This window comes from Limibacter armeniacum, assembly GCF_036880985.1.
Lineage (GTDB): Bacteria > Bacteroidota > Bacteroidia > Cytophagales > Flammeovirgaceae > Limibacter > Limibacter armeniacum.
Window position 1 is genome coordinate 115,344 of record NZ_JBAJNO010000008.1, and the last position, 57,671, is coordinate 173,014.

At 39.8% G+C, this 57,671-nt stretch carries 52 protein-coding genes and 2 tRNA genes (2 of these 54 cut by a window edge); 31 read left to right on the plus strand and 23 right to left on the minus strand.

Features of this window, described 5'->3' with window-relative positions; genetic code table 11:
• The 3 genes from V6R21_RS06435 to V6R21_RS06445 form a co-directional block, all read right to left on the minus strand.
• Positions 1–739, minus strand: the 5' portion of a protein-coding gene (locus V6R21_RS06435) for a nucleoid-associated protein (RefSeq protein WP_334241894.1). 308 nt of this gene lie to the left of the window's left edge; only the first 739 of its 1,047 coding nucleotides appear in the window; it begins with the start codon at positions 737–739; the stop codon falls past the left edge of the window.
• A 100-nt stretch (positions 740–839) separates the two neighbouring features.
• Complete coding sequence (locus V6R21_RS06440) at positions 840–1,502, minus strand: hypothetical protein (RefSeq protein WP_334241896.1); 663 nt, start codon at positions 1,500–1,502, stop codon at positions 840–842.
• Positions 1,503–1,515: 13 nt separating this feature from the next.
• Positions 1,516–1,734, minus strand: a complete 219-nt coding sequence (locus V6R21_RS06445; protein WP_334241898.1) for a hypothetical protein — start codon at positions 1,732–1,734, stop codon at positions 1,516–1,518.
• A gap of 869 nt (positions 1,735–2,603) precedes the next feature.
• Here V6R21_RS06445 and V6R21_RS06450 point away from each other — a divergent pair.
• The 4 genes from V6R21_RS06450 (at position 2,604) to V6R21_RS06465 (ending at position 6,275) form a co-directional block, all read left to right on the plus strand.
• Entirely contained in the window at positions 2,604–3,083 is a 480-nt protein-coding gene (locus tag V6R21_RS06450) for a hypothetical protein (protein WP_334241900.1), read from the plus strand.
• Between the two features lie 115 nt (positions 3,084–3,198).
• On the plus strand, positions 3,199–4,140 hold the full coding sequence (locus V6R21_RS06455; RefSeq protein ID WP_334241902.1) for an NAD(P)H-dependent flavin oxidoreductase: 942 nt from the start codon (positions 3,199–3,201) through the stop codon (positions 4,138–4,140).
• A gap of 421 nt (positions 4,141–4,561) precedes the next feature.
• Positions 4,562–5,209: an RNA ligase family protein gene (locus tag V6R21_RS06460; protein ID WP_334241904.1), complete on the plus strand. Its 648-nt coding sequence runs from the start codon at positions 4,562–4,564 to the stop codon at positions 5,207–5,209.
• Positions 5,151–6,275, plus strand: a complete 1,125-nt coding sequence (locus tag V6R21_RS06465; protein WP_334241906.1) for an ATP-binding protein — start codon at positions 5,151–5,153, stop codon at positions 6,273–6,275. Before V6R21_RS06460 ends, V6R21_RS06465 begins: the two co-directional genes overlap by 59 nt.
• A 65-nt stretch (positions 6,276–6,340) precedes the next feature.
• Here the strand turns inward: V6R21_RS06465 and V6R21_RS06470 are convergent, their stop codons facing one another.
• From V6R21_RS06470 to V6R21_RS06480, 3 genes are all read right to left on the minus strand, one after another.
• Positions 6,341–7,729 carry a DUF6798 domain-containing protein gene (locus tag V6R21_RS06470; RefSeq protein WP_334241908.1) on the minus strand — a complete coding sequence of 463 codons (1,389 nt, stop codon included), beginning with the start codon at positions 7,727–7,729 and terminating at the stop codon, positions 6,341–6,343.
• A gap of 595 nt (positions 7,730–8,324) precedes the next feature.
• Positions 8,325–8,489 (minus strand): hypothetical protein, encoded by a 165-nt coding sequence (locus tag V6R21_RS06475; protein WP_334241910.1) that lies wholly within the window; start codon positions 8,487–8,489, stop codon positions 8,325–8,327.
• 298 nt (positions 8,490–8,787) lie between these two features.
• Positions 8,788–9,096 (minus strand): biotin/lipoyl-containing protein, encoded by a 309-nt coding sequence (locus V6R21_RS06480; RefSeq protein ID WP_334241912.1) that lies wholly within the window; start codon positions 9,094–9,096, stop codon positions 8,788–8,790.
• Between the two features lie 505 nt (positions 9,097–9,601).
• On the opposite strand from V6R21_RS06480, the gene V6R21_RS06485 reads away from it, so the two are divergent.
• The 3 genes from V6R21_RS06485 (at position 9,602) to V6R21_RS06495 (ending at position 14,324) form a co-directional block, all read left to right on the plus strand.
• A complete protein-coding gene (locus V6R21_RS06485) occupies positions 9,602–10,195 on the plus strand; it encodes a hypothetical protein (RefSeq protein ID WP_334241914.1) in 594 nt (197 codons plus the stop codon).
• A gap of 411 nt (positions 10,196–10,606) precedes the next feature.
• On the plus strand, positions 10,607–13,564 hold the full coding sequence (locus V6R21_RS06490) for a TrlF family AAA-like ATPase (RefSeq protein ID WP_334241916.1): 2,958 nt from the start codon (positions 10,607–10,609) through the stop codon (positions 13,562–13,564).
• 211 nt (positions 13,565–13,775) lie between these two features.
• Positions 13,776–14,324, plus strand: a complete 549-nt coding sequence (locus V6R21_RS06495; protein ID WP_334241918.1) for a hypothetical protein — start codon at positions 13,776–13,778, stop codon at positions 14,322–14,324.
• A gap of 825 nt (positions 14,325–15,149) precedes the next feature.
• Here V6R21_RS06495 and V6R21_RS06500 read toward each other — a convergent pair.
• Both V6R21_RS06500 and V6R21_RS06505 read right to left on the minus strand, forming a co-directional pair.
• A complete protein-coding gene (locus tag V6R21_RS06500; protein WP_334241920.1) occupies positions 15,150–17,159 on the minus strand; it encodes a sialate O-acetylesterase in 2,010 nt (669 codons plus the stop codon).
• Positions 17,160–17,422: 263 nt separating this feature from the next.
• Complete coding sequence (locus V6R21_RS06505; RefSeq protein WP_334241922.1) at positions 17,423–17,791, minus strand: winged helix-turn-helix transcriptional regulator; 369 nt, start codon at positions 17,789–17,791, stop codon at positions 17,423–17,425.
• Positions 17,792–18,066: 275 nt separating this feature from the next.
• Between V6R21_RS06505 and V6R21_RS06510 the strand changes: the two genes are divergently transcribed.
• On the plus strand, positions 18,067–18,807 hold the full coding sequence (locus V6R21_RS06510; protein WP_334241924.1) for a nitroreductase family protein: 741 nt from the start codon (positions 18,067–18,069) through the stop codon (positions 18,805–18,807).
• A 54-nt stretch (positions 18,808–18,861) separates the two neighbouring features.
• Here the strand turns inward: V6R21_RS06510 and V6R21_RS06515 are convergent, their stop codons facing one another.
• Positions 18,862–20,076 (minus strand): exonuclease SbcCD subunit D C-terminal domain-containing protein, encoded by a 1,215-nt coding sequence (locus tag V6R21_RS06515; protein WP_334241925.1) that lies wholly within the window; start codon positions 20,074–20,076, stop codon positions 18,862–18,864.
• A gap of 249 nt (positions 20,077–20,325) precedes the next feature.
• Here V6R21_RS06515 and V6R21_RS06520 point away from each other — a divergent pair, with 249 nt between their 5' ends.
• Positions 20,326–22,551, plus strand: a complete 2,226-nt coding sequence (locus tag V6R21_RS06520) for a 7TM diverse intracellular signaling domain-containing protein (protein WP_334241928.1) — start codon at positions 20,326–20,328, stop codon at positions 22,549–22,551.
• 74 nt (positions 22,552–22,625) lie between these two features.
• Here the strand turns inward: V6R21_RS06520 and V6R21_RS06525 are convergent, their stop codons facing one another.
• Entirely contained in the window at positions 22,626–24,011 is a 1,386-nt protein-coding gene (locus V6R21_RS06525) for a right-handed parallel beta-helix repeat-containing protein (protein ID WP_334241930.1), read from the minus strand.
• A gap of 1,416 nt (positions 24,012–25,427) precedes the next feature.
• On the opposite strand from V6R21_RS06525, the gene V6R21_RS06530 reads away from it, so the two are divergent.
• The 5 genes from V6R21_RS06530 (at position 25,428) to V6R21_RS06550 (ending at position 31,180) form a co-directional block, all read left to right on the plus strand.
• Positions 25,428–27,233 carry a hydroxysqualene dehydroxylase gene (locus V6R21_RS06530; RefSeq protein ID WP_334241933.1) on the plus strand — a complete coding sequence of 602 codons (1,806 nt, stop codon included), beginning with the start codon at positions 25,428–25,430 and terminating at the stop codon, positions 27,231–27,233.
• A 26-nt stretch (positions 27,234–27,259) separates the two neighbouring features.
• Positions 27,260–27,931, plus strand: coding sequence for a DUF6989 domain-containing protein (locus V6R21_RS06535; RefSeq protein ID WP_334241936.1), 672 nt, complete (start codon positions 27,260–27,262; stop codon positions 27,929–27,931).
• Positions 27,932–28,071: 140 nt separating this feature from the next.
• Complete coding sequence (locus tag V6R21_RS06540; protein ID WP_334241938.1) at positions 28,072–29,430, plus strand: PP2C family protein-serine/threonine phosphatase; 1,359 nt, start codon at positions 28,072–28,074, stop codon at positions 29,428–29,430.
• A 133-nt stretch (positions 29,431–29,563) separates the two neighbouring features.
• Positions 29,564–30,184, plus strand: coding sequence for a DUF4230 domain-containing protein (locus V6R21_RS06545; protein ID WP_334241940.1), 621 nt, complete (start codon positions 29,564–29,566; stop codon positions 30,182–30,184).
• A gap of 129 nt (positions 30,185–30,313) precedes the next feature.
• Positions 30,314–31,180 (plus strand): hypothetical protein, encoded by an 867-nt coding sequence (locus V6R21_RS06550; RefSeq protein WP_334241942.1) that lies wholly within the window; start codon positions 30,314–30,316, stop codon positions 31,178–31,180.
• Here V6R21_RS06550 and V6R21_RS06555 read toward each other — a convergent pair.
• The 5 genes from V6R21_RS06555 to V6R21_RS06575 all read right to left on the minus strand — a co-directional run bounded on the left by V6R21_RS06555 (position 31,156) and on the right by V6R21_RS06575 (position 36,149).
• Positions 31,156–32,004: an SDR family NAD(P)-dependent oxidoreductase gene (locus tag V6R21_RS06555; protein WP_334241944.1), complete on the minus strand. Its 849-nt coding sequence runs from the start codon at positions 32,002–32,004 to the stop codon at positions 31,156–31,158. The genes V6R21_RS06550 and V6R21_RS06555 overlap by 25 nt on opposite strands.
• Before the next feature lie 139 nt (positions 32,005–32,143).
• Complete coding sequence (locus tag V6R21_RS06560) at positions 32,144–32,578, minus strand: hypothetical protein (protein ID WP_334241946.1); 435 nt, start codon at positions 32,576–32,578, stop codon at positions 32,144–32,146.
• 157 nt (positions 32,579–32,735) lie between these two features.
• Positions 32,736–33,464 carry a M15 family metallopeptidase gene (locus tag V6R21_RS06565; protein ID WP_334241948.1) on the minus strand — a complete coding sequence of 243 codons (729 nt, stop codon included), beginning with the start codon at positions 33,462–33,464 and terminating at the stop codon, positions 32,736–32,738.
• Positions 33,465–33,586: 122 nt separating this feature from the next.
• Complete coding sequence (locus V6R21_RS06570; RefSeq protein ID WP_334241950.1) at positions 33,587–35,260, minus strand: FAD-dependent oxidoreductase; 1,674 nt, start codon at positions 35,258–35,260, stop codon at positions 33,587–33,589.
• 169 nt (positions 35,261–35,429) lie between these two features.
• The gene (locus tag V6R21_RS06575) at positions 35,430–36,149 is read right to left on the minus strand and encodes a carotenoid biosynthesis protein (protein WP_334241952.1); all 720 of its coding nucleotides are present in this window, start codon (positions 36,147–36,149) and stop codon (positions 35,430–35,432) included.
• Between the two features lie 145 nt (positions 36,150–36,294).
• On the opposite strand from V6R21_RS06575, the gene V6R21_RS06580 reads away from it, so the two are divergent.
• The gene (locus V6R21_RS06580) at positions 36,295–37,248 is read left to right on the plus strand and encodes a glycosyltransferase family 2 protein (protein ID WP_334241955.1); all 954 of its coding nucleotides are present in this window, start codon (positions 36,295–36,297) and stop codon (positions 37,246–37,248) included.
• Between the two features lie 36 nt (positions 37,249–37,284).
• On the opposite strand, the gene V6R21_RS06585 is transcribed toward V6R21_RS06580, so the two are convergent.
• Entirely contained in the window at positions 37,285–37,947 is a 663-nt protein-coding gene (locus V6R21_RS06585) for a hypothetical protein (RefSeq protein WP_334241957.1), read from the minus strand.
• A gap of 553 nt (positions 37,948–38,500) precedes the next feature.
• On the opposite strand from V6R21_RS06585, the gene V6R21_RS06590 reads away from it, so the two are divergent.
• Both V6R21_RS06590 and V6R21_RS06595 read left to right on the plus strand, forming a co-directional pair.
• Positions 38,501–38,577, plus strand: a tRNA-His gene (locus tag V6R21_RS06590).
• A 24-nt stretch (positions 38,578–38,601) separates the two neighbouring features.
• Positions 38,602–38,675: transfer RNA gene (locus V6R21_RS06595), tRNA-His, on the plus strand.
• A gap of 46 nt (positions 38,676–38,721) precedes the next feature.
• Here V6R21_RS06595 and V6R21_RS06600 read toward each other — a convergent pair.
• Complete coding sequence (locus tag V6R21_RS06600) at positions 38,722–39,636, minus strand: alpha/beta fold hydrolase (protein WP_334241959.1); 915 nt, start codon at positions 39,634–39,636, stop codon at positions 38,722–38,724.
• A gap of 426 nt (positions 39,637–40,062) precedes the next feature.
• Between V6R21_RS06600 and V6R21_RS06605 the strand changes: the two genes are divergently transcribed.
• The 6 genes from V6R21_RS06605 to V6R21_RS06630 all read left to right on the plus strand — a co-directional run bounded on the left by V6R21_RS06605 (position 40,063) and on the right by V6R21_RS06630 (position 44,645).
• A complete protein-coding gene (locus tag V6R21_RS06605; RefSeq protein ID WP_334241962.1) occupies positions 40,063–40,737 on the plus strand; it encodes a transglycosylase domain-containing protein in 675 nt (224 codons plus the stop codon).
• 337 nt (positions 40,738–41,074) lie between these two features.
• Positions 41,075–41,578 (plus strand): hypothetical protein, encoded by a 504-nt coding sequence (locus V6R21_RS06610; protein ID WP_334241964.1) that lies wholly within the window; start codon positions 41,075–41,077, stop codon positions 41,576–41,578.
• Between the two features lie 234 nt (positions 41,579–41,812).
• Complete coding sequence (locus V6R21_RS06615; RefSeq protein WP_334241966.1) at positions 41,813–42,199, plus strand: hypothetical protein; 387 nt, start codon at positions 41,813–41,815, stop codon at positions 42,197–42,199.
• A 45-nt stretch (positions 42,200–42,244) separates the two neighbouring features.
• Positions 42,245–42,721, plus strand: coding sequence for a Spy/CpxP family protein refolding chaperone (locus V6R21_RS06620; RefSeq protein WP_334241968.1), 477 nt, complete (start codon positions 42,245–42,247; stop codon positions 42,719–42,721).
• An 89-nt stretch (positions 42,722–42,810) separates the two neighbouring features.
• Positions 42,811–43,908 carry a sensor histidine kinase gene (locus V6R21_RS06625; RefSeq protein ID WP_334241970.1) on the plus strand — a complete coding sequence of 366 codons (1,098 nt, stop codon included), beginning with the start codon at positions 42,811–42,813 and terminating at the stop codon, positions 43,906–43,908.
• A gap of 17 nt (positions 43,909–43,925) precedes the next feature.
• Entirely contained in the window at positions 43,926–44,645 is a 720-nt protein-coding gene (locus V6R21_RS06630) for a LytR/AlgR family response regulator transcription factor (protein ID WP_334241972.1), read from the plus strand.
• A gap of 360 nt (positions 44,646–45,005) precedes the next feature.
• Here the strand turns inward: V6R21_RS06630 and ypfJ are convergent, their stop codons facing one another.
• Entirely contained in the window at positions 45,006–45,860 is an 855-nt protein-coding gene (gene ypfJ, locus V6R21_RS06635; RefSeq protein ID WP_334241974.1) for a KPN_02809 family neutral zinc metallopeptidase, read from the minus strand.
• Between the two features lie 399 nt (positions 45,861–46,259).
• Between ypfJ and V6R21_RS06640 the strand changes: the two genes are divergently transcribed.
• Positions 46,260–46,880: a helix-turn-helix domain-containing protein gene (locus V6R21_RS06640; protein ID WP_334241976.1), complete on the plus strand. Its 621-nt coding sequence runs from the start codon at positions 46,260–46,262 to the stop codon at positions 46,878–46,880.
• A 431-nt stretch (positions 46,881–47,311) separates the two neighbouring features.
• On the opposite strand, the gene V6R21_RS06645 is transcribed toward V6R21_RS06640, so the two are convergent.
• Positions 47,312–48,502 (minus strand): DEAD/DEAH box helicase, encoded by a 1,191-nt coding sequence (locus V6R21_RS06645; protein WP_334241979.1) that lies wholly within the window; start codon positions 48,500–48,502, stop codon positions 47,312–47,314.
• A gap of 85 nt (positions 48,503–48,587) precedes the next feature.
• Between V6R21_RS06645 and V6R21_RS06650 the strand changes: the two genes are divergently transcribed.
• The 3 genes from V6R21_RS06650 to V6R21_RS06660 all read left to right on the plus strand — a co-directional run bounded on the left by V6R21_RS06650 (position 48,588) and on the right by V6R21_RS06660 (position 50,376).
• Positions 48,588–48,983: a hypothetical protein gene (locus V6R21_RS06650; protein WP_334241980.1), complete on the plus strand. Its 396-nt coding sequence runs from the start codon at positions 48,588–48,590 to the stop codon at positions 48,981–48,983.
• 111 nt (positions 48,984–49,094) lie between these two features.
• Positions 49,095–49,730, plus strand: a complete 636-nt coding sequence (locus V6R21_RS06655; RefSeq protein WP_334241982.1) for a response regulator transcription factor — start codon at positions 49,095–49,097, stop codon at positions 49,728–49,730.
• Between the two features lie 67 nt (positions 49,731–49,797).
• On the plus strand, positions 49,798–50,376 hold the full coding sequence (locus V6R21_RS06660) for a hypothetical protein (RefSeq protein ID WP_334241984.1): 579 nt from the start codon (positions 49,798–49,800) through the stop codon (positions 50,374–50,376).
• A 50-nt stretch (positions 50,377–50,426) separates the two neighbouring features.
• Here the strand turns inward: V6R21_RS06660 and V6R21_RS06665 are convergent, their stop codons facing one another.
• Together V6R21_RS06665 and V6R21_RS06670 are read right to left on the minus strand one after the other, a co-directional pair.
• Positions 50,427–50,984 (minus strand): DUF6992 family protein, encoded by a 558-nt coding sequence (locus V6R21_RS06665; RefSeq protein ID WP_334241986.1) that lies wholly within the window; start codon positions 50,982–50,984, stop codon positions 50,427–50,429.
• A 34-nt stretch (positions 50,985–51,018) separates the two neighbouring features.
• The gene (locus V6R21_RS06670; RefSeq protein WP_334241989.1) at positions 51,019–51,723 is read right to left on the minus strand and encodes an SDR family NAD(P)-dependent oxidoreductase; all 705 of its coding nucleotides are present in this window, start codon (positions 51,721–51,723) and stop codon (positions 51,019–51,021) included.
• 424 nt (positions 51,724–52,147) lie between these two features.
• Between V6R21_RS06670 and V6R21_RS06675 the strand changes: the two genes are divergently transcribed.
• Positions 52,148–53,092, plus strand: coding sequence for a succinylglutamate desuccinylase/aspartoacylase family protein (locus tag V6R21_RS06675; protein WP_334241990.1), 945 nt, complete (start codon positions 52,148–52,150; stop codon positions 53,090–53,092).
• Between the two features lie 75 nt (positions 53,093–53,167).
• Here V6R21_RS06675 and hppD read toward each other — a convergent pair whose 3' ends face one another.
• Positions 53,168–54,301 carry a 4-hydroxyphenylpyruvate dioxygenase gene (hppD, locus tag V6R21_RS06680; protein ID WP_334241993.1) on the minus strand — a complete coding sequence of 378 codons (1,134 nt, stop codon included), beginning with the start codon at positions 54,299–54,301 and terminating at the stop codon, positions 53,168–53,170.
• 31 nt (positions 54,302–54,332) lie between these two features.
• Positions 54,333–55,493 (minus strand): homogentisate 1,2-dioxygenase, encoded by a 1,161-nt coding sequence (locus tag V6R21_RS06685; protein ID WP_334241994.1) that lies wholly within the window; start codon positions 55,491–55,493, stop codon positions 54,333–54,335.
• A gap of 421 nt (positions 55,494–55,914) precedes the next feature.
• On the opposite strand from V6R21_RS06685, the gene V6R21_RS06690 reads away from it, so the two are divergent.
• The 3 genes from V6R21_RS06690 to V6R21_RS06700 all read left to right on the plus strand — a co-directional run.
• Entirely contained in the window at positions 55,915–56,382 is a 468-nt protein-coding gene (locus tag V6R21_RS06690; RefSeq protein ID WP_334241996.1) for an Lrp/AsnC family transcriptional regulator, read from the plus strand.
• A 49-nt stretch (positions 56,383–56,431) separates the two neighbouring features.
• Positions 56,432–57,082: a DUF7255 family protein gene (locus tag V6R21_RS06695; protein ID WP_334241999.1), complete on the plus strand. Its 651-nt coding sequence runs from the start codon at positions 56,432–56,434 to the stop codon at positions 57,080–57,082.
• Between the two features lie 217 nt (positions 57,083–57,299).
• Positions 57,300–57,671, plus strand: partial view of a M28 family peptidase gene (locus V6R21_RS06700; RefSeq protein WP_334242001.1) — the beginning only. The gene runs 1,248 nt beyond the window's last position; only the first 372 of its 1,620 coding nucleotides appear in the window; the start codon lies at positions 57,300–57,302; the stop codon falls past the right edge of the window.

The following is a 57,671-nucleotide window of genomic DNA, read 5'->3' on the forward strand; positions in this document are numbered from 1 at the left end:
AGTAGTTCAAACTTCTTTGCAGGAAAGCTATTTGTTCTGGCTTCTCTACATTATGATCCTCATTGAAAACATCTGCTACAAAACCACGGCAAAGCTGCAGGTAGTTGGTTGTGTGCAAATGACTATCAGCGATTTGCTCCACCCGTAGGAAGCTTTCACTCCAGTATCCCGATTCGACTGACTTTTTGCTTTCCTCTTTTAGTAGGATCTTGAAGCCGCTTTCCTTTCGGTCATTTAGGATAATGCAAGCCTTGTCGATCTTGTTGCTGCCTTTCTTGTAGTCCAGCTTCATTCCCTCCAGTTCTGGATTGACTGTGATAAAGACATTCTTTTTCTCAGACTTGAATATCCCGATACCATCCACAACGTCCCCATCTACAATGCAATCTTCCAGATATGCCACGTAAAACTCACCGCCCTGAATGCGGGGATGGGTAGAGGAGCTGAACAGGTGTTTGGCCATATTCTCAGACTGCACCTTAAACTCTGCCGGATTCTCAAAAATCCTTTTGGCAAAGCCATACATCTCATTTAGCTTGAGGTCGCCAGATTCATCACAAAACTGGTAACGGGCACCAGAGTTGATTGGTCTTAGGAAATAGTGGAGCATCTCCTTATAGAGTAGCTCATATTTTCCTATTTCGATTTCTTCTTCGAGTATCAGTGATTCTTCCTGAACCTTATTACCTACAATGTGCAGGATCAGGTTTTTGAGTTTGACAGAATTAAAATCGTTCATTGCTATTTTTCGGGTTTGAAATGGAGCAGGACAAACGCCCCGCTCCGAGTTTCAGATTATCCTGTAATTGTGTAATTTAAAACCACTTAAAACACATTTTTCACACAAAACAGATAACCTTTTTTAAGAATGACAGAAGTTTTTCCCTTTCAATAATGCTGTCGTTATAAAGTAGCATAAGCATATCTTCCAGACTGTATATTCTTAAGTGCGCAATCAAGTCATATCGACAATATCCTGAACGTAGACTTACCGTCAGCAGAGGGGGTTCGTTTTCCGGAAAACCCAGAAAGATATCTAGTACTCCTTCTGCTGTTTTTTCAGTGTATATTATCGTATACTCATGATTGGTTAACACACTTATTTTCTCATCTATATGTGATGCGAAAAATTGATGAATTTCTTCTCGAAGTTCCTTTAGCCTTGGTTCTGATAGAACTTTCACTTGTTTTATAAACCTGCTATTGAAAAGCTTATCTCTTTTTAAGAGATCGATTGCCTCTTGAGCTGTTGTTACATTTTGGTCAAAGAGACACTTGCTAAACATGGAGCTATTAAGTGTTATAAAATCAAGTGAAAACCTGCAACTGTATTTATTTTTATATAAGGTGATCAAGTAATGGATACTACCCTCATCCTTCAATGTACATTTGTAACTTTCAAAGAAAGATGTGTGTTCATTTGATGAGTTGGTAGCACGATCAATATTAACCCTAATGGGTGAAAATGTTTCATTTAGGTATCTATCGAGCTCTTCAATCATAGTATTATCAGTTTTAGGATAGCTTGAATCTGAAGAGTATATCCTCAATATCGAAAGTGATCATTGCGTTATCTTCGATCAGCTTATCGATATCGATTTCCAAATCCTCTTTTCCTGCCTCTTGCAAGCCTTGCTTAACAATGCTGGAGATAAAATCATGTAAAGACTTATATGTCTTTAAGTCTCTTTTTACATTGATGTCTTTATCGCATTTGTATTTGAACTTCTCCATCCTTGGTTTCAGTTTTTAAAACCTCCCCCAAAACTGGGGGAGGGTAGCGGAACTCAATCCAATCTTAGTTTATAGTTTATGAGCACCAGTCGGGTACTGCCCCCGACTCTAGGATCTGTTCGATGCTAATCAGCTGCCCTGAAGTTCTGAGCCGTTGATCCTTCGTTGATTCAGCCGGTAACCCAAAAAACCGGCTGTGCTTTCTACTATGAACCTTAAATTGATTTCTTCTGAGTGGGCTTGATTAGGAAACAAGCCCCGGGCAAAAGCCCGGGTATGTAATATGTTTAACCTAATTTATTAACCTGTCTCAATTGCTTGCGCACAGGCGGGAAACGCTCCCACGGAACAGCACGGTTCCTCTCTTTGCTGTGCTTGTGAATCACTTATTCTGAATTAGATAAAGTATTTCTGAATCTTTGAAAGATCTTGTTTATCAAACTTTCTTGATCATGACAGTCATCTATGTCTAGGTTTTCTATAATTTCTTTAAAGATTATTAAAGCTAACCTTACGGAATCACTTCTGTTTGTCAAGTCATCTATTTTGATTAACGATTTATTGTGTGTTTCTGAATAGAATTTAACTAAATCTTTATGAACCTTTACTGTGTTTAGGTTTTCGTATTCAGATTTATTGGTTTTTAGGATAAACTTACTGTAGTCATTTGAAGCCAAGGTTGTCATGATATTGTACTGAGCTAAGTAAATTGTGGAATAATTGGCACATTATTTATGTATAACATTGGATGTAACTATATTTGTGTTATAATTATGTAACACAAACATGTAATGCGCTTGTTAATACTCTTCAATATTATACATCATAACTGAAAACTTCAAGAAAAACCGAATAAATCTAAAGAAAAAATGAAAGCAGGACAGAAAATACGTGAATTATATGGCGTTAAAGGCAGTGCTGATGCACAAAAGCTTGCTGAGAGATTCGGGAAATCTACTACAACTATTTATAGTTACTTTAATTCAGAGTTCCCACCAGAGTTTATCATTAAACAGGTGAAGGAAGATTTCCCAGATGTAGATATGAATTGGTTGTTGTTTGATGAACCTATTAAGGAAAAGACTATTGATACAGAGCAATCTCTTAGTGAAGAGGATCAATATAAAATTGCAGAGCAAGTAATGGAAAGTAAAGTTATGCCAGTGTTGGATAGCTTTATGAACAGCTTGGAAGAAAGGTTTGAACGCTTCCTGAGAACAATCAAAAGTGAAAAGGAGGCTAAGTTTGCCAGACGAAGGTTTGCAGACTTTAAGGACCAGTCAGTCCAATTGGGAAAGAGTAGGTTATTACTCCAAACAGGCGTTGCAAGCATGGTTATGCAGCCATAAAATCAAACTATTTTTTTGTGTTGATTTTGCTACATATATGCTACAGCGGGAGTAATATCAGGTTAAATAAAAAATTAACCACCTGAGAAATAAGAGAATAGACTAACAATATTTTATGACTAACCGTATAACAACACTTTTTGAGATTCAATACCCAATCATTCAGGCCGGTATGATTTGGTGCAGTGGCTGGCGTTTGGCTTCTGCTGTCAGTAATGCAGGAGGATTAGGCATTATTGGGGCAGGATCTATGCACCCTGAAGTATTGCAGGAGCATATCCGTAAATGCAAGGGAGCCACAGATAAACCATTTGCTGTAAATATACCTTTGCTGTATCCAGAGATGGATAAGATGATGGAGTTGTTAGTCGCAGAAGGGGTAAAGATTGTATTCACCTCTGCAGGTAATCCGAAGATATGGACAGGCTTTTTGAAGGAACATGGCATAACCGTCGTACATGTAGTCTCCAGTACCAAGTTTGCACTGAAGGCAGAGGAAGCTGGGTGTGATGCTGTGGTGGCAGAAGGTTTTGAAGCAGGTGGTCATAACGGAAGGGAAGAGACCACGACCATGTGTCTAATACCGGCAGTAGCTGAGGCTGTCAGTATTCCAGTTATTGCAGCTGGAGGAATTGGATCTGGCAAAAGTATGCTAGCTGCATTTGCATTGGGAGCCGAAGGGGTACAAGTTGGTAGCCGTTTTGCCGCAAGTGAGGAATCTTCAGCCCATCAGAATTTCAAAAACCGTATTGTGGATACGCCCGAAGGGGGGACACTGCTAAGTTTGAAACAATTGACACCTGTAAGGCTGATTCGAAATGAGTTTCAACAGCAAGTGATGGTAGCAGAAGTAAATGGGGCAGACAAAGAAGCTTTGGCAGAACTTTTAGGTAAACGTAGAGCCAAGAAAGGAATGTTTGAGGGAGATATGGCAGAAGGTGAACTGGAGATTGGGCAGGTAGCAGCTACAATCAAAGATATTAAGCCTGCAGCCATTATTCTTCAGGATATGTGGAATGAGTTTGTGGAAGAGAAAGCAAGATTGGCCAATCTTTGATTCTCATTATGATAAAATAGTAAAAGCCTGCATAACATAATTATGTGGGCTTTTTCATTTAAAATGCTCTGTGATAAACATTCATATCGTGATATTTTAGAGAAAAGCGGATAACGAAAAAAGATTGCCTACCTTTGTCAACCCTTTTGGCAGGGTTGTCAAGAGATAAGAATAATACAAAACTTTTAAATACAGGCTCGAACTGATCGTCATGTAATGCTTCAATACCATACAATCCGACTTTTTATTTCACTTTCCTAAGCAGGAGAGGTGAAGCCTGTGGTTGTATGCCTTCCTTTCGGTGTGAATAAGCACCAACAAATCAATTTCAAATTATTGTATTGCAGATAACGAAACACATTACCCCTTACTGTATGACAGTGGGCTTGTCTGCGTACACCATTTTAATGACGATTGAAAAATGGATAAATATGGTCGTACCTACCATTTTCCTTTTTCGCCAGGCACTACTTCTGATGATAAAATTATGAAGGGTTGGCAAGGCATTTTGGAAAAGGAACTGGTAATTACGGAAAAACTGGATGGGGAAAACACTTGCCTGAAAAGTAGCGGTGTATATGCCCGTTCACATGCGGCACCCACCCGTAACCCTTGGGCTGCCAACATGTGGGAGATATGGAACATGGTCAACCCATCTTTAGGAGAACTGGAGATCTTTGGGGAAAACCTTTACGGCATTCACAGCATCGAATATACCCGATTGCAAGCTTACTTCTATGTCTTTGCTATTAGGGATGGAGATAGGTGGCTATCTTGGGACGAAGTGAAATTCTATGCAGCCATGCTGGATCTGCCAACCGTTCCTGTCTTGGAGATCAATCATTTTACAGAAGCTGAATTGATAAAGAAAATAGATCAGGGAATGGAACAGGAGAGTCAGCTTGGTGGAGAATGCGAAGGCTTTGTAGTCCGCACAACGGAAGGTTTTAGTGTGGATAGGTTCAAGCACCATGTATTGAAATATGTCAGACAAAACCATGTAAAAACCGATGAGCACTGGACAAAAAACTGGAAGAGAGCCCGACTTTGGTTCCCAACCGCTTTATGATAAAAACTACCGAATTGATTGGGGAACTATAGAAGAGCAGCCTTGGGTAAAGCCCATGATGGAGTGTATGCAAGATCCTGTATGGCATGCAGAGGGTGACGTATGGATACACACTCAGATGGTCTGTGAAGCACTTCTGAAACTGGAGGACTTCCGAAAACTGGGTAGCAAGAAGCAACACCTGTTGGTATTGGCTGCACTGCTACATGATATTGCAAAGCCCCAAACTACAAGAGTGGAGGCTGGTAGAGTGGTAGCACCAAAACATGCGCTGATTGGTGAGCATAAGGCGAGAGTGTTACTGTGGAACTTGCCGCTTGAGGAGCGGGAAACAGTTTGTGGCTTGGTACGCTTGCATGGGTTTCCAGTTTGGGCAATAGACAGGCAGGATGTGTATAGACAGATTAGGCGACACGCCCTTCGGTTAGATCTTCATCTGTTGTACCTGCTGGCAAAGGCAGATGTACTGGGAAGAATTGGAGATAATACCGATCATATGCTGGAGAGTGTGGAGCTGTTCAAAGAGCTTTGTCTTGAGGTAGATTGCTACGGAAAGGCTCCAGATTTTCATAATGACCATAGTCGATTTAAGTTTTTCAGGCAGGATGCCGAATACCCATCCGCTATTTATGATGACACTGTCTTTGAGGTAACCCTGATGTGTGGTGTGGCAGGCAGTGGGAAGGATACATATGTCAAACAGTTGGATTTGCCCTCTGTCAGTTTGGATGATATCAGGGAAAGACTAAAAATTCCACATGAAGACCGCAAAGGGCAGGGGCGAGTGATTCAGCATGCAATGGAGGAAGCCAAAGTACTGGCAAGAAAAAAACAGTCTTTTATATGGAATGCAACCAACTTGACCCGTGACCTGCGCAATAAAGTCATTTCTATGTTGGAAGTCTATGGTGCTCGCTTTAGGATTGTCTATATCGAATCATCGCTGGATAATATATTGGAAAGGCGGCGTGATGAAATTCCAACAGCTAACCTATTGAAGATGGCTGAAAGACTTGAAATGCCAACATTGGATGAAGCACATCAAGTAGTATATAATCGTAACTAAAGACAAATCCCTTCAGTGTGTAGCTGAAGGGATTTTTAATATGTATTCCATCCGTATTTTTATGGTTACTTTATCTGGTAAATTGAAAATTGGGAGTCCTTATAAATTAGGTTCATAAAACCACAGGTACTTATTGACTTATCTGAGAGCAGGTGTGTGACCCCATATTTCTGACATAAGTATCGCAAAGAATCGCACTCAAACCCTTTATTGTAGATTTTCTTGATGATCTCAATTCTATTGTACCATTCAATTACTTCTGAATCCTTATAAGGGTGCGATTTGAAATCAGAAAATATAGGAGTTAAAGTCTTTATTCTGAAATCTTCATATGCTATAGGTACTAGGTAAAGGTCGCCTTTCTTAGAATGTTCTTTTACAAAAGAATACATCTCAACATTGACCTGTCTTTCTATGTATCGTTGGGTGAATAAATAGAGACTTGCTATGGAAAAAGTAATGAGACTTGCTATGGATAGTTTTTTAATGGTTGAATAGAACAGTGGGTTAACAGGCAATGTGAGCCTGATAGTTGTTACAACCTTACCCAAGATGATTGCACTGGAAAGCGGAACCAGTAAAACAGAAACACGCCACGGAAACAGTAAAGCCCCAAAGTTACTTTGTGTTAGGTACTGAATTGAGGATAGTACCATACTTGTAAAGAACAACATGCTCATAATGATAAACAATCTTTTATGCTGTCTGACGATCAATAGGGCAATACTGATCAATACTATTTTCAATACAACTAAATAGCTAAACCATTCCTTGATTTTTGTATGGTGTGGAATCCTGATATCAACCAGTATTTCCTGAGCATATTTTGTGAGATCAGGGCTTGTAGGAGAAAATGATAGAAGAATGTAGGTGAGGGTAGGTATTACCAAGAGCAATGCCATTAGACCTAATATGATAGATTTTTTGACCTGCTTCTCAGTAAGAAAGTATATTATATATGCCGCAATTATTAAGCCTGCTGAAAGCAAATATGACGAATGGAAATAAGTTGTTATAGGGACTAATATGGTAGCTGTAAGAATACGGTTGTTTAAAAATTGATAGACAGAAAGAATTAATAAAACACCAAATACACTCGGCTGAAACATGTTACCAAGTAAATATTGTTTTGCAACACCTTCCCTTGCAAAGACAAATAATGTATAGGAAATGTATTCGGAAGAAATATCACTGAATGTGATGGTTAATAACAAGAATAGGAAATAGTAGGTTGTACTAAACTTTTTAATGTTAAATACGATACAAATAACCCCAATGGTACTGTAAACAAATATGCTTAGTAAAACTATTTGGTGAAAGTACAGAAAGTACTCGTTGAAATAGGTCACCGTAACCTCTACCAAATAGCTAAATAATGGAAATGGATCGACCGTATTCGCCAGAAAATCATCAGGTAAATAGCCCAAGCCAGCATTGGCTAATCCATGTAACAAGTAGGTGTTCTGGTTAGAATAATATAATGGGAATTGGGGACAGGAGATCGCAAATAAAAGACATAGCAGTATTTCAGTAATTCGTTTAGTAGGGTTAGCTAAATTCATATTTGATAGTATTGTACACACAGTCAGACTACAATAGAAAGAATGTCTTTTTGAATATACTCAATCAAATTCTTTTAAGGGTAAGATCCTTTGGAGAAATCTATTTTGTTATCATCTTTCTCAACTTGAGCTAAGCCTAAATTAACACCATGCTTTTCAAGCTCTTTTTGGAGTCTCATTTTAAGCAGATGTATCATTGAAATCGGAAGTTTTACATGCTTCAATGATTTATAGGTTCAACTCCTTTGGCGTTGAATAAATGGATTTACTTATACCATAGGCAAAAGCCTACGGCTACTATTATTCAATCCCTTTTGGTTTTTTTCTCTTACAGCAAATCCTGTTACCGAAGGAAACAAACCATATTAGCTCCGGATAGCCATCTGGCGTTGACAGTGTTCATTATCTCATAACCCTGAAAGGGTTGAACAAGCTAACATCACCATTGAACGTGAGTTATGTATTTAAATGTCGCTATTTCGCCCTTTTAGGGCTGATTTACATGTCTTTCTTTACGATGGGTGATACCCATCGCTATTGTATAAGACCTTTTCAGGGCATAAGTCCCGAAGGGACAAAATATATCAGCGATGGACTTTAGTCCATCGTCATATAAATGATATTTCAGCTCTGAAAGGGTGGTATAATCCATAGTTCACGTTCATTTAGTCCATCATGATATAATGTGCGTTTTGGATTAGAATTCGCTTTTAAGGCATCATGAATGAGATGGATTGAAATCCATCACTATTATTTTTACCCTTTCAGGGTAGATGTCCCGAAGGGACTGAATATATCAGCGATGGCCGTTGCACGCGCGATTACCCCGTCGTAATGAAAACCACACTGTTCAGTCCTGAAAGGGTGATATACTTGAAGATAAATCCATAATTCACATTAATATATGAATGGGTTAGAATAGAAAATCTCTATTCCAATTCAATACTTGCTTAAACTGTCTCAATCACAGCCAACACATCATTAACTTTTAACCACTCTCCCTCTTGGACTGCCAGCTTGACCAGTTGTCCATTATCATAAGATTCCAGTTCCATCACGGCTTTATCAGTTTCTATCTCAGCCAGTACATCACCTGCTTTTACGATGTCACCTTCTTTGAAATACCATTTCGTGACTTTGGCTTTAGTCATAGACTCGCTCATTTGAGGTAACCTGATGGTTTGTTCACCTTCAGTAATTTCGATAGGAGGTTGTGGTTTGATCTCTTTGGATGATTTTTTAAAAAGCTTTTTAAACATGCTGTTTATATTTAAATGAAAAAAATAGAGAGGTTACTTTTGAGTAGTAGCCTTGAAAAATAATGTTACGCTTTGTCTAATCAAAGGCTTTTGGATGAGAATTACAGATGAAAAATTTCCTCACTAATCCCGAAATCATCTAAAACCTGACTTATTGAAGATGCCGCTCCTACGTGGGTGTCCTTGGGTTTGGTGCCATATTATTATTCATTTAGCGCTCAATTCTATCATGACATGCTTAAGCTTTAACAGCTACCTTTTGTTGGGCTTCAGACTGCATTGTCCAATTTTTTCAGAAAAATCCAATTTCACTTTTCACCTGCCTCGAATTTGTTTTTGAGCTGGTTCAGAGGCTAGTCATTTCTTCTTATGGCCAGAGTCACTTCCAATTTGAGATTCAAAAAATTAATTTCCATTTAAACCCTACACGCAATAGAATTCTAGTTGACGATCTGTTATTTGAAAGTCCATTATTATAAAGGCAGTTACTTTAAATGGATATAATATGAATACACAGAATTGGGAGCTGGAAAACAGGAAGGGGAAGCTTGAAGCACTGGACTTGAAAAGGCGAACCATTGAGAACCAACGTGACCGCATCCAGATCCGGATCATGCGGATTGAACTGAAAAGGAAAAAAATCAAGGACCAGTACACCTACCTAACCTACCAGCAACAGATGTACCATGCCATGCTGGCAGATAAGTCTGCAGCCCATCGGAGTGGAGAGCTGGCATTTCAGTTGAGAAAGGTAATGCGCCAGAAGGAGTCGCTGGAAGCTTATCTGGTACAGCATTCCGACCTGCTTTTGATTGAGCTGAAGGCTAAAGAAAAGTCCCTGACAGTGCTGGCTCGTGAGCTGTCTGCCATTTACGAAAGCCAGTTAGCCGCTATTGAGCAAAAAGAGCAAGAGTTGGCCAATAATAACCCAGGCACTGAACCACTTGCAGAAGAGGCATTGGAAGTAAAAGAAATCATCCGCCTGTTTGAGCGAACTTTCCTCTTTGCCGACTTTCCCCACTACGCTGAAGAAAAGCACACCTTACCCAACTATGAGCAGATGCAACTGAACACGCAGAAACAAAAAGCGGCAAGCTGATCCAATTATTTTTCCTAAAACCTTACATCAGGTGCAAGGCTGTCGCTTCAGTTTTGTGGGTGGGAGAGGTGTGCCTTTTTTCTGCTACGCAATGAAAAGTCCTAAGCCGTTAATAAAGAGAAGGAAGTATAGCTGCAAGGTGGATTATCATAAAAATAGAAACATTCTATCTGAGACAGACTAGCGATATATTCAAACTTGGCTGGGATTTTCTCAGACGATAGACATTTACATTGATGTGGCAACAAAAAATTTGAACAAAATCAAGAATCCGCTAGATTAAAGAAGTTTTTGACACAGTGCGTATATCAACCATGGTGCTTTTACCCCCCCCCTGATTTTACAGGCTATATACCACTGTGCACTATATACAATTGTTAGGCACAACATTCCAAGAAATAAGAAATTTTTATGAATAGAGGTTCAGAATGGCATAAGTGGAATTTCCATGTTCACACAAAAGGAACGAATAAAAACGATCAATTCCAATCCTCGTTAATGGATGAATTCTTTCAAACATTCTTTAGAAAGGCCATTGAAAACGAAATATCAGCTATCGGCATCACAGACTATTTTTCGATTGAAAAATACTTAGAAACAGTAAAGTATAGGGACGGAATTGAATCAAAAGTAACCGAGGAAGGCGAGCCTATTTTTTCGGAGGAAGAACAAAAGTTAATAAAGCAGATATTTTTATTTCCCAACGTTGAATTGAGAATGATTCCTTCAACAGATAAAGGAAAATTGATAAATATACATTGCCTTTTTAATCCTGAATATGTTGATCAGCTGGAACATGATTTCTTTTCAAATATCGAAAACCAAGATGGATTTCAGATGAATAGGCACGGAATTACCAACTATGGTATTTCGTTAGATGATTCTATTCAAGAGACACATAAACAGTATGAGAAGGGCTTAGATAATTTTGTGGTTGATATTACCGCTCTCAAAAAAATACTTTCCAAGAATAAAAAGTTCAAAGACAATACTTTATTAGTTGTTAGTAATTCGAATAAAGATGGTGCCTCTGCAATTCAAAAACACTATGAATTATTTGAACAAGAAAATGGAAGTTTAGATGGTCTAAGGAAGTCAATATACTTCATTTCTAATGCCATATTCTCGACACGAGAAAAAGACATTAATTACTTTATTGGAAAAAGGTTAGAAGGAACTGAAGGCTATAATTCATCAATTTATTTGCAAGAAGTTAGCAAAGTCATAAAGGAAAGAGGTTCATTAAAACCATGTATTACTGGTTGTGATGCACATAAAGAAGAAGACCTTTTTAATCGATTCACATGGGTCAAGTCCAATCTAGATTTTGAAGGATTAAAACAGATATGTCTTGAACCAGAACATAGAGTAAGAATTCAAACAGATAAGCCTGATTTTAAAGAGGCGAAATATCTTATTGATTCTGTGAAATTTACTTGTTCTGACAACACGTTTTCTACTGAACCTATCCTCCTTAACCCTAATTTGAATGTTATAATAGGAGGTAAATCATCTGGTAAATCAATTTTACTTTATTCTCTTGCAAAAACTTTACTAGCTGACTCAAATGTACTTCAAAATGAAGATGGAACATTCAAATATGACCTTGATAAAATTGCAAATGATTTTGATTTTGAAATAAACACTCGTGGTGGTTTTAAGCAAAATCTACAAAGAGATGAGGAGGAGAACTCAATTTTACCCGAAATAAAATATATTCCTCAAAACTACTTGGTCAAATTAGCAGAACCTCAACTAAATAAAAAAGGTAGGTCGTTAAACAAGATTGTACGTGATCTTATTACAGAAGATGATCAATCAAAGGAAGAATACAATGAATTCATTGGTAAAGTAAAGCAAATCGACAAACTCCGAAATAATGAGATAGAGAACTATTTTGATGTCCTAAAAGAAATTGAGTCAATAGAACTTGAATTAAAAACAAAGTCTAATAAGTCAGTATTGGAACAAAATATTGCAAGTAACTCAAAAAAAGTAGAGGAGTTAAATAAAAGTGCTGGTTTAGATTCCGAAGAAATTGACAAGTATAAAGAACTTCAATCTAGAGAAGAGTCAATAGAAACAGATAAAGAATCTTGGAAGTCTGATTACTTATCTGTTAAGAACTTCAATACAGAATTAATTCAATCGACCAAAAGTCTCAAACAGAAGAAAGATAGCTTAATTCAGAATATCAAAACTCCAATCTTAAAAGAGCATTATGAAAATACTTATTCAATAATTGATCAATTATTAGAAAAGGTACTTGATGCTGATAAGGAATTTGAAACAGAAACGAGAGATGATGGTAAAAGTTATTTTTTATTACAGAGTGAGCTGGCTAAAGTATTATATACCCTTAATGCAAATTTAAGAGAAGTCAAAACATCTATTGAGCCGTTCTTAAAGAATGAGAAAATCAAAACCGCAATTGAAGATTTAAATAAATCCATTGCAACTGATAGAAAGTCCCTTAATGATATAGAAACACTAACAAAGAAGCTTACATCTAAAAAAGATTTAATAAAGAAGTCGCAAGACGATTTGTTTAAGATATATAGTGGTACTTATAAAGAGTACATAGAGATTATCAAATCTCTAAAAAACAGGACTTTGGATTTAGAAAAGGATGGTCTTAAAATAGAAGGCAAAGTAAAATTCAATTTCCCTAAATTACGTAAATCATTGTTATCTGTGAGTGACGGAAGAACCGCATCCTATAACAATTACAATTTACTTTCAGAAAGTAATAAGGCAACTAGTGACTTTGAATTCGATCAAATCCTTGTCACCTTGAAACAATTGTTCAAAGATATTACGGAAGGAAATTACGCCTTATCCAAAAATGCTAACCGAATAAGCGTATTAAAAGATTTACTAAACGATTACTTCTTTGATTATTGGTCAATTCATTACAAGAATGACACTCTTGGAGAAATGTCAACGGGTAAAGCTAGTTTCGTCATCCTTATGCTGATAATAGGCTTAAGTAAATCAAAAGCTCCGATCTTGATTGATCAACCAGAGGACAACTTGGATAATAGATCGATAACATCTGACTTAGTTTCGTATCTAAGAAATAAAAAATTGGAAAGGCAAATAATAGTTGTTACCCATAATGCTAACATAGTCGTTAATGCAGATGCAGAAAACATAATTGTAGCAAACCAAAAAGGTCAAAATGATGATTCTTCCTCAAGTGATTTTAAGTTTGATTATGCAAACGGTGCTTTGGAAAATACATTTGAGAAGATAGATAGCGAAACAGATGTTTTAAAATCAATGGGTATTCGACAACACGTAGCTGACATAGTTGAAGGCGGAAAAGACGCATTTATGAAACGGGAGAAAAAGTATCGATTTAGTTAAAATGTGCCTAACACTGTATATGAGAAAATAGGGCATTCAGTGAGGTAAGAAAGTTTGGTGGTTGTTTGAAACACCGCCAAGCTAAAATTTTGATATTGAAACAAAGTAAATTAAATATAAAAATGTTTAGCTCGGCTCAGTGGTAAACTGATACTTCATCTGTATCTACCGCCCTGCTGTCCATATACTAAACGTTGTGTATTATAGTCTAATGAAACAAAAATATAATTTTCTACTCTTAACGTCTTTAATAGGTTTACTTTTAATATGTGGTTGTAAAATAAATCAACAACTATTAAACCTAAAAAAAATAAACATAAATGATACAAAAATAGGTATTGAAAGTGAGTATTTCAATGGCACAATTTTCACTGAAAAATATCCTTTCAATGAATATTTTAATAATAAAACGGAATCTATCGTTTATTGGACTCCATCAGAAATAGATATTTCAAAAATTGAAAATGATTTAAGGGCTCAACTAAATAAATTAGCTAGAAATAACCCGATGAATGGTTATGATGATTGTCCTAAAATCCATAAAAATTTAAACCATTATTACAGGCAATATGTGGGTATTGAGAATGAAAAAGGAGAGAAGATTGTACACATAAATTTTCTTTGGGATAAGAATAGAGACACTTATGGTTATGATGAAGAATATATTCAAGTTTTTGATGGCTGTAGTTATTATTGGGAAATCAATTTTAATCTTACAACAAATCAATTTTTTGGATTATGGATTAATGGTGTTGCTTAAAAAAAATACACAACAAAGGCTAAAAAAGCATTAAGTTAGTAGTAAAATTGGTAGGTTATTGCGTGTAAGCCAGCCCGCCACCAATAAAAATAAATTAAGGCTGTGGCTTATCACTAAGGCTAGCTAGCCACTTGCTTGTTCCCCCGCTAGCGCAGACACTTGTTTCAGCAGATTGAAAGTTAAGCAGATGTATCATTGAAATCGGAAGTTTTACAGGCTTCAATGATTTATAGGTTCAACACCTTTGGAGTTGGATAAATGGATTTACTAATACTGTACGCTTTTGCCTTCAATCCCTTTGGGATTTTTTTGCTTACAGCAAATGCTGTTACCGAAGGAAACAAACCATATTAGCTCTGGATAGCCATCCGGCGTTGACAGTGTTCATTATATCATAACCCTGAAAGGGTTGAACAAGCTAACATCATCATTTACGTGAGTTATGGATTGAAATATTGCTATTTTGCCCTTTTAGGGCTGATTTGCATGTCTTTCTTTACGATGGGTGGTGCTACCCATCGCTATTGCATAAGGCCCTTTCATGGCAAAAGTCCCGAAGGGACAAAATATATCAGCGATGGACTTTAGTCCATTGTCATATAAACAATATTTTCAGCGCTGAAAGAGCGGTAAAATTCATAATTCACGTTCATTTAGTCCATCATAATATATGAAAGGGTTAGAATAGAAAATCTCTATTCCAATTCAATACTTGCTTATTAGCCAGATAGAGGATGAAGTAGATCTATCGAAAACAAAAAAGGGTGCTAGATTGCACCCTTCTGTATTTGTGTGTTAGTTAAAATCTCTTTTGTCAAAGATTTATTACTGCTCCTTATCCTTTCTGTTAGAATCAGAACGGAAAGGGATAGCTGGTAATCCTTCTTGGTTGATCAGGTTGCATTCAGGGTTGTCTGCCCAAGCGTAACGTACTGCTACAGGGTTGGTAACTTTATCAGTACTGACTACTACATCATTGCCATCGATAACGGCATTTGCCCAATAGAATTTGTGGTCACTGCCTGCAATGGCAAAACCCTTCAGTGGTAGACCATCACGAGTAGAAAGCCCTGAACCTGTTTCAGTGAAATGTACCCTGATCTGGTTGCCTTCCACCGTATAGCCTTTGTACAGTGGTCCTGAAGCCTGTACATTTTTATTATAGACCAGTTTTTCTGCCAGTAAGGCAAGTCTTCTACCTACTTCTTGCTTGTTTGTAGGGTGGATATTATCCGCTTCGCCAAGGTCAATGATGCATGCCATGCCAGTATTAGGTTGTGTCAAGGTCATCGTTTGTGCTTCACGAAGTGCTGCCCAGTCACTTTCCGATGGCTCAGGAGATGTTTTCATATAGTTAGCCAACTGTACGTACAGGAATGGCAAGTAACCTTGCTGCCACCTTACACGCCAGTCGTTGATCATCATCGGGAAGAGTGTACGGTAATCATAGCCTGCTTCTGCATTGTTCTCACCTTGGTACCAGATAAAACCCTTGATACCATACGGGATAATCGGGTTGATCATGCCATTGTACAACACATTCGGGTACTGGTGGTAGTTGTAGATCTTTGGAATGGTTGGCTCCAGATCCTTTTTGTATTTCCATGCACCAGTCAGGCTGATTTTGTTTTCTCCATCTGTGATATACATGTTTTCAGCAGGTGGGTTAAAGCCTCCACCGCCCCATAGTACAGCCATGCGGACAGCGATTACACATTTGCCTGATTTTGTCAGCTTAGCTGGCAGGCTATAGTGATGTGTCTTGTTGGCATTCCATACAGTCTTGCAAATCTCTGTTCCATTGAAGTACAGCGAGTAATTCATCTCAGGATGACCAAGGTTAATGGTTAGCTCCTTGCCTCGCATATTGTCAGGAAGTGCTACAGTTTTGCGAAACCAGACCATTCCTTCATAAGGAGGGATATTCCAGTCCTTGAATGTGGAAGGCATGTTCAGTTCATCCCAATCTGAGTCGTCAAGGTTTTTCTTGGGAATGGTTTTGTCTGTCTTGTTCTTAGGGTTATAAACAATGTCCCAGAAACGGATAAGATCCAAGCTGTCCTTTACGAAATGATCAGTTGTCAGTGAGTCGTTCATCAGGATGTGCTCACGGGTGATTGGTGATGACAGTGACATTTCACGGCTTGTCCATGCCTCAACAGGCGTACCACCCCATGTTGATTGCAGAATGCCTATCGGTACATTCATTTCCGTGTTTAGCTGTCGGGCAAAGAAGTAAGCCACAGCAGAGGCTTCTTTTACGCTGCTGGTATCACATACAGCCCACGTTCCACCTGCAATATCTTCCTGAGGAGTCAGTTGTTTGTCATGAGCTACATTGAACAGACGGATGGAAGGGAAGTGAGCGTTCTTGATTTCTGTCTCAGCATTCATGGCTTGCTGTACTTGCCATTCCATATTGGATTGTCCGGAAGCTACCCAAACATCACCGATCAGTATATCTTCAAATTGAACAACAGGAAAAGGTTTTTTCCCTTCAAAAACTTCCAGCTTGTATGGACCTCCGGCTTGCATGCGCGGCAACTTGACCATCCACTTTCCTTCAGCATCAGTAATGGTGCTTGTACGGCGTTCTGCAAACTGAATGGAAATTTCTGTCTTAGGTGCTGCATTACCCCAAACAGGGATGTCTGTATTTCTTTGCAATACCATGTGGTCACTGAAGACCTTGGGTAAGGTAACTTGACCAAAACCAATGGTGGTGATTGCCGCAAGTATTGCAGTGAGTGAGGTTTTGATAAACCAGTCAGATAAATGCTTTTTTATGTAATACTTGGCGGTTGTTTGTTTGGTTAATCTGCGTTGTTCAGTCATCGTTAGTTGGAATGATTGTAAACATTTTGGCTTAGCATTTTGAGGTAGAAAAATGCCTTCTTTTTTCGATTCCAATCTAGTTCAATACAGAAACTGCTCAAATTCACTCACAGGCTATTTATAGTCAAAATGATAACAGATGTGGTCAAAATGTTAAATGGTAGTTTTTTGGTTGTTTGAGGGAGAGAAATGGATGTGTGGAGTTTAAAATTCAAGAAAAAAGCCGCAGAAAGAAATGGGACTTTCTGCGGCGTTATAGTAGGTTAGACCTTAGGTCTATTGGCTTCAATCTCTGCTTTGTTTTCATGTGACCATTCCACCAGTTGCTTGATAAGGGGAAAGAGGCTTCTACCCAAATTGGATAACCGGTATTCTACCTTTGGAGGTACTTGTGGGTAAACCTTCCTTTCCACCAAGCCACTAGCTTCCAGTTTTTTGAGGGTGGTGGCTAGCATCTTATGGGATATTTCCCCAATGGACTTTTGCAGTTCGCTGAATCTCCTTACCTCATTTTCCTTCAGCATCAGAATAACTAGCATGGTCCACTTGTCACTTAACCTTTCCAGAATATATCTGCCGGGACAGTAATCTGGGTCAAGGTACTTCTCCACGATGTCCGCTTTTTTTTCCATTGTAATCTGCTGTAAATCAATAATTATAACCTAGAGGTAACTCTATACCTTAGTGGTTAGTTATTGTGTGGGAGTATTCATCCCTTTACCTTTGAGTTACTAAAAGTAACTAAGTGATTATTTGTAATTAAAGCAAAGTACAAATAAAGCTTAATTAATAAGATAAAAAGAAGATAATGATTGTTATAATGAATGACTGTTCAATGTTCGTTTGAATAAAAATGTCATTCTGTGAAGACAATCAATGATTACGATTTAAAGCATAAATACAGAGCATGAGTGAAGTACATGAAGTAGCAACATTGGCTGACTTTGAAACCATTATTGAAGCCAGAAGATCATACAGGGTATTTGATACTGAGCATGAGATGCCCGAAGAGATCGTTCAAAAAGCACTGGAGGCAGCATTGCTGTCACCTAACAGCTCCAACATGCAGATGTGGGAGTTTATAAGGGTGCGTTCGGTAGAGATGAGAAAGAAGATGGTACCTATATTGCTGAACCAGTCTGCAGCTCAAACAGCCTCAGAATTTGTAGTGGTGGTAGGTCGTGCCAATGCATGGAAGGAACGTGCTGCTTTCAATTATAACAAGCTGGCTGAAGAGTACGGCGAAACGTCTGACAGGTTTGCAAGGGTAAAACAGTATTATGGTAAGCTGATGCCAATGGTGTACCGCAGTGATGCATTCGGTATTATTGGCAGGATCAGAAAGGTGATGGCTTCCGTAATTGGTCTGAGCAAGCCGATGGTTAGGGAAGTAGGCAAAAGTGATATACTGGCTACCATTCACGGCTCTAACTCACTGGCGAGTATGACCTTTATGTATGCGATGAAAGCACAAGGCTATGATACTTGTCCGCTAGGAGGTTTTGACAGCGTAAGGTTGAAAAAGCTGCTCAAGCTTAAAGGCTCGGATGAAGTGACAATGGTGATCGCTTGTGGTAAAGGTAAACCGGAAGGTGTATGGGGCAAGCGCCACAGGGTTCCTTACGAGAAAGTGGTTAAGACCGTATAAGCAGTTAAGGCTATTTATAAAAAAGACTCTTGGAGTATACCCAAGAGTCTTTTTTTATTCATTGTCCAATATGGCGGTATATAGTTCCTGAAAAGCATCCAGGATGTCAGGATTGCTGTCGAGGTCAAACTGCCTCATCTCACATTTTTTCCTGAAAACCTCTTCAGGTGTAAGTTCCTGCAATGATTGCTTCCCCTCAAAAATGCTGTCCTCGTAGTGTTGGGAAGCAATGCCAGTTGTACTGATCTTCAGGATTTCCATTTGGGCACCTTGGGCTGCTTCATAGATTTTGTCTGTAATCTTTGGGTCATAGGCAGATAGTTTGACTACCACCTCAGCCCAAGGTCTTAACAGGTGTTCTTCAGAATAGCTCTTGATCTGTGCCTGTACTTCCTCAAGGTTGCCTTTCAGCTTTAGCAATGGTCTGAAGGTAGGGATAGTCAGTTCTTTGGTCAGAACAGCTTTATCACCTTCAGTTTCCAGAATACAGACTTTCTTGGTGTCACGGGCTTCACTGAAACTAAGTGCAATGGGTGAACCAGAATAACGGATATGCGGCATGTTGCCAACAACCTGCGGACGGTGGAGGTGTCCTAAGGCTACATAGTCAAAAACTTCAGGGAAATTTTCTGCTCCGATGTGACCCAAGTTACCTACATAGATTTGTTTCTCGCTTTCGGCTGTGCTGCCTCCAATGGCAAACAAGTGCCCCATAGCGATAGTAGGCAGTCCATTTTCCTTATGCTGACTGATGGCTTCGCCAACTTGTTGGTAGTGGTTGACCAACGCCTTTTTGTATTTAGTTTCTATCTGTTCAAATGTTTCACCCTGTACAGCCAACCGGATGTCCTGATCTCGTAGGTAAGGAACAGCGGCAACAGCCAGTACGGGGTTTCCTGCTTTATCCTTGATCAGGATGATCTCATCTTCAGGGTCTTCTGTAGCCTTACCGACCACACTGATGTTGAGCAGGTCAAGAATTCTCTTTGGTGCATTTAGCGTTCCGGGAGAGTCGTGGTTACCACCCGTTATGACTGTATGGTAACATTGGGTGTTCCGTAGTCCTTTCAGGAAATTGTAATACTGTTCCTGAGATTGATGTGAAGGGTTGGAGGTGTCAAACAGGTCTCCAGACATCAGCAGTACATCGATATTTTCCTGTACAATAACCTTCAACAGCCAGTCGAGAAACATTTGCTGTTCTTCATGTTGGCTGTTATCCAGTAGTTTATGTCCAAGGTGCCAATCGGATGTATGCAGAATTTTCATAAGTTTTTTATTGAAGGTAATCTCTTAACCCATAAATATAAGCGTGAAATTATAAAATCACTATCGAATGCTCCAGACACTGAACTTCCATAAATGTGTATGGGTACTGGTGTATTTGTCAATTGAGTAATATGATCTTAATATATTAACATTTATTATTGTAGGAATTATTTGTATAATACAGCTCAGAATGCTGCTTAATTACAATCATTTTAGCTAGAGACTTTACCCAAAAACTAGAACCATTTTATGTTACGCAGTAGGATATTTGCTACAGCGCTATTACTTCTTATAGCACATTTCTCAGTCGGGCAGTTTATAACAGCCTTCCCAGTTGAGCTACAACAAAGTGACTCCACGACTATTGCAAGCGGACAGGTCTTTGTAGATAGCTCCAGTGCCATGACTTTGGATGAAGTACTTGCAGTTGACTGGAGCGAAAAAGGAAAAGAACTAATTCAGGATATAAAACCAATAGAGGGGGCATTAACGGCTTGGGTGAAAATTGCGTTACATAATAACACTTCACAAACACAGTGGACTTTGCATATGCTGAAGGGAGGGCTTTCTTCTCCGTGTGAGATGGAGGTTTATTATGCTCCTGAATCAGGTACAGGTAGGTTCTATCATGCAAGGTCAGGTTATTACCTGAAAGCAAGTCACCGATCGATTATAGATCAGCACAACCGTGTTTTGTTAGACCTTTATCCGGGAGAGTCATACATCATGTATGTACGTTTGCGCAATACCCACTATGACCCATTGGAGCTGCCAATGGCTTTTCAGGATTATACATACTGGAGTACGAAGAAGCAGGAAGAAAACTCTGACAGAAGCCTTTGGGAAGGAATATTTCTGGGAATGATCTGTGTGATGGCGATTTACAATGCCCTGATTGCATTGTTGAGCCGTGATCGGGTCTATGTTTATTATGCTATTTATTTGATGTTGGCAGCGGTATACTTTATGTACCGTTCCCGTTTTATCCATACTTACCTGATCCCTGAAGTACCTTATTTGGCTAAGTACATATGGCCATCTTCCATACTGGCCTCTGCAATGTACCTCTTGTTTATGAGTGAGTTTCTGGAGTTCAAAAGGAAACTTCCAAAATGGAATAAGGTAGTAGTTGGTGTAGTACTGTTGTGCGGAATTGCCTTTTTGGCCGAAATGGGGATAGCCTACTTTACAGGCAATGAATACCTCAATAACATAATAAACACCAACTTGTTCTTAGCCTCTGTCGTGTTTGGTTTTGTGACGTTAGGTGTCTTGTGGAAAATCCGAAATGTCCTGATGATTTACTTTGTCATTGGTTCATTACAGGTATGGATAGGGGCATTTATAGGTGTATTAACGGAGCAATATTATCTGGTACAGGTTGGTTTGGTATTGGAAATTATCGCTTTCTCATTGGGATTGGGACATCGTATTCGTCAGAATGAAAGAGAAAAACAGAAAGCGCAGACTTCACTGATTGAGCAGCTGAAGAAAAATCAGGATCTCCAACAGAAAGTGAATGAAGAGTTGGAGAGTAGGGTAAGGGTCAGGACAAAGGAAATCGAGAACCAGAAAGAAGAGTTGCAACGTCAGCATGACCACTTGTCTGAGGCGAATGACAAAATCATGAGACAGGCAGGGATGATTGCTGAAAAGAATAAAAAGATCCTTGATAGTATCAATTATGCACAACGTATTCAGGATGCCATGCTGCCTGATGTCAAGGTGATCAGAAATATTTTCCCTGAAGCTTTTGTGTTTTTTAAGCCAAAAGATATTGTAAGTGGTGATTTTTATTGGTGCCATCATGAAAATGGGAAATCGTTTATTGCAGCAACTGACTGTACAGGACACGGTGTACCTGGTGCATTTATGTCAGTGGTAGGGTTCAGTTTGCTGGAGCAGCTGGTCAAGTCAGAGAAAATCCATCACCCGTCTCAGATCCTTAACAGGATGCATAGCCGTATTCGTGAATTGCTGAACCAGAAGGAAACACAGAACAAGGACGGGATGGATATGTCACTTTGTATGATAGACTACGAAGCAGGTAAACTGTATTTTTCAGGAGCGAAAAATCCTCTTTACCTCTTTCAGGAAGGACATTTCAAGGAGATAAAAGGGGATAGGATTTCACTTGGCGGTAGTGGTATACTGGAGAGTGATTCTGGTTTTGTCGTACATGAAATAGACCTGAATGTCCCGACCACATTCTATATTTTCTCAGATGGTTATGTGGATCAGTTTGGGGGAGCAGATAAACGTAAGTTCTTGTCCCGTAACTTTAAGGAACTGCTACAGCAAGTATATTTCTTCCCACTGGAGGAGCAGGCTGACCTATTGAAGAAAAAGATGGAGGAGTGGATGAAAGAAGGTGGTGAAACGCAGGTGGATGATATGCTGGTGATAGGTATAAAAGTAGGGCCTGTAAAGCTAGTGAAATCTCCAGATAAAGCAATAGGTATCACAAATAACTAGTTTATTAGCCAACAACAAAAAAGGTGCTGCTCCATAATGGAACCAGCACCTTTTTGATTTATTAGTATAGTATATTAGTTGTAAGCGTTATCATTTGCTTCGTAACCAAGACTGTAACCATCGTAGTAAGAACCAGACTTCACAGTGTAGTCGCTGTTCAGTTCGATAGCCGGTAGGTTAGTCACAGGATTGTTTTCAATCTTGTGGTTTGCATCGCTAGCACCACTGCTGTATACGATGAACTGACCGTTGTTATTTCTTGGATTGATCTTGTTGTCATGGATACGAACCTCGTGTACTGTGATCATTGACTTGAATAGTACATCTTGGTAATCTCTGAACCAGTTGTCATGGATATCCAGTACTGCACTAGTCACATACTTCGCTTCGGTTTTCAGGAATGTACCTTCCGAATCACTCTCAACGCTTGAGAAGTAATTGTTGTAAAGGTCGATGTCATGACCACCTTTCATGAACAGGAATCTAGATTTTGAACCAGAAACAATGTTGTTGTAGTATTTACCAGTACTCCAGTCACCGATTTGGAAACCTTGGTTCTGCATTGGTTCATTCTCTTTACCACCGTTGATCATTGTGTTGTTGTACACCTCAATGTCACCTGTTACGTTAGCTACCTGGAACAAATCCCATCCTGTATCATGGATCAGGTTGTGGTGGATACGTACGTTTTTGATTGGGTGCGCATTCGCTACAGCTGTCTGACCAAGGTAGATACCTTCACCGTGTGTATCGTGGATGTGGTTGTGGTGGAATTTGATGTTACTCATTGTCCATCCACTACCAGCGTTATCTGTCTTACAAAGGATACCAGCGAAGCCAGTGTTTTCAATCTCAGCGTAAGCTACTTCAACGCCTGTAGATTTCTGGTCGAATGTCATACCACTTGAACCAGACTCAGCAATGTGGATACCGTATTTGATGTTCGGGTTACCACTACCCAAAACTCTGATATTCTGACATCCGATAAATCCTACCGCGTGTTTACCGCTTTCAGTACCTGCAATTACTACCTGATCTTTGTTGATGATCGTAATTGGCTTGCTTTCAGTACCAATAAGGTAGTTGAAGTAAAGTCTTCCTCTTGGAGTTGCGCTTGGTCTGAAGGCTACTACAGAACCCGCAGGGATATCGTTACCATTCACAGAAGATTGGCCTGGCTCAATCCAGTAAGTTACTTCAACAGCTTTTCCGTCTAATAAAACTTGTGTTTCAGTCAGTTCAACATCTACAGGAGGAGCTGGCTCAACAGCTACTGAGTCACCAGGTTCAACAACTACAGTTGAATCAGGGTTGGTAACTTCTGTAGAATCGTTAGGAAGCGTTACTTCAGGATTTTCAGGAGTGATAGTTGATTCTAATGGGTCTTTCTCGTTTGAACATGACATAATTGAACCAATAAACAATGTAGAAACGAGTAATTTTTTTAGTGTCTTTTCCATATTTTTTTGAAATATTCCTAGAAATTTCACGGATTAGGCACAAGAAGGTGCTTTCGTCAGCCCAATTCGACATAAGTCTGCACTGACGCCAATTGATTTTCCAGGGTATGGTTGAGATTTAAAGTCTTGTTTTAAATTGCTTCAGAACTAACGACTAGAAGTATCTGCCATTTGGCAAAAAATTAAGTCAATAAAAGTTGAAGCTTGTTTGTCAATTTTTAGAAAGCATGGCCGCAGATTGCATACCATATAAATGTCTTAATTCTCTGTTTACGTTTGTTTAGATATAAGACTTAAGATTGAAAACTATTTACTCTTTAGTCATTCTGATTTTAGTGAAATAAATTCTTCCAAAAATCATGAGCTAAATTTTAATGAAACCAAAGCAAACCTTATCGATTGAGTTTGCTGAACTTTTTCAATTCACTTCGTTAAGTGAAATACAATCTTTCTATTCTTAAATTATTGACCGTTTCAACAGTAATTCCAATCATAATCATTAAGCTTTAGATCGGATATGTTCAACGTTTTACACTCATAGTACAATTGTGTGGGAGACTCACCCTACAACCCAAATCTTAAGAAACGTTAAACGATGTGAATGGTAATGGTTTGTAAATCAATGTAATGTTGCTTAATATATTCAAAAATGGAGATGAGCTTTTTAGCTTTTTCCGACTTGAAATATCACTATTCCTATAACAATATGTATAAATGTTTAGACTTAGTTATACTATTCTAATAGTGTGAAAAGGAATTAACACTTTGGCTGAAAAAAAATTGAAAAAAGAAGGTAGGGGAAAGGGATTTTTCCTCTCATCTGTATTCAATAGAGAAAATATTGCAAGGTGTAGTCTTAGTGTTGTTGGTAGGAGGCTGTTAGAGAAGTCCTTCTTTATAGGTCAATGACCTGTGCTAATATGTAGTAAGGATACGATAGGTGGTTGAGAGTAGGTAGTGCAATGGCAATGTATATATAGAAGGAGCTTCAAATAGTATTAGCAATACTTACTTTATAATAGTCCCATTATCTTTTGGGAGACTGTATCAAGTGAACAGGTTTTTGATTTGGAGAGTAAATTCTACTTGTCAATTAAATGGTTAAAAGGATTGATGGACAAATTAGTTACAGGTTGGTTTCTTTTTAATAAAGTATAGACCTTTTAACACTAGCTTGTAGACATCTATGATTGAGGTGTCATTTTAAGGGAATTGGTAATGATATATCCTACCTAAGAATAATAATATCTGTCATTTATAAGTTGTAAGATATAGACATACTATATAATAATACTATATTTAGTCCATTAAAAATAGAATGCACTTTATAGCTTTTTTTGAATGAATAGCTTTTTTGAAATAAAGTGTAGACAGCTAATAACTCAATTCCAAGAACTAAACAACAAATAGCTAAAAATGACCCCGAAAGTAATTATTCTCGGTGGAGGAGTAGCGGGTATGAGCGCTGCCCATGAACTAATAGAACGTGGTTTCAATGTTGAAGTCTACGAACAACAACCCAAATATGTAGGCGGTAAAGCACGTAGTGTAGATGTACCGCACTCTGCTCATGGAGAAGTAAATGGCATTCCCCGCAAAGCCTTACCCGGAGAGCATGGATTTAGGTTTTTTCCAGGCTTCTATAAGCATATTACCGATACCATGCGTAGGATTCCATTCAAAGGGAACAAAAATGGTGTGTTAGATAACCTTGTCCCTACAGATAGGGTAATGATGGCACGTTTTGATAAAGCCCCTCTTATTACACTCGTAAACTTCCCTAAATCATTTAAGGATCTTGGTGTTTTGGTGAATGCCATTATGCATTCAGATATGGGACTTTCCGATAGCGACAAGGAAGCAATGGCAGACAAGATCTGGCAGTTGATGACCAGTTGTAAGGAAAGAAGGAAAGAGGTTTATGAGAGAATGGGATGGTGGGAGTTTACAGACGCAGACCACCATAGTGAGGCATATAGAGAGTATTTTGTTGGAGGTTTAACAAGAACTTTGGTTGCTGCAAAACCCAAAGAAGTAAGTACTAAAACTGGAGGAGATATATTGCTCCAGCTGTTATTCTTAATGGCAAATCCAGAGGCACACGCAGATCGAGTACTTAATGCTCCTACCAATGATGCATGGTTATATCCTTGGAGAGATTACTTGAAGGAAAAAGGTGTTAAGTATTTCCATGGGCATGCAGTGCTTTCTATTGAAAGTGATGTGAAGAACAGTAAAGTAACTGGTGTGAAAGTGATGTCGACTGATGGTGAAGAGAAGACTGTCACTGGCGATTACTATATATCAGCTTTGCCTGTTGAGAAGATGAGTGACTTGCTCACAGATGATTTGATCGCGATTGACCCTATGCTGGAGTCCATCAAAGAGCTGGCGGATGATGTAGCGTGGATGACGGGGATTCAGTTTTATTTGGATGAAGATGTAAAAATGACCCATGGTCATGTGATGTATACTTCAACTCCTTGGGCGCTCACTTCAATTTCCCAGTTACAGTTTTGGGATGGTTTTGATATCTCTGAATATGGAGATGGAAAAGTGAAGGGAGTTCTTTCTGTCGATGTGTCTGACTGGACTACTCCAGGTATCTTATTTGGAAAGAAGGCGGAAGACTGTACCAAGGAAGAAATCAAGCAGGAAGTTTGGGCTCAACTCAAGAAAAGCTTGATTGATAGCGATGGAGAATGTCTGCTAAATGATGAAATGCTCTTGGACTGGTACTTGGACAGAGATATTGTGTTTGATGACGATGAGTCCGTAGAAAATGAGTTTGAAGCAGAAGGTGTAGTGGCAGTAGCTGAGAAAAAGTCAGTCGCAGCCGCAGCACGTAAAGTGTTCAAGTCATTTAACGAAGAGCCGTTGCTAGTCAATAAGGCTAATTCATGGTCTTTAAGACCTGAAGCATTCACGCGTGTTGATAACCTGTATCTGGCATCAGATTACGTTAGAACCTATACTGACTTGGCGACCATGGAAGGGGCCAACGAAGCTGCTAGGAGAGCTGTAAACAATATAATTGATAAGGCAGGGATTAGTGCGCCTTACTGTAAAATCTGGGATTTGCATGAGCCAAATGTATTGGCAATTCTCAGATGGTTGGATAAGCGCAGATATGACAAAGGAATGGCTTGGAACAAGTATGTACCGAAGTTATTCAGCGTCTTGCACAGAATGAATTATATCAAAGAAAAGTGGTTGGCTTAACGTAAGAAATTTGAAAAGAAGTTGATATGGATACGCACCCGAGTTTAGAAATAAAATCGTCAAAAGCGATATATGTTACTTTGGCAGTGGTAGTATTGGGAATCTTCTCAAACTCATTTTTCTGTACAGGATGGCACACTGCTGCTTTATTAGCATTTGGAGTATATTCATCTCTTGTTATAATAAGTATTATTAATAAGGATGTACTTTTACAAAAGTTATTGGTATTTGCTTTGGTAGCTGGTTTTGCAGAGCTTTTTGCAGATAACTGGCTTGTAAATACAATTAAGATATTGGAATATGAGAAAGGGCCTTCTATTATGGCATCTCCTATTTATATGCCGTTTGCTTGGGCTACAGTACTGACACAAATTGGTTTTGTAGGTTGGCAAAAGGCAAAACGGATGGGAATGTGGAAAGCATGTCTTTTGGCTGCTGCCTTAGGTGGTTTGGTAATTCCTTTATATGAGTATTCTGCTTATGGAGCTTGCTGGTGGTATTATAATGATCCTGGGCATATGATTTTTTACACTCCATACTTGATCATAATAGGAGAGGCATTATTGTCATTGGTCTTGCCTGTAATGATCAGAGAGATAGTGTTCAAAAAGTCAATTGTTTGGATTGTACCAGCAGGAGTTGTAATGGGCTTGTGGATTTGGGGTAGCTATTATATTGGTTACCTGATCGCAAACTAGATATGGTACTCCTAGACGTTAGTAGAAGCTAAATAGTATTGTCTATATAGATTAAGAATATTGCAATGATTTTTAAGATGTTGAGGACGGTAATAGAAATGTTGACGGTCCAATATAAGTATGATAAGAAATCGTTGGAGATGGCTAGGCGAATAGCGAGGGCATCTCTACTCATTTCCTTGTTTACCTGTAGCTATGCTGCTTTATGTCATTTTGTGGCATTCGATTTAGGTATAACAATTATGCTTGGAGCCACGGCTTTATATTTCTTATTGCCTTTATTGCTTCGGACAAGCCTTGGTCTCGTCACCATTGGTAACATATTGCTGGCATTTTCATTTGTAATGGAACTGTCAATAGTAGTTCTTTCAGGAGGTATTGAATCGCCTGTATTACCATGGCTGTCTTCAATTCCTGTTGCAGGCCTTCTATTAGCCAATAAGTTATCGGCAATTTGTTGGGCAATTCTATGTACAATAGCCATTATAGCGTTAGGTGTTGGTGAGATGTTTGGCATGAGCCTTCCATTATATTATGATGCATCTTATTTGACGGTTTTTGCTATACAATGTCTGGCAGGCTTGCCACTGATCATCTTTTTCTTGAACCTTATTTTTGTGAAAGAAAGGGATGTTGCCCAAAATGCACTTCAGGAGTCTTATGAGGAACTAGAAGTGCAAGCAGAAGAGATTGCAGCACAGAGAGATGATATCCATAAGAAAAGTTTCTTGCTGGAACAGCACAACAATAACATCACCGCCAGTATTAACTACGCAAAGCGAATTCAAAACGCATCATTACCCTCTGAGAAACGACTTCAGCGTGGCTTGAAGAATCACTTTGTCCTTTATAAGCCAAGAGATATCGTTTCAGGTGACTTCTATTGGTTTGCCCGCATTGGTTATAAGACCATTATTGCAGCCGTTGACTGTACAGGTCATGGTGTACCAGGGGCATTTATGAGTATGATTGGTACTCAGAAGCTTAATGAGATCGTCAAAACGAGAAATATTACATCTCCAAACCTGATTCTGCATCAGCTTCACTTGACCATTAAGGAGGATCTGGACCAGAATAATAATGAGAATAAGGATGGGATGGATATTGCCATATGCGTAATTGATGATGAGCGAAAAGTACTGGAGTATGCGGGGGCTAAAAACCCATTGGTATACATTCAGGATGGTGAGATGAAAGTTGTGAAAGGGTCCAAATTCCCAATTGGAGGAAACCTGTACAAGGAAGAGCCTATTTTCGATAAGTTTGAACTTCCTTTGGACAAACCGACCACTTTCTATATTTATTCAGATGGTTATCAGGATCAGTTTGGCGGAGAAAATAATCGGAAGTTTATGTCAAAACGCTTCAGGGAACTGCTTTATGAAATTCATAAGTTACCAATGGATGAACAGAAGGTAACCCTTATTAAGAAACTGGAAGAGTGGAAAGGATACGACAAGCAGCTGGATGATATATTGGTCATTGGAGTGCAAATCTGATGATTTGATCAGGAGTAATATTGCAAGAAAGAGATTCGATAAGGGTCTCTTTTTTGCTTTGTAGATACTAGAGTAGACAAGTAATGAACTGCATTTGTTCTATTTTTAAATACAACAGATAACTTTTTAATACATGAATCAATTTAAGAAACTTTTTCCGTGGTTGCTGGTAGCTGTATTGGCTTTGCTGGTAGGTAGGCAGTACTATCAGGAGTATGAGTTACAGCAGCGTTATTCTGCCCAAAGTGTAACAGATGCTGTTGTCAGTAAGGTTGAGGCTTTGGGTAAGTTGGAGCTTGTAAAGTTTAACATAGCAGATGTAATTACTTTTAAGGATGAAAACCCTTGGTATATGCCCGATCAGGAAGTATTTATGGTCGCAAGGGGTGAGGCTGTTGGCTGTGTAGACTTGACAAAGCTCACAGGAGACAAAGTAACGATGAACCTGACAGAAGATACGATGTATGTCAACCTTCCTGCACCAGAGGTGTGTTATTATAAGCTTGACATGAAAAAGACAAAAGTGTATGATAAGTCTATTGGGGCTTTTATGAACCAGACCAAGTTGGTGAATGAAGCCTACAAAGAGGGAGAGAATCGCATTTTGCATGCCGCATTGGATGAGGGACTACTGGAAGAAACGCGTGGTAATGCCCAGAAAATGTTGAAACCATTACTGGAGAATATTACAGGGAAATCTGTAATACTGACCTTTGAACCGCAGGCACAACCTTGGGAGCAACAAAAAAGATAAGTTGACAAGAAAAGTGGTTTATTGATCAATCCTTGAATTCTCCTCAACGCAGTGTTTACATTGGTTTTATTTCTTTGTGACTAAAGATGTATAAAGTATTTGCTCTGCAGACTAAGTCTGTAAGGGTAAATGCTAAAAGATAAGAAGAGACCAATGAGAAACCTGTCCTTGTGGATTTGTATCCTTTTTTCGTATACCCTGATTGTAGGAATCGTAAATAGACTAAAGTCGGCTGAACAGCAAAAGCACTTACTTTCCAATGTACCTGCTTTGGTAATGGAAGCGTATCACTTGCAGCAGGACTCCCTTTTAGCAACAGTGGCAAGCTTAAAGTCTGCCTCAACGGACGAGCAAAAAGTCAAAACATTGCAGCCTAAGGTTACCAAGCATAGTAAACAGATGACCATGCTGTATGCCTATATAATAGAAGAAGGGGCTTCAGAAACTTTTAAGGAGGTGGTAGCTTCCCATGGTACTATTGTCGAATCAGGAATATCGGCAGATATGTTACTGGCAGCAGTAGAGAAGTTGGATGATAAAGGCAGTGACTTTACTATTGGTTCGAGTGACGTTATAACCAATATGAGTATTTTTGATGCCTTGCGAAAGGAAATATGGGGTATAAATACGGCTTTGTCGGTGGATGAAAATGCTGAATCACTTCGTGAGGCAAAAATAAAATTGGAGGGTGTTAGACTGATTTTGGGTTACTATACTCCTTTTATTAAAGACCGTGATTTAAGTATTCAGCTTGAGCAACAGTTGAATGGTATTTCACATGCAATATCAGGAGGGAACTCGATTAAGGTTACCTTTACTCAAATCCAATCTTTGTTGACAACACTTGAAGAGGTTAGAATAGCAGTTGGAGTGAAACCTTCAGAAGCTAAGACATCAACCGTTCAGTCTGAGTATAATAAAAAAGGCAGGGAACATTCTTCAAAATTGCCATACCTGCCTTCTGCCTTATCCTACTCTTGTGGGAGTTCCTTATAAAAGTTTAATGTATTTCGTTTGAAGCTTTTCATTTGCTTCAGTCCCTTACTACTTAATTTTTTTGTCAAATTTCCGCCAAGGGTTGGAAACATACTGCCCAATTTAGCCATGATACCTCTTTTGGCAGGTAAACACACTTCAACTTCCTTGCTCTTCATTACCTTGAGGATCGCTTCTGCAACTTGCTTGGCACTAAGGGGTTCCGTAGCACCCGAAAAAGAAAGTGCGGCTTCGGAATAGTCAAGTTGTAAGTCCATCATTGGAGTATTAACAAGGTCTGGACAGACTAATGATACATTTACACCCTTAGGTGCCAATTCATAGGCAATGGAAAGGGTGAAGCCTCTTACGGCAAACTTGGAAGCACTGTAAAGACTAAGTCCTGCAATAGGGGCGATACCAGCAAGTGAGGAAACATTAATGATATGTCCAGATTTCTGTAAAACCATGACCTCTGCTGCCAGTTTGGTTCCATAGATTAAGCCTTTGGCATTGGTGTCCATATGCTTGTCTATTTGGCTGAGAGGAGTGTCCTCAATCCATCCGGGGGTGATGATGCCCGCAATATTAAAGAGGTAGTCAATTTCTCCAAACTGGTCAACAGTGTCGGCTATAAGCATTTCCCACTGACTAAGGTCTGAGACATTGAGATGGCGGAGATGAAAAAGGCTGGAGTCGTAATCGACTTCCGAAAACTCATCAAGCAAAGCCGTGAAATTGATATCGGCAAGCATGACACGGTATCCATTCTGAAGAAGAAGGTGAGATAAAGCCTTACCAATACCGCTCGCAGCACCTGTTACGATTGCATTCTTGGGTTGCATAGTTATAGGGTTAAGTTAATTACTTGGTTAATCAGGATTGGGTTTATCTGAAGGAATGGGTCTTTTCAGATAAAGTGGTAACAATAAAAATAATATATCTGAGCAATGAATCAATAGGTAGCGTAGTCAGAGAAAAGGATTACTGCTCTTTTTTGTTTGGTTTAAAAACAATCACAGTGCCTTCCAGAATAAGCGCCTTGTAAGTTTCTGTATAGTCATCTTTGTTACTGATACCTCGACTTAGCAGAGAACGGGCTTCTTTCTCTTCTTCTCTTGAGCTAACACGGATAACAGCATCTGCTCCCAACTCTTTAGCACGGTCTATCATTACCTGAAGTAATACAGTGGTATCCGCTCCTATATACCCAACTACCTCTAGGTTTCCCAATTCAATATATGAATTCTCAGCTCCTCTATAGTTTTGGTCATAGAATATATCTACATGTTCACTTTGCTCCTTGTAAGGGTTTTCACGGTAGGCAATGTAGCTTGTGCCGGGTATTAGATCATAACATCCAGTTAGCATAACGATGCAGAAAAGAATAAGTAAAATTCGGTTGAAGACAACGTTCATGGGTCAGTGAGTTATCAATTATCCCTTTGTTGAACCATCGGGTTCAGTTGAAGGCGATCTGTAAGGAGTCATTAAAGGCAACCCTTATAGTAAATATAACTATTTTGCGTATTAATTGCTTTTATATCTGTACGTAATGCAAGGCTTTCTGTTGTGGTCAGCTTTTTAAAGCCGCATTAATATCAAGTATATTTTCTTCCAGATACCTGTCCCAAATTTCTCCTTTCAGGTATTCATGTCCATATACACCTCTTTTTTTCAATTCCCCTACTAGGTCAACATCCATAAAATGGTTCAGATACTCAGAGGCAATTGGCTCATAGCTGTAGTGCCAAGGTTCATAAGAAAACCCTTTTCTGACAAGGTCATCTGTATAGGACATGTAGAAGCCAAAGTCAGGGCCGTACTTTTCCATCCACTTACGCATGTTGTCATAATGCTTGGGATCATGGAAATACTTTGTTTCGAGCGGGGATTTAGGCATAGGTTTGTAGACATCAATGATGTCAATATCAGTGCCCCAATGGTGGCGGGATGTGCCCGGAATAGTGGAAAACTTGATGATCTCTTCAATCGCTAAAGTAGGAGACATACCTTTTTTGGTGTACTGAACGTACTTGTTGTTCCAAATGGTTCGCTGTCTGTTGAAGCTGCGGAAACCGGACAGAATATGAAGTTTCATGCGGTCTTTCAAAGCTGCTTTTCTCATATCGGCAAACGCCTTTCCTGCCTCATATCGCAAAGGAATATCTTTACTGTATAGCTTGGGTGACTTTTGTCCTGTCAGAGCTTCGATGGAAGGTCCTTGGGCAAATGCTGCTGTCGATGTGAAAGGTAATGATAGTGCTGAGAGTCCTATAATTCTGGTGAAAGTCCTTCTGTCCATTCTATTTTACTGGTCGCTGATGTAAGAGTCGTGTAAGTATTCAGTAAAAATAATAAAAAACCCTGAGGATGTTTAATTATTCCCTCAGGGCTAAAATATTTCCACAAATGACTTGCCTACTCTTAATGAACAGGAGTCATTTCAACTACTTTTCCTATGATTTTCTGCCATGCGGTAAAACCTCCAGCAATGTTATTGATCTGTAGGAATTCATTATGCTGGAGAATCAGGGAGGCTAGGTAGCCCCTTAACCCTTTAGCACAATAAACGAATATTTCCTGTTCTTTATTTAATTCTTGTAGCCTATCGCGGAGTGAGTCAAGTGGAATATTGATAGCATTCTCTATTGTCCCATTTTTTTCTATCTCTTGCGGATTTCTGACATCCAAGATGGTATAATCTCCTGCTGGATTGGCTGTGAAAATACAGTCAGCCTCAGCAGCATTTATTTCATTGTATTGGTTATCTAATGAGTTAGAAGCTGTATAGCCTGCTACAATTACAGGATCTTTGGCAGGAGAGAAAGGAGGCGCATAGGCTAGGTCCAGTTTTGGAAGATCATCGATTGTCAGCTTTGCATAAATAGCCGTCGCTAATACATCGACCCGTTTGTCTACGCCCACTTCTCCAAACAGTTCAGCTCCGTAGAGTTGCCTTGTTTCAGGGTGATAATAGATTTCCAAGTAAATATCTTTTTGGTTTGGATAAAAGCTTGGAGTAGCACCTGCAATCACAAAAGTTGAGGCATATGGCAAACCTGCTTTTTCGAGCGTTTTAGGATTCATGCCTGTGCGGGCAATCGTATAATCAAACAGTTTCATAATGGCGGTCCCATAGCCACCTTCAAAAGTTGCTTTGCCTCCAGCTGCATTGGCTCCTGCTGCACGTCCACCTTTGTTGGAGTGAGTTCCCATCGGAAACCAACAAGGAGTTCCTGTTACCATATTAGGAATACTGGCGCAATCACCTGCAGCATAAATATTTGGCAGGGATGTCTCCATTCTTTCATTTACAATCAGGGCGCCGTTACCTAGCTGTTCGGCTCCTTTAGCTGTCAGCATCTCTGTATTTGGCTTGACACTGATACCAACCAGCATATAGTCTGTGCTAATTTGCTCTCCATTGCTTAGTGTCAGGGTATTCGTTTGAGCGTCGATAGCTGAAACACTGACGCCTAATCGGAGGTCTATCCCTCTTTCTTGAAGTACAGCTTCAGCCATGCGGGCAAACTTCTTGTCCCAAGGGGCCAGAATTTGATCTCCCAATTCTATGACAGTGACTTTTTTGCCTGCATGGTATAGGTTTTCGGCAGTTTCAAGTCCAATAAGCCCAGCTCCTACAATAGTGATATGTTCGGCAGTTTCCATTATGCCTGATGACATGACCTTGTCAAAGTCTTCAATGGTTTTGGCATGTGCCCAGTTTTTGTATGACGAAAGCCCATCTATTGGAGGTACAACTGCTCTGCCACCAGTTGCAAAAATCAGCTTGTCGTATGCGTATTTGCCTTCAGGGGTATAAACAGTTTGTTGTTCAGGATCTATATCAATAACAGGTTCATTGAGGTGTATCTCTACGCCAAACCTTTGTTCAAGAAGTTGAGGTTTTACGACCATCAATTTATCTCTTGATGCGATTTTGCCAGACATTGCATAAGGTATACCACAAGTAGCATAACTGATATGACTTGTCTTCTCAAATAGTAGAATTTCAGCTTGTTCATTGGTTCTTCTTGCTTTCGCTGCAGCTGAAGGTCCAGCTGATAGTCCGCCTATAATGATGATCCTTTCTTTCATGCCTTTTATATTTGTTTCTAGTATTTGTTCTTTGTCTACTTTGCAAAGATGAGGGAGGGAAACGTATATTTCTGATGACTTATATCAATAAAATATTAATATGAACATATTTGCATGTTAAAAATATGTGAATAAAGTCAATAACTGAAAAGTTATATGAATCAGTTGCTTAGCTCAGCATATATAGATGGTGAGCTATAAAAAAGAAAACTTGGGAAAGGAAGACAAAGATGGCTATCGGGTTTTCTTTTTGGAAAGGTAGTTTGTAATAAAGGTATGACAGACCAAAAGCGACAATAAACCACATCAGGTAATTTTGTAATGGAATATCAGGGGATAGCCAGTGCCAAAAGTCAAGGTGAATAGCAACTGGTTCGATCAGTACATCAGTAAGCATCATCAAAAGTGCAGCAATCAAAGCTTTCGTCAGTGGAAGGTAGTTAAGTTGAAGCTTGCTGATGATTTGTTGGACAGATGCTGCAATTGAGTAGGTAAGCATCATCCAGTTTAGTCCAATCGTAAAAGGAACGCCAAAAGCTTTCCATCCCAGCATTTCGCCATAGGTGTACTCTCCAAAAAGTAGTCCAGTCTGGACACCTGCTACTTCTACCCAATAACCTATCAGAAAGCTGATCGCTAGAAATGAAATAGCATTTCGATTCCATTCCTGATGAAACAGCAGCAAAATAGTGGATGTAAGCAGCAGGTTCAAAGGAGTCAGCTCAGTAAAAGAATCAAATGGTGTAAGAGCATTTAAAGTGTCTTGCATAAAAGGGGAAATCATTCCCAGAAAGCCAAAAAAATGTAAGGCAATCAGCAATGACAGGGCACCTGTAAAAAGAGGTTCCTGTAAAGGTGTAGTTTGTTTAGAAAGTGTCTTTACGGGCATGTTTTGGAAGTCAGTTAGTCAATTCAAATGTTTAGAGTACAAGAACCTAAGGTGATATCAAATTGTTTGCTTCTGCTATCAGTAAGTAGACTCTATTTCTAAACTTCGTTATCTTCACCATCAAATTTACATTTTTTGAAGAGATATGAATCATCCGACCGTAACAGTGGTTTGCCTCAGTTATCAACACAGAGAGTTTGTGGAGGAAGCATTGAACTCTGTATTTACTCAGACTTATCAACCTATAGAGTTGATTGTGGTGGATGATGCCAGTACTGATAGAAGTCAGGAAAGGATCAGGGAAGTACTGAAAGATAAACCTGCGGTGCGCTTTATCGCGAATCAGGTTAATCAGGGAAACTGCAAGGCTTTCAATAGTGCGCTTTCATATGCAAGTGGGAAGTACATTATTGATTTGGCAGCAGACGATGTAATGTACCCTGACCGAATCGAACAGCAGGTACAGCTTTTTGAGTCACTGTCTGAGGAGTATGCTGTAGTATTTTCGGATACGCATTTTATCAATGAGGCAGGGGATAGAATTGGAGAAACTTTCTACAAACGGAATCGAGAAGGTGTATTAGAGGAGAAAGTACCTTCAGGAAATATCTATACAAGGCTACTTCAGAATCCGCCAATGATTAGCCCTCCCACTCAAATGTTTCGCACAGCCGTTCTGAAAGCAATAGGTGGCTATGATGCATCACTGAGCTATGAGGATTATGATTTTTGGGTCAGGACAGGCAAATACTATAAGTATGCTTTTTTGGATAGCGTCACAACTGCCAAAAGGGAATTGCCTTATTCTCATGGAAAGGCTTTTTACAACAAAAGGCGGAACCAGCACCTTTGGTCAACGCTGAAGGTCAGTAGAAAAGCACAATCCCAAAATGAGTTGAATGAAGAAAACAAAGCACTGGCAAAGTCTGTACGTTACCATATACGCTTGGCATTCTTTACTGAAAACTTTGAAGTGGGAGAGGAGTTTGCCAAGCTTTTAAAAGAGTTGGAAGACTTAACTCCAATGGACAGGCTATTTGTAGGGATGTTAGCTGTGAAACTGCCGCTTAATTGGTTTTACAGTAAAATAAGAGGGTAGGGCTGAACTGCACCAGCCCATCTCATAACCTGAAAATTAGCTTTTCAGGTTATGAAGCATATTGAAAGTGGTATTGACCGATGACTTATCCACAATCAGGGAAAACTCGTGTTTAGTGGAGATAATCTCAACCACGTTGATGTTTTCCCAAGCCAGTCTTCTCAGGATATAATAAAATACACCAGGTACGTCTTTTTTGTAAGATGTAGGTGTACGCATGGTTACCGAAGCAAGGTCTTCAATCTTAGATAATAACTCTTCTCCACTGAAAATGCCTTCCAGTTCAGAACTCATCCATTTACTGGTAACGATGTTAGTCTCATAGACCCCTTTTGAAGAGGCGTGGAAAATATCTTTCTGTTCCTGAATCAAACTCAATAGTTTCTGCTGTTTGGGAACAAGCGTTGTCGAGTTCTTGTAAGCATAGTCAATCAGGTCTGAACGAACGATGATCTCACCCATACTACGGATATATTCAAGGATGTCTTTTTCAAGATGCTGTGTCATCAGCTTTGGTTTTAACCGCTTGAGCGCCATTACTATGGCTCCCATTTGTACATCCTTGTAAAGCTTTTCTTCGATTTCAGGTTTTATTTTTCTGGCGAGAGCACTGTAGTTAATGATGTCTTCAGAGATGGCTTCAACCAAAAAAGGAGAACGGAGTATAATATCTTCTACGACTTCGGGGATAGTTGTCATTAATGAACTAGTTGTTTGTTAAATTTGTATGAATATTCATGGGAAATTCATCAAATAAAATACTTTTAGAGGAGATATGTATGATTCTAAACTTTTTTGTTTGAAAAAATATATTGATGTTAAAAAATACATAAGGTAAGGTTGCCATAAAATAACAAAAGCCTCCGTCGATTCGCGGAGGCTTTTGTGTTATAACATACAGAATATGTAAAAGGGTAGATCAGATAGTAGAAAGTAGCAATGAGAAATATTGTAGTTGAGTTACCAACTTATTACAATTGTAATATTAGGGCGCTTTCATGTTAAATGCAAATTAATTTTGTGTTTTTTTAAAAAGTCAATATTCATTATGGTTAATTGAAGTAAGTGTAAACCAAAAAATCGATTTTGATCGAAAGTTTAAAACTTTTGGTGATAAAGTGATATATTCAAGTGAGGTTGAAAAATTTATTTCAGAGAATCAGTTGATTAGGATTTTTCAAGCGTTTTTTTTGCGCTAAGCTTTGGAGATATTGATTTATGCTATACCTTTGCACTCGCAAAAACAGATACGGCGGCCATAGCTCAGTTGGTTAGAGCACCGGATTGTGGTTCCGGGGGTCGTGGGTTCGAATCCCATTGGTCGCCCCAAATTTATTCAAGTATCGTGTAATGGCGGTCATAGCTCAGTTGGTTAGAGCGCCGGATTGTGGTTCCGGAGGTCGTGGGTTCGAATCCCATTGGTCGCCCATTTAAAAAGGATAGTTCTTCATTTAGAACTATCCTTTTTTGTTTTTACTGCTGAGCTACTTTTTGTTGTACCATCCAGTTTCTGATAATGGGAAAGTGATCATTGGTACCTTCCTTGGCTGTGCAAATATCTATGTGTCCATAATCCTTTTTGTGTCCATTAGTTTTTGACAATAGCATAAATTTATCCGTTGGGTTATCAACTTCCTTCATCAGTCTTTTGACGTCATCCTGATGCCCTAGGTAAAACTCATTGATCCCTGTCATGTACAGCGTTGGTGGAATGTTCTGAGCCGTTTTAAATGCTTGCAGGTAGTCAAATCCATCATTGACACCTTTCCATTCATAAAGAGAATAAACCCATTTCCTACAATCACTGTAAACATTGGCTGATTCATTGGCTGAACCTATTTTCAATTGTATGGCAGGCAGGAAGCCGTATAGGGAAGTCAGTGTACGTCCAACCAAGTTCCACATCAGGTCAATGGCAAAGTATTTTTTCAGGTTTCGTACACTGATACTCCGTTTGGTCGCCAGAAAGACCATGGACTCGAAGGATGCTTGTGGGAAACGTGCCAAGTAGGCCAGCAGAAGCACACCTCCCCATGAGTGTGCAATGGCGTGTATAGGCGTTTCTGTCCCTCTGAGCTGCTGAATCTGTTTGACAAAAGCAGGAATCTCTTCGGTGATGGCTTGCTGCTGTGTATTGGTCGCTTGCCGGCTAACTGTAGGAGTGCTTAATCCCCTTCCACGAAGGTCAGCTACATATACGTCGAGTCCTTGTTTGGCGAGGTATGGGGCAAGTCCTTTCATAGACTTTGAATAAAAAATATTGCCACTTTCAATACTTCCGTGAATCATGAGTACAGGGGCTCCTTCAGGGTTACTCCAAATGCGTTTGAGGTGGAGCTGTTCATCTCCTAAAGGGATAAAGTGGGATGTAGTTTGGATAGTTGACATGATTTAAAAAGTGTTGTTACAAGGTTTATAGTGAATGTATGTTCAATGATACATTAATTCATTTCTCAAGACAAGTTTTGAGATAAGGCTGTGAATAGCGGTTTGGTGTGTTTTTTGCCTGTTTTCTTACCTAAAAGGAATATGTAAACTTGATATCTGGCTGGCTTCAGTAGCTATGATATAATCTCAATGGAATAATAAAACATACTGAATAAAAAGTGATAAAATGCTTTGAATCATCAGGATGTGGATTTAACTTCGAGAATATTTTATACTAATATTTCCACTTAGAACTCAAAAGCTGTCTGTTCAAGATAATAACCCTCTTGTCAGGCATTTTTTCATATATACAGAAAAACGTGACCGAAAACGGGTTTCTTTAGTGGTATTGCTGGATATCCAATAGAATTTTAAGCTAAAACCAACATGTCTGCTCGATTATTTTTCAAGAAAACAGCCCGCTTGATCTTACGCTTTCATTTGCTGTTTATCCTCCTCGCAGGAATCGGTGCATTGTACCTTAAGTACTTTAATCCTCCGCTAACAATGTTGATGCTTTACAGGGGGCAAATGGGACACAGAGGAATGGAGCGTCCTTCTTTTGTGCCTTTACATGACCTTCCTGAAGACCTACGCATCAGCCTTATCAATTTGGAAGACCCAAACTTCTACAGTCATTATGGTTTTGATGTGAAGCGTATTCAGACAGCATATGAAAAGAATGAGGAAAAGGGATACTTTGCTTATGGTGGAAGTACGATTACACAGCAGCTGGCCCGGACAATGTTACTGACACCTCATAAAAACTATTTTAGAAAGTACCTTGAGCTGATTGCTGCATTGGAGCTTGAGCTGATTCTGGATAAGGACCGCATCTTGGAGCTGTATGTAAACTATATGGAGTGGGGCAATAGAGTATATGGTATCAGTGATGCTGCTGACTATTATTATAAGAAAGATGTAGAAAGGCTTTCTAGAAGGCAGAAAATCAAGCTGGCAGCCATATTGGCCAGTCCGCTCAACTTTGGTCCGTCCAATTATAAGGAAAACAAGTTGCTGGAAGCCCGATACCAGTTGCTTGACAAGTTTCTGATAGATTGAGCCTGTTAAATCGATTATAGAAATAATACAGTGAAGTGAAATAATATTTCTTTAAAAGTTATTATTTCAAAATAAAACAAAACAATTGGACTTTTGGGTAGAAGCCTTTAGAATAGATTAACACCTGTTATAGATCTTTTAACAAATTATTTCCCCTTATATATTGTTTGACAATCATATAAGGGGATTTCTTGTTTTAAGACAGGTCTCCTCTTTAAGTAATTAATTAATGTAAGTATTAAAATTCAGTCCCTTGAAAGCACTGCCAATTTGGGACTTAGACATTTATCTTGAAGAAGTTGGCAGGCAAAATTAATTTCAACCAAAAGCTAGTGAAATGAAAAAACTGATTTTAATCCTCGCTGTTTTCCTGATGGGAAGCTTTTCTGCAATGGCACAAACTAGAGGTGCTATGTCTACAGATCAGAAAGTAGATAAGGTAATGGAAAACCTATCACAACAAATTAATCTCAATGAGGATCAGAAAGCTTCTGTAAAGCAGATTTATACTGATATGTATAATGAAGCTGAAAGACTGAAAACAAGTGGAGAGCAGCCTACAGGAGAAACATTAGAACAATTGAAAAGTCAAACAGATGATAAGTTAAAAGAAGTGTTGACTGAAGAGCAGTTCAACCAATATCAACAAGTAAAAGAAGAAATCAATCCTGAGCAAGGTCAAGACAACAGAATGGATGATCCTCAGTACAAAGACAGAGGTGAAATGGATAAGGACATGCAGGAGATGGAAGACCACATGGACGAAGAGATTGATGAAATGGACGAAAAAATAGATGATAAGATAGAAGAAGGAGAAGAACAAATGGACGATCGCTATTAATCATTGGCGACGTAAGTACATCTGAAACTTATCATCAAGTTGAAGGCAGAGGGAGAAATTTCCCTCTGCCTTTTTTTGTCCGTCGGTGAAAAATAAGGCTTTGTCGGTGAAATGCCCTCAAACATATATCTCATATGTAAAGGTGTATCCTGTTTTGCACATTTGTAATATCAGCAGTGGCTAACGCCCATAAGTCTGAATAGATAGCATGTGAAACACAAAAATGAATAACATATGAAAAAGTTGATCTTAATTATCGGTATTGCACTTATGGGAAGCATGTCATTGATGGCACAGGACAGAGGACCAAGAATGACGGCAGAGGAGCGCGTAGAAAAAATCATGGAAAACTTCTCAAAGCATGTAACGCTAGATGAAACGGAAACAGCATCAGTCAAGCAAGTGTACACAGAGATGTTTGCCGAGATGGAAGAAATGAGAAGCAGTGGCGAACGTCCTGACCGAGAAGAGATGATGGAAAAGATGAAGCAGATGAGAGAAGAGAAGGAAACAAAGCTTAAAGAGATACTAGGGGAAGAGAAATTTGCACAGTACGAAGCCGCTGTTGATGAAATTGAGCCTGGCAGAAGAGGCGGAGGTCGCAAAGGCGGCAGAAGATAAATTATTATATAAACCAAACCTATTTCAACCTTAGACAATACAATTATGAAAAAGACGACAGCGATATTATTAGCGATGATGATGATGGTGACAACCTTATTTGCACAGGATACACCTAAGTCAGATAGTAAAAAAGATAGATCTGAAAGAGTAGAAGGCAGACATAGAGGATCTCATCATGGTAATAGAGGTGAGCACAAAATGCGAATTCCGGGCCTGACAGATGAGCAACATGAAAAAATAAAAGCGATTCATGTCAAATATGGCAAGGAAATGTTACCGATACGCAATGAGATCAAGGAGCAAAAAGCAAAACTGAACTCTTTGCAGACCGCAGAGAATGTGGATATGAAAGCCATCAACAAAACGATTGACAATATTAGCAAGTTAAAAGGAGATCTGATGAAGCAAAGAGCGGCATCTCATCAGGAAGTGAGGGCTTTGCTAAATGATGAGCAACGTTTGTTCTTGGACACATATCATGGTGAAGGTCATGGCAGAAAAATGAAAGGGAAGTGGTAGATTAGTGATTGGAAAGTTACAGCCTTCCTACTTGCTATGGTAAGTAGCGAAGGCTGTAAAATATGGTTACGTCAATAGGAAGACAGACTATGCATAAATTAGACGCAAAAGAAGGATATAAAAGGAATACGGAGCTGCTGATTCATTTGGCAATTTGGCTGGTGGTGTTTTCTGCGCCACTGATTTTCTTGAGTAGCAGTGAAATGGGAGGTTTGTCCATTAGGTCGGCCCGAAGGTGGATTCCCTTGTTTCTGTATCCAGTACTTTTTTATGTGAACTATCTGGTACTGGTGCCGAAACTGTTGTTCAAGAAAAGGCATTATGCGTATATGGCCGGTGTGTTTTTGCTGGTGGTGCTGGGTATTTGGGGCGAAGCAATTCTGGCCCATGTTATTTGGCTGCTTGATGACACTAAACCTATGCGAGAGCCTCGTTGGCCAAGACCCGATTTTCCTTTTCCTGTCCAGCTAAGGGTAGAAAGGCTTGTACGGCAAGTATTGGCTTTTGTGACCATGATTGGGTTGAGTACAGCCATCAGGGTGACGTACCGATGGTTTGCGGATGAAAAGGCTCGTGAAGAATTGGAGCAGCAACGACTTCACTCGGAGCTGTCATTGCTGAAGAACCAACTGAACCCACATTTTTTCTTTAATACGCTGAATAATATTTATGCATTGATAGCTGTCCGTCCTGACGATGCTCAAAAGGCTGTCCATAAACTTTCAAAGCTGATGCGCTATCAGTTGTATGAAGCTGATACGGTGTTGGTAGGGTTGAAAGATGAATTACAGTTTTTGCAAACTTATATTGACCTGATGTCACTGCGCATCACAAAAGATGTAGAGCTGGTTGTTTCACTGCCTTCCGTGGGTAACCAAGTGAAAATACCTCCTTTACTTTTTGTTACATTGGTAGAAAACTCGTTCAAACATGGCGTGAGTTATACGGAAGAGTCTTATATCCGAGTAGACTGTGACATCAAAGGTGGAAAGGTAGTGTTTGAAACCGCTAACAGCAAGCCACAGAAGCCACAGGAAAACAAGGAAGCATCAGGGATAGGCATGCAAAATATACAAAAGAGACTGAACCTGTTATATCCTAACAACTACACTTTTGATGTGATTGAAACAGACAAGAGTTATATTGTAAGGCTTGAAATTCCAGTACAAACCGAACACCGTTTTTAATCTAAAAATGAACTATCATGGAGATCAGATGTGTAGCAATAGATGATGAGCCTTTGGCATTGGAACTGGTGACCAGCTATATTGAAAAGACACCATTTCTGACGCTTGTAGGAAAGTATAGCTCGGCGTTGCAGGCAATGGAGGCGCTTGATGAAGAAGAAACAGATTTGCTTTTCTTGGACATCAACATGCCCGACCTGACAGGGATTGAATTTTCCAAGACGCTGAAAGGAGGGCCAAAGGTGATATTTACCACTGCTTATGAAGAATATGCGCTGGAAGGGTTTAAGGTCAATGCAATTGATTATTTGCTGAAGCCATTCAGCTATGAGGAATTCCTGACAGCGGTCAACAAAGCCAAGCAGTATTTTTCTTTGGTGGAGAAAGCAGAGAGTACACAGGATGATTTCTCTGTCAAAAGTGATTACCTCTTTGTGAAGTCTGAGTATAAGATCCGAAAGATATACCTGAATGATATCCTGTACATCGAAGGACTAAAAGATTACGTGAAAATATATACCAGCAATGAAATGATTATGTGTTTGGCTAGCCTGAAGTCATTGGAGCAAAAACTCCCAAGTACTTCCTTTATGCGCGTGCATAGGTCATACATTCTTCATTTGGATAAGATCGAAACAATTGAACGTGGACGTGTTGTTTTTGGAGATGTATACATTCCAGTAAGTGACCAGTATAAAGAGAAGTTTCAGGAATTTTTAGGCGATAGCCTTCTGTAAACAGATATATCATCGAAATCGGAAGTTTTAAACGCTTCAATGATTTATTGGTTCAACTCCTTTGGAGTTGGATAAATGGATTTACTTATACCGTAGGCTTTGGCCTACGGTTACTATTATTGAATCCCGTTGGGATTTTTTCTTTTACAGCCAACCCTGTTTCCAAAGGAAACAAACCATATTAGCTTCGGATGGCAATCCGGATTTTGCAATGTTCATTATACTATAACCCTGAAAGGGTTGAACAGGATAACATCATCATTTTAATATGTGAAAGGGTTAGCATAAAAAATCTCTATTCCAATTCAATATTTGCTTAAAAAGAAAGACTTGAGTAATGCACTCAAGTCTTTTATTTTTTTACATGTTCGGGTTTGCAAAAGTATTGCCTTGTAAGATATCACCAGTCTCCAGTCCTTTTTTAAACCAGTACATACGTTGCTTGGAAGTTCCATGCGTAAAAGCATCAGGGACTACATAGCCTTGTGCTTGCATCTGGAGTCTGTCATCCCCAATGGCATTGGCACACCTCATGGCTTCCTCAATGTCTCCCTCTTCCAAAATATGTTTCATCTTTTCAGCATGATTAGCCCAAACTCCCGCATAGAAGTCAGCCTGAAGCTCTAGTCTGACCGATAGTGCATTGTATTGAGCCTTGCTGGCTCTTCCTCGTTGTGAGTGGACTTTATCAGTGGTCCCAAGTAGTTTCTGTACATGGTGCCCCACCTCGTGAGCAATGACATAAGCCATTGCAAAATCTCCCGGAGCACCAAAACGAGTCCGAAGCTCATCATAAAATGTAAGGTCAATATAGACCGTTTCATCCGCAGGACAGTAGAATGGTCCTGTTGCCGAACTAGCATTTCCACATCCAGAGCGGGTAGCACTAGTAAATAACACCATCTTAGGCTCGCGATACTGGCTGCCATTATCCCTGAATATTTTGTTCCAGACATCTTCCGTATCTGCTTGGACTACGGAGACAAAAGCCGCCAGTTCATCTTCTTCAGCAGAAGGAACACCTCTTGTGGTAGTTTGTTCTTTCAGTGCAGCTCCGCCGCCAACTATGTTTAAGTATTGCAGAGGATTGCCACCAAAGATAAAGGATAGCACAATGGCGATGACGATTCCTCCAATGCCTAATTTCATTTTGCCACCACCTTGACCTCGACGATCGTACGTATTGGAACTTTGTCTTCTTCCTTTCCAGCGCATAGTTTTTGGGTTTTGTGTAATGAGTAAGTGCCTTCAAGATTTTTAACATTAAGCTGTTTGAATAGTTCCTTTTAATGGTTGAATGTAAAAGGCTAGCATTGTGGAATTTTTATAGCGCTTCTAGTTTAGAAATTAAATTAACGCTATCGATTTCGTTTAACGACTTTCATTAGGTTCTTGAAGGAACTTATGTTGAATGTTTCGAAGGAATTGACCTTTAGTATTCAATTTGAAAGAGCTCTAAATAATTCTGTAGCATTGTAGGGAAAGGATTCTGTAGTGCTTTCTGTTAGATGAAAAATTGAATATCCTGTAAAACTTACAACCAGAGCCGTTGCCCTTTTTTTAATCCTTGCGATTTGTTTTTACTATTAGGTTAGTAAACAAATTGTAGCATCCATGCCCCACCTAACCTACAACCAACGGAAAATAATTCAGCAAGGCATTAGCCAAGGAAAAAGCAATGCAGCGATTGCCCGTGAGCTGAAAGTGCATCGTGCTACCGTAGGCAGGGAGATCAAGCGGAACGGTGGAAGCCGTGCGTTGTATGACTGTCATCTGGCACAGCGGATGGCAACCTACGAGCAACGTTACGCCAGTCGTTACCTACGCAAGGCAAAGGGAAAAGGAAGCGTGCAGGGTAGCCGCATGGTTTACAGGCTGACGGGTAACTTTGTAGGCAGTCGTTATTATTTTTATGATAGTCGCAGGAGATTGATAAGAAAGGTTGAAGACAGGAGGATCAGGTTGGGACAGCACTGGAACGGTCCCGTTTGGCGTTGGAACAAAACTGATGACCGTTGGGCGAGAAGGAGAAAACTCACTTGGCAAAATTATTTTGACAGCTTGATCGCCTTGAAAACTTACATGGCTGAAAAAAAATTGAAACCTGTTACCGCTAGAAATTTAGAACCGGATGCTCAAAAAATACAGACAGACAGGGCGTCGGCAGGGAAAGGGTCCGTCCGTTTGTTTGCAGCAACCGCTGGTTATCAAAAATTCCGAAGGGCAAGCGCTTGAAAAGACTGTGGTCTGGTGAAAATTTTTCCTACTGACCGTTTATTTTTCTATCGCCCACTGCTGAAAAGAAAAATGGATGGTGAAAGATCAAAGCAACATACTCGAAGGGACGGTGTGTTGCTTTTTGTTTTAAGCCGGATTGTAGGGAGGCAAGCTGACAATGGAGACTTTACTCACGAAAAAAAATATTTAGGTAGCCCACCAAAAAAAATCGGAAGGACTGTTGATAAGATTTGTCAGCCGAGGTGCTGAAATTTTTTCGGAGCCTTCCATCATTTTTTTTTGAAAGGGCTTTTAAGCAAGATCTGAATTAAAACTTCCGACTTCAATGATACATCTGCTTCAATAGGAAAAGGTGTGTACAACAAAAAAAAGCAACACCCTTTATTTAGCGTGTTGCTTTTCAAATTTAAATAATTCTGAGCTGAAGCTTATGCTGTTGCCACTGGTGTAATAACAATATCCAGCTCCATTTCAATGTCTTCCATTGGCTCTAGTTCCTCTTCCACCACAAAGCACATAGACAATCCTTTTCTACCGGCTCTACCAGTACGTCCGCTTCGGTGCGTATAGTATTCGATCTGTTCAGGAAGGTTATAATGTGCTACGAAGCCGAGGTTCTTGATGTCCAAGCCACGAGCAGCAACGTCTGTAGCCACAAGGATTTGCGTTTTCTTGCTGCGGAACATACGCATCACCTTGTCACGCTCACTCTGGAACATTTCTCCCTGAATAGGTTTGGCCAGTAGGCCTTTTTCTTCCAGCTGTGCTGCCAGTTTTCTGACTGTGGCTCTGGTTTTACAGAAAACAATCCCTTGTTGGTTGCCCTGCTTTTTCAGAAACTTCAACAGCATTGGCACTTTTTCTTTCACATTGTCACAAAGTGTGTAGAAGTGCTCAATATTTTTGTTGACCAGTTGCTCCTTGTCTACCTCTACCTTGTGCGCATCAGGCTTCATAAACTGCTTGATAAGCTGCTTGATCTCCTCTGGCATAGTAGCAGAGAACAGCCATGTATGACGCTCCTTTGGCGCAAAGCGAAGAATGCGGTCAATATCTTTTTTGAAGCCCATGTTAAGCATCTCATCTGCTTCGTCCAATATCACGTATTCTACTTGCGATAAGTCGATAGCCTGTCTATCCAGCAGGTCGTTAAGACGTCCGGGAGTAGCGACAACGATTTGGGTAGGGCGTTTCAGTTTTTCAATCTGGGCATCAATCTTGTCACCGCCGCATATGGCTTCAGTAAAGATTTTTTCCGGATAGTATTTGGTAAACCTGAACAGCTGCTTGGCTATTTGCTTTGCCAGTTCACGTGTAGGTGAAAGCACAATGGCTTGCACATATGGCTTGCTGCCATCGATTTTTTGTATCAGCGGCAGACCGAACGCAGCGGTTTTACCTGTTCCGGTTTGTGCCAGTCCAATAAAGTCAGTGTCCTGCTCATTCAAGAAAGGAATAGTCTTTACCTGAATTTCTGTAGGGGATTCAATATGATTTTCGTTCAGCGCCTTGATCAGGTCTGCTGAAACTCCTAATGATGCAAAACTTGCCAAAATCGTAATGTTTTTAGTTGAAGGTGCAAAGATAATGGAATAGCAGAGAGTCCTAAGCTTTGCCATACAAGAGTTAACAAAGAAAATAGATATTCGAACCTATGGCAAGTAAAGTGGGTCTATTGAGATAGAAACCAAACCCTTACCGATAATGAATCTTAAAAACATTATTCGCTTGCTGCTACTGTTGACGCTCCTTGCTTGTGCCAGAAACAAGTTGCCCACTGCTGCTACAGCACTCACTGGCGAATGGACATGGATTGCTTCGTCCGGTGGCTTTGCGGGCGTGCATTATACGCCTAGTTCCACTGGCGATCAGATTAAAATTACATTTACAGAAGATACGTTCAGGAGATATAAGAATGGGATTCTGGAAATAGAAACTTCTTACCATTTAGTAGAGGGGGAAACCATTATGTCAACAGATTCTGTCACCTTGATTGAATATGGGAATGGTTTGCAACAATCTTTCAAGCTGGAAGGGGACAGGCTTTTTACTTTTGACGAGTGCTATGATTGTTTTAATAGCGAGTATATAAAAGAATAATATCATTTTGCGGGCGCTGATCTAAAGGATGCCGACTCAGGTCGTCAAATATTTCAAATATTCCATACATTTGTGTGAACGAAATTTTTTGGCGCTGAAATACCAACAACCATGATACGCATCATCATTGCGGATGATCATCAGATGTTTATAGACGGACTTAAGTCCTTGCTGATTGATGAACCGGATATTCAAGTAGTAGGAGAAGCACACAACGGACAGGAAGTCTTGGACTTGCTAGACAAGGTGGAAGCAAACTTTATCATTATGGATATCAGTATGCCGGATATGGATGGTATTCAGGCAACTGAAGCAGTACTGAAGAAAAAACCAGACATAAAAGTATTGGGACTTTCTATGCATAATGATAAGGACTTTATCTCCAATATGCTGAAAGTAGGGGCACAAGGCTATATCCTAAAGAATACAGGGAAAAAGGAACTTGTCAATGCAGTAAAGACAATCTGGGAAGGAGAAAATTACCTGAGTAAGGAAGTCTCGCAGACGCTTCTTACAAGTTTTATGAAAAAGCCTAAGGAAAAGGATGAAGTAGAGAAGCTCTCAAAGCGTGAGATGGAAATCCTGACCAACATTGCAGAAGGACTTACCACTCAGGATATAGCAGATAAACTTTTTATCAGCAAGAATACTGTTGAGACACACCGAAAGAATTTACTTTTTAAGTTGAAAGCCAAGAATACGGCTGAATTGGTCAATGTGGCTTTCAGAAAAGGAATAATAAAGTAATTGGATACTTAGACAGCACTTCTCGAAATTTTTTATCGGGAGTGCTGTTTTATTTTTTATCAAACGTATGGCTAAAATACTAAAAGCGACTTTCTTTTTACTTTCGATTGTTTGCTTCAAATCCTGTCTATCTCCTACCTTATTGGTTTCGGCAAAAGATGTAGAAGAAAAAGCGATCCAAAACATTACAGTTGAGAAAGGCGCCATTCCTCCAGATTTTGCAAACACTCACGCTGTTTTATTGTGTATGCTTCATGATGATTACAATAGCTTTAATAGAAATATGAAAAAGCATGTTGAGAATGAATATCATGGTGAAGTGGCGTTTGTCAGATGGGAAGACCTTGAAAAGGAAAAATATCAGGATCTGAAAAAATTCAGGTATGCCTTTTCAACTAAGCTGATCCCCGCAGCAGAAAAAAAGGAACAGCATCGTGAAACTTCTGCTGCCAACAGTGAAGAAGCAGCTGCCAACGACAGCTTGCAAAATGAAGATACAGCTACAGCGTATATACTGGACAGGTTAGAGAACAAAATCTATGCGTCGCCCTTTACCTCCAGCTTTTATGGCAAACTTACTTTGGCTTATATGATTAACCTTGAAAAGGAAAGACAGAAGGTCAAAGACAAAACTGATGTACAGTAGCGAGTAAAAAAAAGATGCTTCATCCACGAAGCATCTTTTTTGTTTGTCATCTATTTTATAAAAGGATAAAGATTTTTTTTGCTGTGCCGGTTCTGAATAAGATACATGGTGGCATCAAACAAAAGCAGAAATGCTCCCTGCACGATGATGGATTTGCCCAACCCTTTCAATTTTTCGTCGTTCGTTCGTTTTCCTCTTTCCCGCATATAAAGTCCGCCGGCAATGTATCCTGTGTCAAGACCCGTGTTGAGTAGGTAAAGTTTTTCATAACGCTGTTGCTCCGCTACGGTTTGGCTAAGTGAATACCGCTTTTGAGCATCCTTGTCAATTTTGATATAAGCAATGCTGGCAATGGCAAGGTTGACTAAATTCCAACCTGCATTCATTTGGTGAAAGGCTTTTGTCTCATGTTCGGTTTTGCCAATCAATACGCTGCTTGCCACAATGTTTGGGACTGCCCATCCAGCCAATACACCCATAGCGGCTTTATTGTATCGGATACTTTCTTGTCTGAAGCTGCTAAGTAACGGGGAGACGGTTGGTGTTGAGCCGGAACCTATTCTGGAGATGGCAAGTGTAGCAATTGATCTGATTATTTTTCCTATCATGTTTATTGGGTTTTAACAGTTGTGGGAGTTTGTATTAAGGGCGCTCAGTAAGCTTGTGCCTAACAGACTTGTCCGTAACTTCGTTATTGGACAACCTAACAATGTAGTTACCGATGTCTTCAGCCGTTACCCAGTCAGGAGTGGCTTGCAATGCACTCTTCCTTGTATTGACCATTGTATAGGCAGCGACGGTGTAAACATTATAATGATGACCTTCGGCCTCCTTGGCAAATACTTCCGTCATTTTGTTTTGGGCTGCCGAGACTACTGAAATAACACCTGACCAAGGGATGATCATTTCCTGTGCGCCTCCGTTGATATTGATATAGGTACCGCTTTCCTGTTTTTTTAGGATAGGAATAAAGGTGCGGGCAAAAACAAAATGGGCTCTGAGGTTATTGTCCATCACCATATCCCAATCATCGATGGGCATCTCATCCAATGTATGTCCTGCATACCAGCCACCAATACTGGCAATGACGAGGTCGATGTGTCCATACTGTTCAAGTACTTCTTTCTTGAAGTCTTGGGCGCCATCATAAAGCCCGATACTGGCCCTGATACAATTCAGTTTGCCACAACCTACATTTCTGACATATTCTTTCAGGTTGACTTCCTTGTCTTTGGAGCGAGTTGGGACAATTACCGTAGCCCCTTCTGACATTAATACCTTGACAATCCCTTCGCCAACACTTCCTGTCCCTCCAGCTACAATTGCGATTTTATTTTCAAGTTTCATATTGTTGTACTGTTTATGAAAGTCATATAAGAATGGTTTTTCATCGTATGTTTTTGAAAAACAGCCACTTTAAGTTAGTTAAAAAGCAGGAGAATAGAGGAGGGAAGAAAGGATTAAAAGGAAGGACATTTCAAATCGTTTTGCCTATGCAAGGCGTTTTGAGCAGCGTCAATACAGAGAAAACCGAGCAGTGTGGTGATTGGTAATTTTAACGTGAATGATGGATTGTACCGCTCTTTCATAGCTGAACGTATCGTTTACATGACAATGGACTAAAGTCCATCGCTGATTTATTTTGTTCCTTCGGGACTTATACCCTGAAAGGGCGAAATAGCGATATTTCAATCCATAACTCACATTAATTTTCTAAGGTGATGCATGATTAGATCCCATGCTTTTGTTTATCTTTTTCAAAAAAATAAGTATGAGAGACATCTTTATAGCAGGTGAACATATAGCGCCAGGAGAAAAAAAGAAATTGAACCTTCAGATAGCTCGCCTTCCCACAGGAACACTGATCGATATTCCAGTATTTGTAAACAGAGCGGAGCAGGATGGGCCCACGCTCTTGCTAATGGCAGGAATGCACGGTGATGAGGTCAATGGAGTGGAGATTATGAGAAGAATGATGGCAAGGGGGTATACAATTCCGATGAAAGGAACCATCGTGTGCATTCCTATTTTGAATGTGTACGGTTATCTGATCTTCTCCAGACAGACACCGGATGGAAAAGATGTCAACCGTATGTTTCCAGGTTCCAATCATGGCTCTTTGGGAAGTAAAGTTGCGTACACCTTGATGCATGAGGTCATCCCAATGATCGACTACGGTGTTGACTTTCATACAGGAGGTGCAGAGCGGAGTAATTACCCGCAGGTGCGCGGAAACTTTAAGGACCCGATCAGTTTGGAGTTGGCTGAAGCTTTTGCTGCACCGTTTATGGTTAACTCAGGGTATCGACCCAAGTCGTTGAGAAAGGAAGCATTCAACAAAGGGAAACGTATCTTGGTCTATGAGGCAGGGGAGTCTTTGCGCTTTGATGCGGATGCCATTGAGGAAGGAATCTCAGGAGCCAGAAGGGTCATGAAGTACTTGGGGATAATTCCGGATGCAATGGATCCCATCTACAAGCCTCGCAAGATTATCAAGTCCTCATGGGTGAGAGCCAGAGCTGCGGGACTGTACAATAATATTGTGAACAACGGTAGTTACGTAGCGCGCAATGAAGTGCTGGGAGTTGTGTCTGATCCTTTTGGAGAGTACGAAAAAACCGTAAGAGCGCCTCATGCAGGCTATGTGATTGCGGTGAATTACAATCCGGTAGTCAATCGAGGGGAAGCCTTGGTGCACTTGGGGACAGAAGGATAATTTTTTGGTGAAAAAAGAAACCCCTGCAAGCTGCTGCTCACAGGGGTGGAAACCATTTATCAAATCCAAAACATTTTACAGTGTTCCTCTCAGTTCTTGCTCTCTCTCAATTGCCTCAAACAATGCCTTGAAGTTACCTTTACCAAAAGATTTAGCTCCTTTACGTTGGATAATCTCAAAGAACATGGTTGGTCTAGGCTCAATAGGTTTTGTGAAAATCTGAAGCAGGTAGCCTTCGTCATCACGGTCAACCAAGATACCCAGTTTACGGATAGCTTCGATTTCTTCGTCGATATGCCCAACCCTTTCAAGAAGCGTCTCATAGTACGTTTCTGGTACTGTCAGGAATTCAATACCTCTACTTTTCAGCTCTGCCACTGTAGATAAAATATCATTGGTTGCTACTGCAATATGTTGTGCGCCTGCACCTTCATAGAAGTCAAGGTATTCCTCCACCTGAGATTTTTTCTTGCCTTCAGCCGGTTCGTTGATCGGGAACTTGATACGTCCGTTGCCATTGCTCATCACCTTTGACATCAGGGCTGTGTAGTCAGTTGAGATGTCCTTGTCGTCAAATGAAATCAGTTGCGCAAATCCCATCACTTCAGCATAGAATTTCACCCAAGTGTTCATTTGGTTCCATCCAACATTACCTACCATATGGTCTACATATTCCAAACCGATAGGAGTAGGGTTGTATTCCGTTTCCCATTTCTGGAAGCCAGGTAGGAATATACCGTTGTAGTCTTTTCTTTCTACAAAAATGTGTACAGTATCTCCGTAAGTGTGAATGCCAGAGCGGACAGTCTTTCCAAAGTCATCACTTTCTTCTTTAGGCTCCATATATGACTTGGCACCACGCTTGGTCGTTTCTTCCCATGCTTTGCGGGCATCATCTACCCAAAGTGCAATCACTTTTACACCGTCACCGTGCTTGTCAATATGTTGACCGATTTCAGTGCCTGACTTCAGAGGAGAAGTCAACACAAGTCTGATTTTACCCTGTTGCACTACATATGACTGTGTATCACGGTTGCCTGTTTCCAGTCCAGAGTAAGCCAGTGACTGGAAGCCAAATGCTGTTTTATAGAAGTGAGCCGCCTGCTTGGCATTGCTTACGTACAGTTCTAGGTAGTCTGTACCATTCAATGGCAAGAAATCTTCAGCAGTCTCCAGTTTTTTATCGAATTCGCTTTTAGTAGTGTTCATGTGTATTGTATGGTTTATGGTATTGTGATGATTAGTGATTGTACCAAGACTTGTAATAGTCCTCCTTTTCAATCTCCATGGCAGCCTGTGTAAGCTTAAATGGATGGAAAGGGTCAACCATTACAGCCAGTTCACCGGTTTCTTTCTTACCGATGCTACGTTCAACAGCCCCTGGGTGAGGTCCATGAGGAATTCCTCCAGGATGTAGCGTGAAGTAGCCGGCATCAATATCGTTACGGCTCATAAAGTCTCCGTCCACATAATACAGCACCTCATCAGAGTCTATATTGCTATGGTTGTATGGCGCCGGAATAGCCTCAGGGTGGTAGTCATACAATCTTGGACAGAAGGAGCAGACTACGAAGTTGTGTCCTTCAAAGGTCTGATGTACGGGAGGTGGCTGGTGAATACGCCCTGTTATTGGTTCAAAATTGTGAATCGAGAAACCATAAGGGTAGTTGCAGCCATCCCAACCTACGACGTCAAATGGGTGTGAGGCATATACCATCTGGTGGATCATGCCCTGCTTCTTGATTTTGATCAGAAAGTCACCTTCTTCGTCATGCGCTTCAAGGTCTTGTGGCAGTTTGATGTCACGTTCGCAATATGGCGAGTGTTCCAAGTACTGCCCGAAGCTATTGATGTAGCGCTTAGGCGGGTAGATCGGACTGAATGATTCAATCACAAGCAACCTGTTGTCTTCCGTATCAAATTCCATTTGGTAAATGGTACCTCTTGGAATCACAAGGTAATCACCGTACTCAAAAGGAATGTTTCCCATCTGCGTCTTCAGTGTACCGGTTCCTTTGTGAATGAAAAGCAGCTCATCAGCTTCACCGTTTTTATAGAAGTAATCCGTCATGGATTTACGCGGTGCAGCCACACCCATGTGCACGTCATTATTGAACATCAGTGTTGTTCTGCTCTCAAGAAAATCATCCTTCTGAGGAACGTTATACCCGATGAATTTTCTTGATTGCATGTTTTTCTCAACGGCTACTTTTGGCGAGACATCATAAGCATCCAGCATCTCCTTTATGCGAGTAGGAGGTTGCATGTGATAAAGCAGTGATGACACACCTGAAAACCCTTCTGTACCAAAAAGTTGTTCGTGGTACAGACTGCCATCCGGTTTTTTAAAAACCGTGTGACGCTTTTGCGGAATAGATCCAAGTCTATAGTAGAACGACATGTGTCAAATAGTTTAATTGGTTAGTATGAGGTGTTGTTAATCCCTCTACTACATGTGTTTATGGTTAAATGTGTCTGAAAATTAAGTTGTTTCCAGTATGCTGTTTTGTATCGTAGTGCTACCTTATTAACCAATAGGCGAAACAGGTAGTTTAGGTCTTCTTTAGGATCATAATTATTTTCTGTACTAGATGAAATATGTCGTATTTAATTCTGTCTATTATTCAGAAAATAAATAAATGTTTATTTTGTGTTTTTGTATTAATGTGCAATTTTATTCCAAATTTATGATATTATAAGGTGAAGTAAATTGCTGATGATAAATTGTAATGTAACTTGGAAAAAAGGAATGTGAAAATTTCTTTTTGCAGAAGATGTTTCTTTTCTGAGGATTGATTGTTTGAGCTGATTAGAAAAAAAGAATGACTGATAAACAACTGGACGAAACAGACAAAAAAATCCTTGAAATCCTTCAGGATGATGGACGTGTAACTATCAAGGGAATGGCGGAACAATTGGGGCTCTCGACCACTCCTGTATTTGATAGGGTAAAGCGTCTGGAGAAAAGTGGCTACATAGACAAGTATGTGGCTTTGCTTAACCCAAATCGCATTGATCGGAAGATGGTTGCGTTTATACAGATTTCACTTAAGAACCATACCCGTTCCTATCTGGATAAGTTTGCCGAAGAAATGGGAGCCTTGACAGAAGTGATGGAATGCTACCATGTGGCTGGAAGTTTTGACTTCCTGCTAAAGGTAAGTGTAAAGGATATGGATGCTTACCGAATTTTTATCCTTAATCATCTCTCCACAATATCAAGCATCGCACATGTTGAGACATTTTTTGTGTTGCAAAAAAGCAAGTATTCGACTTCCTATAAGCTCTAGGTTGTAGTTGTTATATTTGTTGGATTACAAGAAATAAGAATTTCGAGACATGAGTTTTAAGAGAGAAAACCTACTTGATATTGTTTGGCGGGAGATCCCAAGAGCCATTGATCCAATAGAGAAATTGACATGGGACGAGATAAAGAAAAGTGCCTTGCTCGAAGATGTCACTTATATCTATGAGTCATTGGGAGGAAAGGGGGACCTTTCTCGGTTAAAAGCCCCTGACTGGCATATAGAATTGGATGGTAATATAGTGTTGCAACTTGATGAACAGTTGCACTTTAACAGGTTCCGTAATTTGACATTGCGTTCAGCCATTTATCGGGAAGACCAGGGTTTTTCGGTACAGAAATTCAGAACCTATTCACGTAAAAAAGAGGATGAATGTCTTAAAACAGGAACGCAAGCCAAATATTGGACGACACCTTTTGCTGAAAAGCATTTTGGTGAAGGAGCAAGGCAAGGTGACCTGAAAGGTGGTGGTGCTCCAGCATGGAAGTTACTTGCCTTTTTGGACTATTGGCAAGACCTGACAGCAGCCTTAAAACCCGTAAAAGTGATCCGGATTTCTATCTGGGATGAACTTATGCTCGGAGGAAAGTTGGTGAGTATCAACGATATCTTGACAAACCCAGCTGAAAAAGAAGCAGAAGCATTGGTGAGTTACCTCAAGCGACGTGTTCAACCTGTAAAATAACCACTGAACTATTTGTTTTCACCGTCAGTCAAAATTGGTTTTTTATCATATTGAATGATTGCCTATTTTTTGGAAATTTTTGAACCTAGTTGGAAATGAATTGCTACTGACAATAGATTCAATTAGGAAAATAGTCGTTATGCATCAACAGGGAAGGTGAAAGCCTACTCTGGCTCAGTTTTTTTTGATAGACGAGATAGATTAACTACAAATGACCATGAAAAAGAAAGTAACACTGGCTTTAGCTGCATCACTCGTTGCATGCAGTGCATTTGCACAGATGCCAGAAAAGCCAGAAATGGTGTCAAATGAAAAAGAAATTACACTGGAAGGACAAGAAGCTTTACTAAAGAAGTACATGTCCACCATTACAAAAGAGGAACTGAAGGATCACTTGATGCTGTTTGCTTCCGATACGTTTGAAGGTCGTGAGACTGGTGAGCGTGGTCAGAAGATGGCGGCGGATTATATTGCCCAGTTCTTTTTTGAAAGAGGACTTACTGGTCCTGTAAAAAATAGTCCTAACCCATACTTCCAGCAGTTTGAGCTGAACAGCAAAAGCTTTGGTGATTATTGGTTAGAAGCCAAT

Excerpts from the sequence above, each read along its gene's own strand:
- V6R21_RS06645 (WP_334241979.1), bottom strand. The coding sequence starts at position 48,502 with ATGGCAAAGCTTAGGACTCTCTGCTATTCCATTATCTTTGCACCTTCA.
- V6R21_RS06650 (WP_334241980.1), top strand. The coding sequence starts at position 48,588 with ATGAATCTTAAAAACATTATTCGCTTGCTGCTACTGTTGACGCTCCTT.
- V6R21_RS06570 (WP_334241950.1), bottom strand. The coding sequence starts at position 35,260 with ATGAAAGAAAGGATCATCATTATAGGCGGACTATCAGCTGGACCTTCA.
- V6R21_RS06465 (WP_334241906.1), top strand. The coding sequence starts at position 5,151 with ATGAGCACTGGACAAAAAACTGGAAGAGAGCCCGACTTTGGTTCCCAA.
- V6R21_RS06455 (WP_334241902.1), top strand. The coding sequence starts at position 3,199 with ATGACTAACCGTATAACAACACTTTTTGAGATTCAATACCCAATCATT.
- V6R21_RS06485 (WP_334241914.1), top strand. The coding sequence starts at position 9,602 with ATGAATACACAGAATTGGGAGCTGGAAAACAGGAAGGGGAAGCTTGAA.
- V6R21_RS06535 (WP_334241936.1), top strand. The coding sequence starts at position 27,260 with ATGGATACGCACCCGAGTTTAGAAATAAAATCGTCAAAAGCGATATAT.
- hppD (WP_334241993.1), bottom strand. The coding sequence starts at position 54,301 with ATGAACACTACTAAAAGCGAATTCGATAAAAAACTGGAGACTGCTGAA.
- V6R21_RS06690 (WP_334241996.1), top strand. The coding sequence starts at position 55,915 with ATGACTGATAAACAACTGGACGAAACAGACAAAAAAATCCTTGAAATC.
- V6R21_RS06490 (WP_334241916.1), top strand. The coding sequence starts at position 10,607 with ATGAATAGAGGTTCAGAATGGCATAAGTGGAATTTCCATGTTCACACA.
- V6R21_RS06525 (WP_334241930.1), bottom strand. The coding sequence starts at position 24,011 with ATGGAAAAGACACTAAAAAAATTACTCGTTTCTACATTGTTTATTGGT.
- V6R21_RS06520 (WP_334241928.1), top strand. The coding sequence starts at position 20,326 with ATGTTACGCAGTAGGATATTTGCTACAGCGCTATTACTTCTTATAGCA.
- V6R21_RS06665 (WP_334241986.1), bottom strand. The coding sequence starts at position 50,984 with ATGATAGGAAAAATAATCAGATCAATTGCTACACTTGCCATCTCCAGA.
- V6R21_RS06620 (WP_334241968.1), top strand. The coding sequence starts at position 42,245 with ATGAAAAAGACGACAGCGATATTATTAGCGATGATGATGATGGTGACA.
- V6R21_RS06515 (WP_334241925.1), bottom strand. The coding sequence starts at position 20,076 with ATGAAAATTCTGCATACATCCGATTGGCACCTTGGACATAAACTACTG.
- V6R21_RS06510 (WP_334241924.1), top strand. The coding sequence starts at position 18,067 with ATGAGTGAAGTACATGAAGTAGCAACATTGGCTGACTTTGAAACCATT.
- V6R21_RS06500 (WP_334241920.1), bottom strand. The coding sequence starts at position 17,159 with ATGACTGAACAACGCAGATTAACCAAACAAACAACCGCCAAGTATTAC.
- V6R21_RS06605 (WP_334241962.1), top strand. The coding sequence starts at position 40,063 with ATGTCTGCTCGATTATTTTTCAAGAAAACAGCCCGCTTGATCTTACGC.
- V6R21_RS06495 (WP_334241918.1), top strand. The coding sequence starts at position 13,776 with ATGAAACAAAAATATAATTTTCTACTCTTAACGTCTTTAATAGGTTTA.
- V6R21_RS06615 (WP_334241966.1), top strand. The coding sequence starts at position 41,813 with ATGAAAAAGTTGATCTTAATTATCGGTATTGCACTTATGGGAAGCATG.
- V6R21_RS06630 (WP_334241972.1), top strand. The coding sequence starts at position 43,926 with ATGGAGATCAGATGTGTAGCAATAGATGATGAGCCTTTGGCATTGGAA.
- V6R21_RS06445 (WP_334241898.1), bottom strand. The coding sequence starts at position 1,734 with ATGGAGAAGTTCAAATACAAATGCGATAAAGACATCAATGTAAAAAGA.
- ypfJ (WP_334241974.1), bottom strand. The coding sequence starts at position 45,860 with ATGCGCTGGAAAGGAAGAAGACAAAGTTCCAATACGTACGATCGTCGA.
- V6R21_RS06475 (WP_334241910.1), bottom strand. The coding sequence starts at position 8,489 with ATGGATTATACCACCCTTTCAGAGCTGAAATATCATTTATATGACGAT.
- V6R21_RS06505 (WP_334241922.1), bottom strand. The coding sequence starts at position 17,791 with ATGGAAAAAAAAGCGGACATCGTGGAGAAGTACCTTGACCCAGATTAC.
- V6R21_RS06640 (WP_334241976.1), top strand. The coding sequence starts at position 46,260 with ATGCCCCACCTAACCTACAACCAACGGAAAATAATTCAGCAAGGCATT.
- V6R21_RS06440 (WP_334241896.1), bottom strand. The coding sequence starts at position 1,502 with ATGATTGAAGAGCTCGATAGATACCTAAATGAAACATTTTCACCCATT.
- V6R21_RS06450 (WP_334241900.1), top strand. The coding sequence starts at position 2,604 with ATGAAAGCAGGACAGAAAATACGTGAATTATATGGCGTTAAAGGCAGT.
- V6R21_RS06545 (WP_334241940.1), top strand. The coding sequence starts at position 29,564 with ATGAATCAATTTAAGAAACTTTTTCCGTGGTTGCTGGTAGCTGTATTG.
- V6R21_RS06600 (WP_334241959.1), bottom strand. The coding sequence starts at position 39,636 with ATGTCAACTATCCAAACTACATCCCACTTTATCCCTTTAGGAGATGAA.
- V6R21_RS06555 (WP_334241944.1), bottom strand. The coding sequence starts at position 32,004 with ATGCAACCCAAGAATGCAATCGTAACAGGTGCTGCGAGCGGTATTGGT.
- V6R21_RS06530 (WP_334241933.1), top strand. The coding sequence starts at position 25,428 with ATGACCCCGAAAGTAATTATTCTCGGTGGAGGAGTAGCGGGTATGAGC.
- V6R21_RS06575 (WP_334241952.1), bottom strand. The coding sequence starts at position 36,149 with ATGCCCGTAAAGACACTTTCTAAACAAACTACACCTTTACAGGAACCT.
- V6R21_RS06610 (WP_334241964.1), top strand. The coding sequence starts at position 41,075 with ATGAAAAAACTGATTTTAATCCTCGCTGTTTTCCTGATGGGAAGCTTT.
- V6R21_RS06565 (WP_334241948.1), bottom strand. The coding sequence starts at position 33,464 with ATGGACAGAAGGACTTTCACCAGAATTATAGGACTCTCAGCACTATCA.
- V6R21_RS06685 (WP_334241994.1), bottom strand. The coding sequence starts at position 55,493 with ATGTCGTTCTACTATAGACTTGGATCTATTCCGCAAAAGCGTCACACG.
- V6R21_RS06670 (WP_334241989.1), bottom strand. The coding sequence starts at position 51,723 with ATGAAACTTGAAAATAAAATCGCAATTGTAGCTGGAGGGACAGGAAGT.
- V6R21_RS06585 (WP_334241957.1), bottom strand. The coding sequence starts at position 37,947 with ATGACAACTATCCCCGAAGTCGTAGAAGATATTATACTCCGTTCTCCT.
- V6R21_RS06480 (WP_334241912.1), bottom strand. The coding sequence starts at position 9,096 with ATGTTTAAAAAGCTTTTTAAAAAATCATCCAAAGAGATCAAACCACAA.
- V6R21_RS06550 (WP_334241942.1), top strand. The coding sequence starts at position 30,314 with ATGCTAAAAGATAAGAAGAGACCAATGAGAAACCTGTCCTTGTGGATT.
- V6R21_RS06625 (WP_334241970.1), top strand. The coding sequence starts at position 42,811 with ATGCATAAATTAGACGCAAAAGAAGGATATAAAAGGAATACGGAGCTG.
- V6R21_RS06695 (WP_334241999.1), top strand. The coding sequence starts at position 56,432 with ATGAGTTTTAAGAGAGAAAACCTACTTGATATTGTTTGGCGGGAGATC.
- V6R21_RS06655 (WP_334241982.1), top strand. The coding sequence starts at position 49,095 with ATGATACGCATCATCATTGCGGATGATCATCAGATGTTTATAGACGGA.
- V6R21_RS06660 (WP_334241984.1), top strand. The coding sequence starts at position 49,798 with ATGGCTAAAATACTAAAAGCGACTTTCTTTTTACTTTCGATTGTTTGC.
- V6R21_RS06580 (WP_334241955.1), top strand. The coding sequence starts at position 36,295 with ATGAATCATCCGACCGTAACAGTGGTTTGCCTCAGTTATCAACACAGA.
- V6R21_RS06675 (WP_334241990.1), top strand. The coding sequence starts at position 52,148 with ATGAGAGACATCTTTATAGCAGGTGAACATATAGCGCCAGGAGAAAAA.
- V6R21_RS06460 (WP_334241904.1), top strand. The coding sequence starts at position 4,562 with ATGGATAAATATGGTCGTACCTACCATTTTCCTTTTTCGCCAGGCACT.
- V6R21_RS06540 (WP_334241938.1), top strand. The coding sequence starts at position 28,072 with ATGGCTAGGCGAATAGCGAGGGCATCTCTACTCATTTCCTTGTTTACC.
- V6R21_RS06560 (WP_334241946.1), bottom strand. The coding sequence starts at position 32,578 with ATGAACGTTGTCTTCAACCGAATTTTACTTATTCTTTTCTGCATCGTT.